General features: G+C 73.9%; 52 protein-coding genes and 1 pseudogene (2 of these 53 cut by a window edge). 33 read left to right on the top strand and 20 right to left on the bottom strand.

The annotated features are described in order from the left end of the window. A protein-coding gene (locus ACZ56V_RS21455; protein ID WP_398913469.1) for a HAMP domain-containing sensor histidine kinase crosses the window boundary here: on the bottom strand, positions 1–487 show its 5' portion. The gene continues 467 nt to the left of window position 1, outside the view; the window shows 487 of its 954 coding nt (coding positions 1–487); it begins with the start codon at positions 485–487; its stop codon lies beyond the left edge, outside the window. A gap of 345 nt (positions 488–832) precedes the next feature. On the opposite strand from ACZ56V_RS21455, the gene ACZ56V_RS21450 reads away from it, so the two are divergent. From ACZ56V_RS21450 to ACZ56V_RS21435, 4 genes are all read left to right on the top strand, one after another. After that, positions 833–1,159: a TraR/DksA C4-type zinc finger protein gene (locus ACZ56V_RS21450; RefSeq protein ID WP_104634183.1), complete on the top strand. Its 327-nt coding sequence runs from the start codon at positions 833–835 to the stop codon at positions 1,157–1,159. 57 nt (positions 1,160–1,216) lie between these two features. Continuing rightward, entirely contained in the window at positions 1,217–1,597 is a 381-nt protein-coding gene (locus ACZ56V_RS21445) for a TraR/DksA family transcriptional regulator (RefSeq protein WP_398913467.1), read from the top strand. After that, positions 1,594–2,418, top strand: a complete 825-nt coding sequence (locus ACZ56V_RS21440) for a rod shape-determining protein (RefSeq protein WP_467380949.1) — start codon at positions 1,594–1,596, stop codon at positions 2,416–2,418. The genes ACZ56V_RS21445 and ACZ56V_RS21440 overlap by 4 nt, the downstream gene beginning before the upstream one ends. Before the next feature lie 451 nt (positions 2,419–2,869). After that, positions 2,870–3,514 (top strand): Rv1733c family protein, encoded by a 645-nt coding sequence (locus ACZ56V_RS21435; RefSeq protein WP_398913462.1) that lies wholly within the window; start codon positions 2,870–2,872, stop codon positions 3,512–3,514. 25 nt (positions 3,515–3,539) lie between these two features. Here ACZ56V_RS21435 and ACZ56V_RS21430 read toward each other — a convergent pair whose 3' ends face one another. Continuing rightward, the gene (locus tag ACZ56V_RS21430; protein ID WP_104634186.1) at positions 3,540–4,328 is read right to left on the bottom strand and encodes a hypothetical protein; all 789 of its coding nucleotides are present in this window, start codon (positions 4,326–4,328) and stop codon (positions 3,540–3,542) included. A gap of 172 nt (positions 4,329–4,500) precedes the next feature. Continuing rightward, entirely contained in the window at positions 4,501–6,204 is a 1,704-nt protein-coding gene (locus ACZ56V_RS21425; protein ID WP_467380951.1) for a PucR family transcriptional regulator, read from the bottom strand. A gap of 305 nt (positions 6,205–6,509) precedes the next feature. On the opposite strand from ACZ56V_RS21425, the gene ACZ56V_RS21420 reads away from it, so the two are divergent. The 5 genes from ACZ56V_RS21420 to ACZ56V_RS21400 all read left to right on the top strand — a co-directional run bounded on the left by ACZ56V_RS21420 (position 6,510) and on the right by ACZ56V_RS21400 (position 13,306). Then, positions 6,510–7,400, top strand: coding sequence for an FAD binding domain-containing protein (locus tag ACZ56V_RS21420; protein ID WP_398913458.1), 891 nt, complete (start codon positions 6,510–6,512; stop codon positions 7,398–7,400). Beyond that, positions 7,400–8,011 (top strand): (2Fe-2S)-binding protein, encoded by a 612-nt coding sequence (locus tag ACZ56V_RS21415; RefSeq protein WP_398913456.1) that lies wholly within the window; start codon positions 7,400–7,402, stop codon positions 8,009–8,011. Before ACZ56V_RS21420 ends, ACZ56V_RS21415 begins: the two co-directional genes overlap by 1 nt. Continuing rightward, positions 8,008–10,392 (top strand): xanthine dehydrogenase family protein molybdopterin-binding subunit, encoded by a 2,385-nt coding sequence (locus tag ACZ56V_RS21410; RefSeq protein ID WP_398913453.1) that lies wholly within the window; start codon positions 8,008–8,010, stop codon positions 10,390–10,392. The genes ACZ56V_RS21415 and ACZ56V_RS21410 overlap by 4 nt, the downstream gene beginning before the upstream one ends. Positions 10,393–10,636: 244 nt before the next feature. Further along, positions 10,637–12,094, top strand: a complete 1,458-nt coding sequence (locus tag ACZ56V_RS21405; RefSeq protein ID WP_467380956.1) for an NCS2 family permease — start codon at positions 10,637–10,639, stop codon at positions 12,092–12,094. A gap of 51 nt (positions 12,095–12,145) precedes the next feature. Beyond that, a complete protein-coding gene (locus tag ACZ56V_RS21400; protein WP_468944338.1) occupies positions 12,146–13,306 on the top strand; it encodes an XdhC family protein in 1,161 nt (386 codons plus the stop codon). Between the two features lie 94 nt (positions 13,307–13,400). Here ACZ56V_RS21400 and ACZ56V_RS21395 read toward each other — a convergent pair whose 3' ends face one another. Next, positions 13,401–13,961: a TetR/AcrR family transcriptional regulator gene (locus tag ACZ56V_RS21395; RefSeq protein ID WP_468944335.1), complete on the bottom strand. Its 561-nt coding sequence runs from the start codon at positions 13,959–13,961 to the stop codon at positions 13,401–13,403. Positions 13,962–14,075: 114 nt separating this feature from the next. On the opposite strand from ACZ56V_RS21395, the gene ACZ56V_RS21390 reads away from it, so the two are divergent. Then, entirely contained in the window at positions 14,076–14,768 is a 693-nt protein-coding gene (locus tag ACZ56V_RS21390) for an SDR family oxidoreductase (RefSeq protein ID WP_398913444.1), read from the top strand. 204 nt (positions 14,769–14,972) lie between these two features. After that, entirely contained in the window at positions 14,973–15,977 is a 1,005-nt protein-coding gene (locus tag ACZ56V_RS21385; protein WP_468944332.1) for an NADP-dependent oxidoreductase, read from the top strand. 754 nt (positions 15,978–16,731) lie between these two features. On the opposite strand, the gene ACZ56V_RS21380 is transcribed toward ACZ56V_RS21385, so the two are convergent. From ACZ56V_RS21380 to ACZ56V_RS21355, 6 genes are read right to left on the bottom strand one after another with little or no spacing between them, the layout of a single operon-like run. Continuing rightward, positions 16,732–17,499, bottom strand: coding sequence for an SDR family NAD(P)-dependent oxidoreductase (locus tag ACZ56V_RS21380; RefSeq protein ID WP_467380962.1), 768 nt, complete (start codon positions 17,497–17,499; stop codon positions 16,732–16,734). Beyond that, entirely contained in the window at positions 17,475–18,455 is a 981-nt protein-coding gene (locus tag ACZ56V_RS21375; RefSeq protein WP_398913436.1) for a Gfo/Idh/MocA family protein, read from the bottom strand. Before ACZ56V_RS21375 ends, ACZ56V_RS21380 begins: the two co-directional genes overlap by 25 nt. Next, positions 18,452–19,372 (bottom strand): sugar phosphate isomerase/epimerase family protein, encoded by a 921-nt coding sequence (locus tag ACZ56V_RS21370; RefSeq protein WP_467380964.1) that lies wholly within the window; start codon positions 19,370–19,372, stop codon positions 18,452–18,454. Before ACZ56V_RS21370 ends, ACZ56V_RS21375 begins: the two co-directional genes overlap by 4 nt. After that, complete coding sequence (locus tag ACZ56V_RS21365) at positions 19,369–19,923, bottom strand: VOC family protein (RefSeq protein ID WP_356371637.1); 555 nt, start codon at positions 19,921–19,923, stop codon at positions 19,369–19,371. Before ACZ56V_RS21365 ends, ACZ56V_RS21370 begins: the two co-directional genes overlap by 4 nt. Further along, positions 19,920–20,915, bottom strand: a complete 996-nt coding sequence (locus ACZ56V_RS21360) for a LacI family DNA-binding transcriptional regulator (RefSeq protein WP_398913432.1) — start codon at positions 20,913–20,915, stop codon at positions 19,920–19,922. The genes ACZ56V_RS21365 and ACZ56V_RS21360 overlap by 4 nt, the downstream gene beginning before the upstream one ends. Continuing rightward, the gene (locus ACZ56V_RS21355; protein ID WP_468944325.1) at positions 20,908–21,897 is read right to left on the bottom strand and encodes a Gfo/Idh/MocA family protein; all 990 of its coding nucleotides are present in this window, start codon (positions 21,895–21,897) and stop codon (positions 20,908–20,910) included. Before ACZ56V_RS21355 ends, ACZ56V_RS21360 begins: the two co-directional genes overlap by 8 nt. A 181-nt stretch (positions 21,898–22,078) precedes the next feature. On the opposite strand from ACZ56V_RS21355, the gene ACZ56V_RS21350 reads away from it, so the two are divergent. The 6 genes from ACZ56V_RS21350 (at position 22,079) to ACZ56V_RS21325 (ending at position 27,483) form a co-directional block, all read left to right on the top strand. Beyond that, a complete protein-coding gene (locus ACZ56V_RS21350) occupies positions 22,079–22,726 on the top strand; it encodes a bifunctional 4-hydroxy-2-oxoglutarate aldolase/2-dehydro-3-deoxy-phosphogluconate aldolase (RefSeq protein WP_468944323.1) in 648 nt (215 codons plus the stop codon). Beyond that, entirely contained in the window at positions 22,723–23,310 is a 588-nt protein-coding gene (locus tag ACZ56V_RS21345; RefSeq protein ID WP_468944320.1) for a P-loop nucleotide/nucleoside kinase family protein, read from the top strand. The genes ACZ56V_RS21350 and ACZ56V_RS21345 overlap by 4 nt, the downstream gene beginning before the upstream one ends. Before the next feature lie 130 nt (positions 23,311–23,440). Then, entirely contained in the window at positions 23,441–24,238 is a 798-nt protein-coding gene (locus ACZ56V_RS21340) for an IclR family transcriptional regulator (protein WP_398913422.1), read from the top strand. Positions 24,239–24,325: 87 nt separating this feature from the next. Further along, positions 24,326–25,750 (top strand): MFS transporter, encoded by a 1,425-nt coding sequence (locus ACZ56V_RS21335; protein WP_468944317.1) that lies wholly within the window; start codon positions 24,326–24,328, stop codon positions 25,748–25,750. 58 nt (positions 25,751–25,808) lie between these two features. Then, positions 25,809–26,621 (top strand): sugar phosphate isomerase/epimerase family protein, encoded by an 813-nt coding sequence (locus ACZ56V_RS21330; protein ID WP_468944314.1) that lies wholly within the window; start codon positions 25,809–25,811, stop codon positions 26,619–26,621. A 70-nt stretch (positions 26,622–26,691) separates the two neighbouring features. Then, positions 26,692–27,483, top strand: coding sequence for an SDR family NAD(P)-dependent oxidoreductase (locus ACZ56V_RS21325; RefSeq protein WP_398913416.1), 792 nt, complete (start codon positions 26,692–26,694; stop codon positions 27,481–27,483). Between the two features lie 150 nt (positions 27,484–27,633). Here the strand turns inward: ACZ56V_RS21325 and ACZ56V_RS21320 are convergent, their stop codons facing one another. The 3 genes from ACZ56V_RS21320 to ACZ56V_RS21310 form a co-directional block, all read right to left on the bottom strand. Beyond that, positions 27,634–28,515 carry an endonuclease/exonuclease/phosphatase family protein gene (locus tag ACZ56V_RS21320; protein WP_468944311.1) on the bottom strand — a complete coding sequence of 294 codons (882 nt, stop codon included), beginning with the start codon at positions 28,513–28,515 and terminating at the stop codon, positions 27,634–27,636. An 85-nt stretch (positions 28,516–28,600) separates the two neighbouring features. Then, the gene (locus ACZ56V_RS21315; RefSeq protein WP_468944308.1) at positions 28,601–29,041 is read right to left on the bottom strand and encodes an SRPBCC family protein; all 441 of its coding nucleotides are present in this window, start codon (positions 29,039–29,041) and stop codon (positions 28,601–28,603) included. A 29-nt stretch (positions 29,042–29,070) separates the two neighbouring features. Continuing rightward, the gene (locus ACZ56V_RS21310) at positions 29,071–29,904 is read right to left on the bottom strand and encodes a polysaccharide deacetylase family protein (protein ID WP_468944306.1); all 834 of its coding nucleotides are present in this window, start codon (positions 29,902–29,904) and stop codon (positions 29,071–29,073) included. A gap of 129 nt (positions 29,905–30,033) precedes the next feature. Here ACZ56V_RS21310 and ACZ56V_RS21305 point away from each other — a divergent pair, with 129 nt between their 5' ends. The 12 genes and pseudogenes from ACZ56V_RS21305 (at position 30,034) to ACZ56V_RS21250 (ending at position 43,249) form a co-directional block, all read left to right on the top strand. Continuing rightward, on the top strand, positions 30,034–31,026 hold the full coding sequence (locus ACZ56V_RS21305) for an NAD-dependent epimerase/dehydratase family protein (protein ID WP_398913409.1): 993 nt from the start codon (positions 30,034–30,036) through the stop codon (positions 31,024–31,026). 120 nt (positions 31,027–31,146) lie between these two features. After that, the gene (locus ACZ56V_RS21300; protein WP_467380978.1) at positions 31,147–32,787 is read left to right on the top strand and encodes a carbamoyltransferase family protein; all 1,641 of its coding nucleotides are present in this window, start codon (positions 31,147–31,149) and stop codon (positions 32,785–32,787) included. Beyond that, complete coding sequence (locus tag ACZ56V_RS21295; RefSeq protein ID WP_398913406.1) at positions 32,784–33,818, top strand: glycosyltransferase; 1,035 nt, start codon at positions 32,784–32,786, stop codon at positions 33,816–33,818. The genes ACZ56V_RS21300 and ACZ56V_RS21295 overlap by 4 nt, the downstream gene beginning before the upstream one ends. Continuing rightward, positions 33,815–34,393 (top strand): annotated as a pseudogene (locus ACZ56V_RS21290) (D-glycero-alpha-D-manno-heptose-1,7-bisphosphate 7-phosphatase); the annotation flags it as partial. The gene ACZ56V_RS21295 and the pseudogene ACZ56V_RS21290, both read left to right, overlap by 4 nt. Before the next feature lie 341 nt (positions 34,394–34,734). After that, positions 34,735–35,724 carry a glycosyltransferase family 9 protein gene (locus ACZ56V_RS21285; protein ID WP_398913404.1) on the top strand — a complete coding sequence of 330 codons (990 nt, stop codon included), beginning with the start codon at positions 34,735–34,737 and terminating at the stop codon, positions 35,722–35,724. Then, positions 35,721–36,671, top strand: coding sequence for a glycosyltransferase (locus ACZ56V_RS21280; protein ID WP_398913403.1), 951 nt, complete (start codon positions 35,721–35,723; stop codon positions 36,669–36,671). The genes ACZ56V_RS21285 and ACZ56V_RS21280 overlap by 4 nt, the downstream gene beginning before the upstream one ends. Continuing rightward, positions 36,668–37,888 carry a glycosyltransferase family 4 protein gene (locus tag ACZ56V_RS21275; protein WP_398913401.1) on the top strand — a complete coding sequence of 407 codons (1,221 nt, stop codon included), beginning with the start codon at positions 36,668–36,670 and terminating at the stop codon, positions 37,886–37,888. The genes ACZ56V_RS21280 and ACZ56V_RS21275 overlap by 4 nt, the downstream gene beginning before the upstream one ends. Beyond that, complete coding sequence (locus ACZ56V_RS21270; protein WP_398913399.1) at positions 37,885–38,517, top strand: SIS domain-containing protein; 633 nt, start codon at positions 37,885–37,887, stop codon at positions 38,515–38,517. The genes ACZ56V_RS21275 and ACZ56V_RS21270 overlap by 4 nt, the downstream gene beginning before the upstream one ends. Before the next feature lie 8 nt (positions 38,518–38,525). Beyond that, positions 38,526–39,896 (top strand): D-glycero-beta-D-manno-heptose 1-phosphate adenylyltransferase, encoded by a 1,371-nt coding sequence (rfaE2, locus tag ACZ56V_RS21265; protein WP_468944299.1) that lies wholly within the window; start codon positions 38,526–38,528, stop codon positions 39,894–39,896. 499 nt (positions 39,897–40,395) lie between these two features. Next, positions 40,396–41,424, top strand: coding sequence for a glycosyltransferase family 9 protein (locus ACZ56V_RS21260; protein ID WP_468944672.1), 1,029 nt, complete (start codon positions 40,396–40,398; stop codon positions 41,422–41,424). Then, complete coding sequence (locus tag ACZ56V_RS21255; protein WP_468944296.1) at positions 41,421–42,356, top strand: glycosyltransferase family 2 protein; 936 nt, start codon at positions 41,421–41,423, stop codon at positions 42,354–42,356. Before ACZ56V_RS21260 ends, ACZ56V_RS21255 begins: the two co-directional genes overlap by 4 nt. Further along, positions 42,353–43,249: a glycosyltransferase family 2 protein gene (locus tag ACZ56V_RS21250; RefSeq protein WP_398913393.1), complete on the top strand. Its 897-nt coding sequence runs from the start codon at positions 42,353–42,355 to the stop codon at positions 43,247–43,249. The genes ACZ56V_RS21255 and ACZ56V_RS21250 overlap by 4 nt, the downstream gene beginning before the upstream one ends. 25 nt (positions 43,250–43,274) lie before the next feature. Here ACZ56V_RS21250 and ACZ56V_RS21245 read toward each other — a convergent pair whose 3' ends face one another. The 5 genes from ACZ56V_RS21245 to ACZ56V_RS21225 form a co-directional block, all read right to left on the bottom strand. Further along, the gene (locus tag ACZ56V_RS21245; RefSeq protein WP_398913391.1) at positions 43,275–43,583 is read right to left on the bottom strand and encodes a DUF3040 domain-containing protein; all 309 of its coding nucleotides are present in this window, start codon (positions 43,581–43,583) and stop codon (positions 43,275–43,277) included. A gap of 88 nt (positions 43,584–43,671) precedes the next feature. Further along, positions 43,672–44,607 (bottom strand): polysaccharide pyruvyl transferase family protein, encoded by a 936-nt coding sequence (locus tag ACZ56V_RS21240; RefSeq protein ID WP_468944292.1) that lies wholly within the window; start codon positions 44,605–44,607, stop codon positions 43,672–43,674. A gap of 86 nt (positions 44,608–44,693) precedes the next feature. Then, positions 44,694–45,308, bottom strand: coding sequence for a hypothetical protein (locus tag ACZ56V_RS21235; protein ID WP_468944289.1), 615 nt, complete (start codon positions 45,306–45,308; stop codon positions 44,694–44,696). Between the two features lie 47 nt (positions 45,309–45,355). Next, positions 45,356–46,159, bottom strand: coding sequence for a hypothetical protein (locus ACZ56V_RS21230; protein ID WP_468944286.1), 804 nt, complete (start codon positions 46,157–46,159; stop codon positions 45,356–45,358). Continuing rightward, positions 46,156–46,548 carry a hypothetical protein gene (locus tag ACZ56V_RS21225; RefSeq protein ID WP_356372544.1) on the bottom strand — a complete coding sequence of 131 codons (393 nt, stop codon included), beginning with the start codon at positions 46,546–46,548 and terminating at the stop codon, positions 46,156–46,158. The genes ACZ56V_RS21230 and ACZ56V_RS21225 overlap by 4 nt, the downstream gene beginning before the upstream one ends. A gap of 377 nt (positions 46,549–46,925) precedes the next feature. On the opposite strand from ACZ56V_RS21225, the gene ACZ56V_RS21220 reads away from it, so the two are divergent. From ACZ56V_RS21220 to ACZ56V_RS21205, 4 genes are all read left to right on the top strand, one after another. Then, complete coding sequence (locus ACZ56V_RS21220; protein WP_468944283.1) at positions 46,926–50,729, top strand: nSTAND1 domain-containing NTPase; 3,804 nt, start codon at positions 46,926–46,928, stop codon at positions 50,727–50,729. Between the two features lie 175 nt (positions 50,730–50,904). Then, positions 50,905–51,054, top strand: coding sequence for a hypothetical protein (locus ACZ56V_RS21215; RefSeq protein WP_398913383.1), 150 nt, complete (start codon positions 50,905–50,907; stop codon positions 51,052–51,054). A gap of 64 nt (positions 51,055–51,118) precedes the next feature. Then, positions 51,119–52,030, top strand: coding sequence for a YihY/virulence factor BrkB family protein (locus ACZ56V_RS21210; RefSeq protein ID WP_468944280.1), 912 nt, complete (start codon positions 51,119–51,121; stop codon positions 52,028–52,030). A gap of 10 nt (positions 52,031–52,040) precedes the next feature. Next, positions 52,041–53,147, top strand: a complete 1,107-nt coding sequence (locus ACZ56V_RS21205; RefSeq protein ID WP_468944278.1) for a winged helix DNA-binding domain-containing protein — start codon at positions 52,041–52,043, stop codon at positions 53,145–53,147. Between the two features lie 357 nt (positions 53,148–53,504). Here ACZ56V_RS21205 and ACZ56V_RS21200 read toward each other — a convergent pair whose 3' ends face one another. Beyond that, the gene (locus ACZ56V_RS21200) at positions 53,505–56,336 is read right to left on the bottom strand and encodes an AAA family ATPase (RefSeq protein WP_468944275.1); all 2,832 of its coding nucleotides are present in this window, start codon (positions 56,334–56,336) and stop codon (positions 53,505–53,507) included. Between the two features lie 148 nt (positions 56,337–56,484). Next, positions 56,485–56,561, bottom strand: partial view of a response regulator transcription factor gene (locus ACZ56V_RS21195; RefSeq protein ID WP_398913376.1) — the 3' end only. Its footprint extends 754 nt past the window's final position; only the last 77 of its 831 coding nucleotides appear in the window; the start codon falls outside the window, past its right edge — the gene reads right to left on this strand; the stop codon is at positions 56,485–56,487.

Below are 56,561 nucleotides of genomic sequence, written 5' to 3'. Positions count from 1 at the left end.
CCTGGTGAAGTTCCTCGCGCAGCGGCTCGTCGGCGTCGTCCGCCGCCCGCCCCAGGACCAGCAGGATCGCGGTCATGCTCTGCCCGACCTCGTCGTGCAGCTCCTGCGCTATACGGCGCCGCTCCGCCTCCTGGGCGAGCAGGACGCGGGCACTGCTCGTGGCCCGCTCGTTCTCCAGGCGGTCCAGCATCGCGTTGAACGTGCGGATCAGCTCCGGGACCTCGCCGCCGCCGGCCACCGGCAGCCGCTGGCCCGGGCGCAGCAGGTCCACGGTGGTCATCAGCCTGGTGAGCCGCTCCAGCGGGGCCAGGCCCCAGCGCAGCAGGGCGCCGTTGGCCACCAGCATGACGCCCATGCCGACCACGAGGACGACGGCCTCGGTCAGCAGGATCGGCACGGAGACGGTCACCGGAGCCCACAGCAGCAGCGCCGTGGCGAAGCCCAGCACCACCGCGTTGAGCCCGAAGATCCGCCAGAACAGGGACACCGGGGGTACGCCTCCTTCGGCGACGTGTCGATTCGGTACGCCTCTACTGTCGGTCATCGCGCACCCTCGGTGGGAGCTGCGGCCCAGGTAGCGACCGAGCAAGCGACCAGCGTGCCCCTCCCGGTCCCGTCCGGTCGATGGGGCCCGACCCCCATTTCCGGCTCGCCGCACACCCATACGGCCGCCCCCGCGCGCGTACGCCGAGTGGATCCCGCGCCCCCGGGCAAATGGGTCCTGCGCCCGATGGGTTTCCCCGGGCGGCCGGGCCAGGGTTGAGACGACCGGGCCCGATCGGCCCGGCGCTCGGCATACCCGCAGAACCTTCCGAGAAAAGGACCACCCACCGTGTCGCTCGACGCCTCCCGCATCGAACCCCGCCCCGAGCGGCTGCCCGCTCACGAGGCGCGCCAGCGCCTCGAACACGCCCGCAACACCCGCATCACCCAGCTCCGGGCCCTCGACGAGAGCGGCCAGGCGGACGACCAGCTGATGTCCGCGCAGAAGGCCGCGATCGAGCGGGTGCTCAAGGAGATCGACGAGGCCTTCGCCCGGGTCGAGGACGGCACCTACGGCGCCTGCCTGGGCTGCGGCAAGCCCGTCCCGGGGGAGCGCCTGGAAATCCTCCCCTACACGCGGTACTGCGTCGCCTGCCAGCGCCGCGCCGCCGCCTGACCGGCGTTTCCCGGTCCCCGTCCACAACCGTCCCTCCCGCCCTGCCCAAGGGGTGAAGTGGTGAACAACCAGATCATCGGCGACCGCGACACGCGTCCGTCGCCCCTGTCGCCCGAGGACCTCGCCGCGCTCCGGGACAGCCTCCGCGAGCAGCGGCTGTTCCGCGAGGACCAGCTGCGCCAGATCGCCGCGGTCCCGGCCCGCACCGACGAGCCGGGCCGGCTGCGGTCCGCCGCGCAGGCCGAGGTCCGGGTCAAGCTGGCGGCCTCCGCGCGCATGGTCCTCGCCGACGTGGAAGCGGCGCTCGACCGCATCGCCGAGGGCCGCTACGGCCGGTGTCACCTGTGCCGGCGCGCCATCGACCGCGACCGGCTGATGATCGTGCCGCAGGCCCGCTACTGCGCCCGCTGCCAGCAGGTGCGGGAGGCCGGACGATGACCCTCCTCCGGCGGCCCCGGACCGCCCTGTCCCGGCACCGGCCCTGGCCGCTGTGCCGGCGGTGCGGCGGCGTCGCCCTCGACCTGGGCAGCGCCCGTACCCGAGCCTGGGTCGCCGGGCGCGGGATGATCCTCGACGTGCCGACGGTGACCTTCCCCGGCACGGGCGCGGTGTACCCCATCCAGCGCGGCTCCATCGTCGACACCCAGGGCACGGCCCGGATGCTCGACCGGCTGCTGGGCCACCGGCTGCCCCGCTTCGCCCGTCCGGTGGTGGTGGTGACCGCGCCGGTGCTGGGCGGGCCCGCCTACCGGACCCAGGCCCGTACGGCCGTGGAGGTGCTGCGCCCGCGCAGCGTGCTGACCGTTCCCAGCGCGCGGGCGGTGGCCCTCGCGGCGGGCGCCGACCTGTCCCGGCCGCTGCTCGTCATGGACATCGGCGCCCATCTCACCGAGGTGGTGCTGCTGGTGGACGGCGCCGTCTTCGACGCCCGCCGCACCGCGCTGGGCACCGGGGACATCGACGACGCGACCCCGCCCGTGCGGATCGGCGAGGCGCTGGCCGACATGACGACCTCGATGCTGCGGCAGGACGGCACGTCCCTGACGGTCGACGCGCTCGCCCGGGGGCCGCTGCTGGCGGGCGGGGGCGCGCTGCGCCCCGAGATCACCTGCCGGCTCGCCGACCGGCTGCACGTGCCGCTGCGCGCGGTACCGGCACCGCACACGGCGGCCGTACGGGGCGCCGCGAAGCTCCTGGAGGCCGCCCACACCCACCCGTCGACCACGGGCACCGACCCACCGGACGACCACCCGCACTGATCCGGTGCACCGGTACCCGCCCCGCCCCGCCCGGACGGACACCGCTCGTCCCGACGTCCGCACCGGCCGGTACCGGCGCGGGGGTGTCCGGTCGGTCGGGAGCGGTCCTGCCGGCCGGTACGGCGGGGCCCGGGTCCGGTGCTCCGGCGTCGGCCCCGGTGGGCGCACGGTGCCCGTGCCCGGGTCGGGCACCGGTGCGGGGGCGCCCGTCCGGCGGGCCCGGCGCCGCCCGGCCCGGCCCCGGACCCACCCCGGGGCCCGGCCCCGTCCCGCCCCCGCTCGTACGGTCGGCGCCCGTCCCGGTGCCGGCTGTGCCCCGCGTGCGCCCCGCGCCCCCGTCCCCACCCCCCACCCACACGCCGTCCCGTTCCGTTCCGTCCGAACCGCCGTCGACGCCGTTCCGCGCCACGGCGGCCGATCCGGCTGCCCCGAGCCAGGAAGGAGGCACACCGTGGCCGGCGAGATTCCCCAGGCCCAGCCACCACCCGCTGATCCCGTTGCCGAACCCGCACGACACCCCTACCTCCTGCTGTGGCGGTGGCGGCGCAACCCGTTGCGGCGGCCGAGTGACCGGCTGGCGGCGTGGATCTCGCTCGGGCTGGTGCTCGCCGTGCTGGTGGCGGCCCCGGCGGCGATGTTCGGGGTCGGCGACAGCGCCTACCGGCACTACCGGAGCACCGCCGAGCACGAGGCACGGACCCGGGACCACCGTCCCGCGGTCCTGATCCACGACGCCCCGCGCCATCCCGAGCCGGGGTCGGACGAGGCGAAGAAGGCCCGCTACCCGGTCCCGGTCGGCTACACCGGCCCGGACGGGGTGAGCAGAACCGGGACGACGGAGGTCGAACCGGGGCTGCCGGCGGACAGTACCGTCCTGGTGTGGGTCGACGCGGAGGGCCGGATCACCGAGCCGCCGCTGACCGTGGAGCAGATCCGCAGCCGCACGATGGGCTGGGCGATCCTCGCCTTCCTGGGCGTCGTCCTCACCGGCCTCGCGGCGCACGCCGCCACCGGCCTCGTGCTGCACCGGCGCAACCTCGCCCAGTGGGACGCGGCCTGGGCCGGCACCGCCCCGCGCTGGAGCAGGCACCCGTGACGACGCCCGTGAACGCGCGGGGCCCTCAGGCCGTCGCCGCGCCCGCCGCCGGGGGCGTCAACTGCCGGGCCAGCCACGTCGGTACGCCGCCCAGCAGCCGGAACAGCCGCCGCGCCTCCTCCCGCAGCCGGGAGGCCTCCGGCTCCGACTCGGCGTCCGCGAGCGAGGCCAGCGCCGGAGCCGTACCGACGAGGTACCCCAGCTCCTCGCGGATGCGCAGCGACTCGGCGAAACCGTGCCGCGCCTCGGCCAGCTCCCCCTCCCGCAGGGCGAGTCCGGCCAGATGCCGCCAGGTGAAGGACTGGAGCAGCGGGTCGGCGTGCGCGGTGGCGCCCGCGTGGGCCCGCCGGTACGCCGCGCGGGCGGCCTGCGGAGAGCGGGTCAGGTTCTCCGCGACCAGCCCGCGCCGGAAGTCCAGCAGCGCCCGCCCCCCGGCGCCCGGCGCGATCAGCGCCGCCGCCCGGCCCAGCGCGGCCCGCGCCTCGTCGGCCCGGTCGCGCACCCCGTGCACCGTGGCGGCGTACGCGAGCTGGCCCCGTTCGCAGGCGGCGGCCCCGCGTTCGTCGTCGGTGTGCGCCAGGGCCTCCGCGGTACGCAGCGCGTCCTCGGCCTCGGCCCAGCCCTGCTCCGTGTACAGGCACCGCTCCACCAGCAGCGCGGTCCGCCGCAAGGCGGTGTCCGCGGTGACCGGCTCCAGCAGGGCGGCCGCGTCGGCCCAGCAGCCGCGCGAGCGCAACCGCCACACCGCGGTCTGGAGCGGATCGTCACCCTCGGTCGTTCCCCAGCCAGAACCAGCCATGGCGGAATGCGCCACGTCGCCCTCCCCTTAGCACGCCGTCGAGCTCTCGAGTGGTGGCCGCATCTCAGCACGGATCCGGCGGCCCGGCCAAGGGGATGGGTGAAAGATTTCACAAAGTCGTGGACTTGGTGCCGTCGAGGTTTGGGAACGCCCCGGGCCCGCCCGGGGCTTCCACGTGCCCCGGGCCTCAGCTCATCCGCAGGGCCAGGAAGAAGTCCAGCTTGTCCTCCAGGCGCGACAGATCACGCCCCGTCAACTGCTCGATCCGCCCGACGCGGTAGCGCAGCGTGTTGACGTGCAGGTGCAGCCGGTTCGCACAGCGCGTCCAGGAGCCGTCGCTGTCGAGGAACGCCTCCAGCGTCGGGATCAGCTCGGCGCGGTGGCGGCGGTCGTAGTCCCGCAGCGGATCGAGCAGCCGGGCGGTGAAGGCGCGCCGCACGTCGTCGGGGACGAAGGGGAGCAGCAGCACGTGCGAGGCCAGCTCCTGGTGGCCGGCGGCACAGACCCGGCCGGGGCGCGCCGCGGCGACCCGGCGCGCGTGCCGGGCCTCCTCCAGCGCCCCGCGCAGCCCCTCCGCCGAGTGCACGGCCGCGCTGACGCCGAGCGTGACCCGCCCGTCGCCGTCCAGACCCGCCGACAACGGCTCCCGTACGGACTCCAGCAGCGCTTCCGCGAGGACCCCGGCCTCGCTGCCGTCGTGCTCGGTGGAGACCGCCGGCAGCGGTACGAGGGCGACCGCCTCCCCGCCGGTGTGCGCCACGGCGATGCGGTCCGACTGCTCGGGCCCGGTGGCGTGCGGGTCGACGAGGATCTCCTCCAGCAGGGTCTGCGCGACCCGGCCGGTCTCCTCGTCGCCGTCCTCCCACTCCACCCGGGCCACCACGACCTGCCAGTGCGGTGCCGCGCCGAGGCCCGGCAGCAGCACCGGCGCCGCCACCCGGAGCCGCGCCGCGATCTCGGCCGGCGCGGCGCCCGTCTGCACCAGCTCCAGGACCTCCTGGGCCAGCCGCCGCCGTACCGTGCGCGCCGCGTCCCGTCGGTCCCGTTCGACCGCGATCAGCTGGGTGACGCCGTACAGCAGGTCGAGCCGCTCCTCGGCCCAGTCCCCGGCGTCCGCCTCCACCACGAGGAGCCAGTCGGAGAGCACCGTCTCGCGCACCTCCCGCCCCGCGCCCTGCGGGGCACGCGCTCCCTGGGGCGTCACGGGGGGCTGCCCCCGGCCGCGCACCGGGAAGAGGCTGTACGTCGTGGAGCCCACGGGCACCCGGTGCGGCGCGCGCCGGCCCGTACGGGTGGCCGCGAGGTGCTCGGCCGCCAGCTTGGCGCAGACCTCGGCGGAGAGCGCGGGCTCCGCGTCCTTCGGCCCGGCGACCTGCCGGCCGGTGGGGGAGAGCACCCAGGCCCGCAGGTCGAGGTCGGAGCCGAGCAGGTCGAGGACCACGTCGGGGCCGCCGCCCGCCGGTCCCGAGGTCATCATCCGGCGGTGCCGGTCCACCACGGCCGCGAGGTCCCCCGCCCGCTCGCCGGAGACCTGGCGCACCACGTGCTCGGTGATCGTCGCGAAGGCCACCGACTCGTGCACCGCGAACAGCGGCAGCCGGTGCCGCGCGCACGCCACCACCAGGTCCTCCGGCACGCTCCCCAGCTCCGCCTCACCGGCGGCCAGCGCGGCCACCTGGGCCTGCACGAGGAGGCGGACGAACGGCTCGGAGTCGGCGGCGTCCCGGCGCCAGGCCAGGCCGGTGAGCACCAGCTCGCCGCCCGAGAGATAGCGGCTGGGGTCCCGCAGGTCGGTGGTCATCACGCCGCGGACCGTGCGGTCCAGCTCGTCCTCGCCGCCGAGCAGCTTGAGGCCCAGCGCGTCGGTGTCCAGCAGTGCGCGCAGCCGCATTCTCGTCGCCGCCGTTCTTTGTCTCGAAGTGTTCCAGGTCACGCGGCTGTGTCGCCCGATTCCAGAGGAGAACAGGGAGGCTTCTGAGCACCTCCGTTCATACGAATCTACAAGATGCCCGCCCTGGCCAGCCAACTCCTTCATGGTTTCTGCGACTGACCCTGGTGGAGCACACGACGGTGTACTGAGGCCATTCCACGTGAACAGCACATGAACGAGCCGGGCCCCGGCCCACGGGATTGGCTCGATCTGTGCGACCACCGCACGCGGAGACCACCGCACGCACACGAGGAAGAGAGCCGGCCATGGACTTCCTTCGCCCCGCCAGCTGGGAGGAGGCGCTCGCCGCGAAGGCCGAGCACCCCACCGCTGTGCCCATCGCGGGCGGTACCGACGTGATGGTCGAGATCAACTTCGATCACCGCAGGCCCGAGTACCTCATGGACCTGAACCGCATCGCCGACCTGACCGAGTGGGAGGTCGGAGCGGACTCCGTACGGCTCGGTGCCTCCGTGCCCTACACCCGGATCATGGAGAACCTGCGTACCGAGCTGCCGGGTCTCGCCCTCGCCTCGCACACGGTCGCCTCCCCGCAGATCCGTCACCGCGGCGGCGTGGGCGGGAACCTCGGCACGGCGTCCCCGGCCGGGGACGCCCACCCGGCGCTGCTCGCCGCCGGCGCCGAGGTCGAGGCCGAGTCGGTGCGCGGCACGCGCCGCATCCCGATCGACGCCTTCTACACCGGCGTGAAGCGCAACGCGCTGGAGCCCGACGAACTGATCCGCGCCGTGCACGTCCGGAAGGCCGACGGACCGCAGCAGTTCTCCAAGGTCGGCACCCGCAACGCCATGGTCATCGCCGTGTGCGCCTTCGGCCTCGCCCTGCACCCCGCCACCCGTACCGTCCGCACCGGCATCGGCTCGGCCGCGCCCACCCCGGTCCGGGCGACGGCCGCCGAGGAGTTCCTGAACGCGGCGCTCGAGGACGGCGGCTTCTGGGAGAACGGGAAGATCGTCACCCCGTCGGCCGTCAAGCGGTTCGCGGACCTGTGCTCCGCCGCCTGCGACCCGATCGACGACGTCCGGGGCACCGCGAGCTACCGCCGCCACGCGGTCGGCGTCATGGCCCGCCGGACGCTCACCTGGACCTGGGAGTCGTACCGCGGCGCCCGCCGCACCACGGAAGGAGCCGCGTGATGCGTGTCAACCTCACCGTCAACGGACGTCCGCAGGAGGCCGACGACGTGTGGGAGGGCGAGTCCCTGCTGTACGTGCTGCGCGAGCGGCTGGGCCTGCCGGGCTCCAAGAACGCCTGCGAGCAGGGCGAGTGCGGCTCCTGCACGGTCCGCCTGGACGGCGTGCCGGTGTGCTCCTGCCTGGTCGCGGCCGGCCAGGCCGAGGGCCGCGAGGTCGTCACGGTCGAGGGCCTGGCGGAGTTCGCCCGGCGCCGCGCCGAGAGCGGCACACCCGGCAGTCCCGGCACACCCGGCACCCGCACCGGTGAGAGCGCCTCGCTGGACGCGGCCAGGCGGTGGCAGGCCGGGGGCACGGACTCCCAGACCGGCGAGAGCATCGAACTGGCCCCGGTCCAGCAGGCGTTCATCGACGCGGGCGCCGTCCAGTGCGGTTTCTGCACGCCCGGACTGCTGGTCGCCGCCGACGAGATGCTGGAGCGGCACCCGAACCCGACCGACGAGGACATCCGCGAGGCGCTGTCGGGCAACCTGTGCCGCTGCACCGGCTACGAGAAGATCATGGACGCGGTCCGCCTGGCCGCGGCCCGCCGGTCCGAGGGGGACCGGGCATGACCGCCAACGGCGCACCCACCGGCATCACCCAGGGCTCCCGGACCAGGGGCGGGATCGGCGAGTCGACGCTCCGCCCGGACGGCGTCCTCAAGGTGACCGGCGAGTTCGCGTACGCGTCCGACATGTGGCACGAGGACATGCTCTGGGGCCAGATCCTGCGCTCCACCGTCGCGCACGCCGAGATCGTCTCCGTCGACACCAGCGAGGCACTGGCCACGGCGGGCGTGTACGCCGTCATGACGTACGACGACCTGCCCACCGGCGTGCGTCACTACGGACTGGAGATCCAGGACACCCCGGTCCTCGCCCACGGCAAGGTCCGCCACCACGGCGAGCCGGTCGCGATCGTCGCCGCCGACCACCCGGAGACCGCGCGCCGCGCCGCCGCCAAGATCAAGGTGGAATACCGCGAGCTGCCCCTCGTCACCGACGAGGCCTCCGCGACCGCCCCCGACGCGGTCCTCGTCCACGAGAACCGGAACGACCCCCACAGCCGCCACGTCCCCCACCCCAACATCGTGCACCGCCAGCCGATCGTGCGCGGCGACGCCACCGCCGCCGCCGAGCGCGCCGACGTGATCGTCGAGGGCGACTACTCCTTCGGCATGCAGGACCAGGCCTTCCTCGGCCCCGAGTCGGGGCTCGCGGTGCCCGGCGAGGACGGCGGCGTCGACCTCTACATCGCCACCCAGTGGCTCCACTCCGACCTGCGCCAGATCGCCCCCGTGCTCGGCCTGCCCGAGGACAAGGTGCGCATGACGCTGTCCGGCGTCGGCGGCGCCTTCGGCGGACGCGAGGACCTGTCGATGCAGATCCACGCCTGCCTCCTCGCACTGCGCACCGGCAAACCCGTCAAGATCGTCTACAACCGCTTCGAGTCCTTCTTCGGCCACGTCCACCGCCACCCGGCCAGGCTCCACTACGAGCACGGCGCCACCCGCGACGGCCGGCTCACCCACGTGAAGTGCCGCATCGTCCTGGACGGCGGCGCCTACGCCTCCGCGTCCCCGGCGGTCGTCGGCAACGCCGCCTCGCTGTCGGTCGGACCGTACGTGTGCGACGACGTGGACATCGAGGCCCTCGCCCTCTACTCCAACAACCCGCCCTGCGGCGCCATGCGCGGCTTCGGCGCCGTCCAGGCGTGCTTCGCCTACGAGGCGCAGATGGACAAGGTGGCGAAGGAACTCGGCCTGGACCCGGTGGAGTTCCGCCGGATCAACGCCATGGAGCAGGGCACGCTCATGCCCACAGGCCAGCCCGTCGACTCCCCGGCGCCGGTCGCCGAACTCCTGCGCCGCGTCAAGGCGATGCCCATGCCGCCGGAACGCCAGTGGGAGTCCAGCGAGGGTGCCGACGTACGGCAGCTGCCCGGCGGCCTGTCCAACACCACACACGGCGAGGGCGTCGTACGGGGCGTCGGCTACGCGGTCGGGATCAAGAACGTCGGTTTCTCCGAGGGCTTCGACGACTACTCCACCGCCCGGGTCCGCATGGAGGTCGCCGGCGGCCGGCCCGTCGTCACCGTGCACACGGCGATGGCGGAGGTCGGCCAGGGCGGTGTCACCGTCCACGCGCAGATCGCCCGCACCGAGCTGGGCGTCACCCGGGTCACCATCCAGCCCGCCGACACCCGGGTGGGCTCGGCCGGTTCCACCTCGGCCTCCCGGCAGACCTACGTCACGGGCGGCGCCGTCAAGCACGCCTGCGAGCTGGTGCGCGAGAAGGTCCTGGACATCGGCCGCCGCAGGCTCGGCTCCCACCACCCCGCCTGGGCCGGCGCCGAACTCCTCCTGGAGGGCGGCAAGGTCGTCACCGACGGCGGCGAGGTCCTCGCCGACCTCGTTGAGGTCCTGGAGGACGAGGTGGTCGAGGTCGAGGAGGAGTGGCGGCACCGGCCGACCGAACCCTTCGACCGGCGCACCGGCCAGGGCAACGGCCACGTCCAGTACTCCTTCGCCGCGCACCGCGCCGTCGTCGAGGTCGACACCGAACTGGGCCTGGTCAAGGTGATCGAGCTGGCCTGCGCCCAGGACGTCGGCAAGGCGCTGAACCCGCTCTCCGTGATCGGCCAGATCCAGGGCGGCACCGTCCAGGGCCTGGGCATCGCGGTGATGGAGGAGATCGTCGTCGATCCCGTGACCGCCAAGGTCCGCAACCCGTCCTTCACGGACTACCTGCTCCCCACGATTCTCGACACGCCGGCCCTACCGGTCGACGTGCTCGAACTCGCCGACGACCACGCGCCCTACGGACTGCGCGGCGTCGGCGAGGCACCCACCCTGTCGTCCACCCCGGCGGTCCTCGCGGCAGTCCGGGACGCGACCGGGCTGGCGCTCGACCGCACGCCGGTACGACCGGAACACCTCACCGGCACGGCGTGACGCCGCCGTGGCGGGCCATCGTGCCTCCCCCCGGAGCCTTGAGGGCCTTGGGGGGGACCCCCAGCGGCACGGATGGGCGCCACGGCACCCCGACGCCGGGCAACGGCCGCACCCACGGCCACGGGATTCCGGCGTCGGTCCACCCCAAGGTGCAGTACCGGGCCGTCCCCCGAGCTGACACCTCCCAAATCCCGGGCCTTCGCCGAAGGCACGGGTGCACCTATGAACCTTGGGAGACGGCCCCATGACCCAGCAGTCAGTGGAGCCCGAGATCACCGCCGAAGACGCGGGCGCGGGTTCCCGCGTCCCCGGCGGACGGTCTTGGCTCGACCGGTACTTTCACATATCTCACCGGGGATCCACGGTCGCGCGTGAGGTGCGCGGCGGCATCACCACCTTCATGGCGATGGCGTACATCGTCCTGCTCAACCCCGTGATCCTCTCCGGCAAGGACGCCGCCGGGGACACCCTGGGCCAGAAGGCCCTGATCACCGCGACGGCGCTCGCCGCGGCGGTCACCACGCTCCTGATGGGATTCGTCGGCAAGGTGCCGCTCGCCCTGGCCGCCGGGCTCTCGGTGTCCGGTGTGATCGCCGGGCAGGTCGTCCCGCAGATGACCTGGCCGCAGGCCATGGGCATGTGTGTGATGTACGGCGTGGTGATCATGCTGCTCGTGGTCACCGGGCTCCGCGAAATGATCATGAACGCGATCCCGCTCGCCCTCAAGCACGGCATCACCATGGGCATCGGTCTGTTCATCGCCATCATCGGCCTGGTCAAGGGCGGCTTCGTCCACCCGGGCAAGGCGACCCCGCTCTCCCTCGGCCCCGCCGGTGAACTCGCCGGCTGGCCGGTCCTGCTCTTCGCGGGCACCCTGCTGCTGATCTTCATGCTCCAGGCCCGCAACATGCCCGGGGCCATCCTGATCGGCATCGTCACCGGCACGATCGTCGCGGCGATCCTCAACGCCACCGGGGTCATCGACCCCAAGCAGTGGGCCAACGGCGCACCCGAACTGCACGGCGGCGCGGTCTCCATGCCGGACTTCTCTCTCTTCGGCAACCTGGAGTTCGGCGGCTGGGGCGAGGTCGGCGCGATGACGGTCGGCATGATCGTCTTCACGCTGGTGCTCGCCGGGTTCTTCGACGCGATGGCCACCATCATCGGCGTCGGCACCGAGGCCAAGCTCGCCGACGACAAGGGCCGCATGCCGGGCCTGTCCAAGGCGCTGTTCATCGACGGCGCCGGCGGTGCCATCGGCGGTGTGGCGGGCGGCTCCGGCCAGACCGTCTTCGTCGAGTCCGCGACCGGCGTCGGCGAAGGGGCCCGTACCGGGCTGGCCTCGGTCGTCACCGGCGCGTTCTTCGCCGCCTGCCTCTTCTTCACGCCGATCACCGCGATCGTGCCGCAGGAGGTCGCCTCCGCCGCGCTGGTCGTCATCGGCGCCATGATGATGATGAACGCCCGGCACGTGGACTGGGCCGACCGGGCCACCGCGATCCCGGTCTTCCTGACCGTCGTCCTGATGCCGTTCACGTACTCCATCACGGCCGGTGTCGCCGCCGGTGTCATCTCCTACGTCGCCATCAAGGTCGCCCAGGGCAAGGCGCGGGAGATCGGCGCCTTCATGTGGGCCCTGACGGTGATCTTCGTCGTCTACTTCGCCCTCAATCCGATCGAGAGCTGGATGGGCGTGCACTAGCCGCCACGACGGGAACCCTTCACGTACCCGTTGGCCAAGGAGGACCGGAAGATGCTGGACATCGCCGAAGAGCTGCACCGGTGGGTCGAGCAGGGCCGCGACTTCGCCGTGGCCACCGTGGTGGCCGTCGGCGGCAGCGCGCCCCGGCCGCCCGGCGCCGCCCTCGCGGTGGACGCCGACGGCACGGTGGTCGGCTCGGTCTCCGGCGGCTGCGTGGAGGGTGCCGTGTACGAGCTGTGCCGGCAGGCGCTCCAGGACGGCGAGACCGGCGTGGAGCGCTTCGGGTACAGCGACGAGGACGCCTTCGCCGTGGGCCTGACCTGCGGCGGGGTCATCGACATCCTCGTCACCCCGGTACGGACGGGCGATCCCGTCCGTCCGTCCCTGGCCGCGGCCCTCACCGCCGCCGCGCACGGGGAGACGGCGGCCGTGGCCCGGATCGTGAGCGGCCCGGCGGAGCTGACGGGCCGCGCGCTCGTCGTCCGCGCGGACGGCTCCCGCACCGGCGGCTTCGGCGGCCACCCAGAGCTGGACCGCACGGCGGCCGCCGAGGCGGGCGCCTTCCTGAACGCCGGGCGCACCGGCACGCTGGAGATCGGCGAGCAGGGCTCGCGCTGCGGAGCACCGCTGACGCTGCTGATCGAGTCTTCCGTCCCGGCCCCCCGCATGATCGTCTTCGGAGCGATCGACTTCGCCTCCGCGCTGGTCCGGGTCGGCAAGTTCCTCGGCTACCACGTGACGGTGTGCGACGCCCGCCCCGTCTTCGTCACCCCGGCCCGCTTCCCGGACGCGGACGAGATCGTCGCCGAGTGGCCGCACGAGTACCTGCGGCGCACCGAGGTCGACGCGCGCACGGTGCTGTGCTTCCTGACCCACGACGCCAAGTTCGACATCCCGCTGCTCCGGCTGGCGCTGCGCCTCCCCGTGGCGTACGTCGGCGCGATGGGCTCCCGCCGCACCCACCTCGACCGCGAGACCCGCCTGCGCGAGGCCGGGGTGAGCGACCTGGAGCTGGCCCGCCTCAGGTCCCCGATCGGCCTCGACCTCGGCGCCCGCACCCCGGAGGAGACGGCCCTGTCCATCGCCGCCGAGATCGTCGCGACCCGCCACAGCGGCACGGGCACCTCCCTGACCGGCGCCCACACCCCCATCCACCATGACGACCCGACGCCCCCCATGACACCGACGGGGAGCATCGGTTCGGTGGCGTAGCGACGGCGTCGAGCCGACCGGCTGGTCGCGGGGTACCGCAAGACCCCAGGCTGCGGGAACTGATCTCCTGCTGCACACATTGACGACGATTGGGTCAGCCTGCCTCCGTCAAGGCCGCGTGCGCAGTGGAGAGGATCTCTTCGGACAGCGGGGAGCCCTTGGTGGCCCGGGACAGGACCAGCGCGCCGAACAGGGTGCACAGGCGGAGGATGCCGTCCTGGTCGTCGGTGGCGAGGAAGTCGGCGAAGTCGGCCACCCCCTCGGTGTAGACGCGACGGGCCTCGCGCTCCCCGCCTTCACGCGCGATGTCGGTGGCGAGGGCTGCGACCGGACAGCCGTCCGCCGGGTCGTCGCGGTGCTCGACGGAGAGGTAGGTGTCGACCAGCGCCCGCTGGGCGGCGGCGTGCTCCCAGTCATGACGCTCCAGCCCGGCGTTGTAGCGCTGGGCGAGTTCGGTGAAGGCGTGGGCGGTGGCCTCGTCGACGAGCGCCTCCTTGGAGGTGAACTGCTTGTAGAAGGCGCCGTGGGTCAGGCCGGCCGCCTTCATCAGATCGGCGACGCTGACCTGGGTGCCCTGCTCCCGGAACAGCCGGGAGGCGGTGTCCACCACCCGCCTGCGATTCTCCTCCGCCTGTGCCTGCGACACGCGGCCCATGGCCACCTCCCGTTTGGATGTCGATTGGCATCTATCGTAGACCCGTGTTTAGATTGTAGTCATAATCTAATTCGCGGTGGGTGCCGACGGTGCCTGCCAGGACCAGGAGTGAGCATGGAACTGAAGAACGCGGTCGCGGTCGTCACCGGCGCCAACCGGGGGCTCGGGCGGCACCTGGCAGCCCAGCTCGTCGAGCGCGGCGCGAAGGTCTATGCGGCGGCACGACGCCCCGAGACGGTCGATGTGCCGGGCGTCGTCCCGCTGCGGCTGGACGTCACGGACGAGGCGTCGATACGGGAGGCCGCCCGCGTGGCGTCCGACGCGACACTGCTGATCAACAACGCGGGCATCTCCACCGGCGCGACGCTGGTCGGAGGCGGCCTGGACGAGGTACGTCGAGAGATGGAGACCAACTTCTTCGGCCCGCTCGTCGCGACCCGCGCCTTCGCCCCCGTCATCGAGGGCAACGGTGGCGGCGCCGTACTCAACGTCCTGTCCGCCCTGTCCTGGTTCCACCCGGCAGGACTTGGCTCCTACGCGGCCTCCAAGGCGGCCGCCTGGGCGTTGAGCGACGCGGTCCGCGAGGAGCTGGCGCCGCGCGGCATCACCGTCTCGGCGCTGCACGTCGGTTACATGGACACCGACATGGCCGCCGCCGTGCCCGCCGACCAGAAGGTCGCCGCCACCGACGTCGCGGCCCAGGCCCTGGACGGGATCGAGACCGGCCTGCCCGAGATCCTCGCCGACGAGACCAGCAGGTACGTCAAGCAGAGCCTGTCCGCGGCACCCCGGCCGGCCGCGGGCTGACGCCCGCCCCTCCATCCCGACGCGACCGCCTTCCCCCTCGTGCAAAGACGTCTCATGCGTTACACGACCTTCGGGCACCGGACCGCGCGTCTCCGAGTGCCCGCCGGATCTTCGGGATCAGCGCGGTGACAGTTCGTACGGGGAGATTCCCGGACAGAACGCAGACCCTCGTCCTCACGGACGGAACACGGAACGGAGACGACGATGAGGGCTTTCCTGGTCGAGAAGTACGGCGGCGAAGCCGGGATGCGTGCCGCGGAAGTGCCCGCCCCCCGAGTAGGTGCCGACGACGTCCTGGTCAAGATCCACGCGGCGGGCGTCAACCCCCTGGACCTCAGGATCCGCAACGGTGACTTCAAAGCGTTCCTGCCCTACCGTCTCCCGCTCGTCCTGGGCAACGACCTCGCCGGGACAGTCGTCCGGGTCGGCCCGTCCGTCACCCGCTTCGCGGTCGGCGACGAGGTCTTCGCCCGGCCCGACAAGGACCGCATCGGTACCTTCGCCGAACTCATCGCAGTCCATCAGGACGACCTGGCGCTCAAACCGGCGACGCTCACCATGGCCGAGGCCGCCTCCCTTCCCCTGGTCGCGCTGACCGCATGGCAGGCACTGGTCGAGCGGGCCCACGTACGGCCGGGCCAGAGAGTTCTCGTCCACGCGGGCGCCGGCGGCCTCGGCTCCGTCGCCGTCCAGCTCGCCAAAGCGCTGGGCGCGCACGTGGCAACCACCGTCAGCACCGCCAAGGCCGACCTGGCCAAGGACCTCGGCGCGGACGTCGTCGTCGACTACCGCACCCAGGACTTCGAAGAGGTCCTCGACGGCTACGACATCGTCCTCGACAGCCTCGGCGGCCGGAACCTCGCCAAATCCCTGCGCGTCCTCAAGCCCGGCGGCACGGCCATCAGCGTCGCGGGCCCGCCCGACCCCGCCTTCGCCCGTGAACTCGGCCTGAATCCCTTCCTCCGCCTGGCCATGACCGCCCTCAGCTTCAAGACCCGGCGCGACGCGAAGCGCCACGGCGTGACGTACTCGTTCCTGTTCATGAAGGCCGGCGGCGACCAACTGCGCGAACTGACCCCCCTCATCGACGCCGGAAAGGTCCGCCCCGTCGTCGACCGCGTCTTCCCGTTCGACGAAACCCTCCAGGCCATGGAGTACGTCGAGAAGGGCCGCGCGAAAGCTGGGAAAGTCGTCGTCTCCATGACGTGAGCACGGGCACGGCCCCGCCGGAGGCCGAGGCAGCCCGTCACAACGAGAAGCCCCCCAAGAGCACCTCGTCCCTTACCACCGACCAGGACCCGGCCATGAGCGCATCGTCCAGCTCCCCCGCACCCACCCCCTCCTCGTACAAGGACGCGCCGACCCGCTCCGTGTCCGTGCAGGGCGTGAACTTCGTCTACCGGCAGCTCGGCCCGGACGACGGTGTGCCGCTGATCCCGCTCAACCACCTGTCCGCGGTCCTGGACAACTGGGATCCACGGGTCGTCGACGGACTGGCCGCCCGACGCCACGTGATCACCTACGACAACCGCGGCGTCGGCGCGTCCGGCGGCTCCACACCGACACCATCGAGGCGATGGCCCGCGACACCGTGCGGTTCATCCGAGCCCTCGGGTTCGACCGGGTCGACCTGCTCGGCTTGTCGGACAACGGGCGGCGCGCGCATTCCTGGCGCGGCTGAAGGAGCGCACGGACGACCGCGACAAGGCGATCTCGGTGCCGTCGTACCGCGCCCAGCTGAAGGCCATCAGACGCTGGGGCCGCACGGCACCGCAGGACCTGTCGCGCATCCAGCAGCCGGTCCTGGTGGCCAACGGAGTAAGCGACCGGATGGTCCCGAGCGTCGACACGATCGACCTGGCGGCCCGACTGCCCAGGCCCAAGGCGCCTGCCTCGCACCCGGCGCATTCCCGTGCCGCCGTCCGCAACCGCGGGGCGGGGCGCCTCCCGAACCGTTTCGGATCTAGGACCCCATACCGAGATGCGCTCCACCGGCGACGTCGAGGGAGACGCCGGTGATGTACCGGTTGGCCCGGTCCGTGAGGAAGCCGATCGCGTTGGCGACCTCGGACGGTTCGGCGAAGCGCCGCATGGGGAGCTGCGCGGCGCGAGCGTCGCGTGCTGCCTGCGCGGAGCCGGACTGGTCGGCGAGCAGTGTCCACATCGGCGTGTTCACCGGTCCGGGGTTGACGGCGTTGACCGAGATCCCGTCCGGTCCGAGGATCTTCGCCATCGACCACATGATGTGCAGCACGGCGACCTTGCTGGCGTTGTACGGCAGGTAGTCGATCCGTGCTTCCTTGGCCGCGACCGACGACAGCAGCAGAATGGTGCCCTTCGTGCCGCTGCCCCGCATGAGGTTCGCGACCTCGCGCGTGATGGTGAACGTGCCCGTGGCGTTGATGCGCATGGTGCGCTCGAACTCCTCGGTCGTGGTCTCCAGCGGAGCGGGGGTGCCGCCCAGCACTCCCGCGGCGTGGACGAGGACGTCGATGCGGCCGTGCTCGGCGACGACCCGGCGCAGCACTTCGGCGGTCTGCTGCTCGTCGGTGACGTCGAGCTCGGAGAAGCCGGCGATGTCCTGTCCGTCGAGCGGTGCGAGGTCCGCCCCGACCACGATGTCGCCGCGCGCCCGCAGCGCGTCGACGACGGCCGCGCCGATGCCGCCGCTGGAGCCGGTGACCAGGGCTACCTGGGGCTGCGGCGCTACTGCACTGCTTTGCTGGACCATGTGCGTCCCTCCTGCTCCTCGGTGGGCAGGCCTGCCGCCGCGAGGATCTTGTCGAGTAGCTGCTGGGTCTTGACCGCTTCCCATCCGGAGGTCAGCGGCTGCTGCCGGTCCTTGACGCGGTCGAGGAAGTGGCGGACCGCGTCGGCGAAGCCGAAGGTCTCGGTCGCGGTCGCCCAGCCGAACGCCTCCGGGCTCATCGACCGGACGGTGCGAACGCCGTCCGCCGTCACCGCGACGGTGTCGGGGGCGATGACCTCGGCCGAGCGCAACTGCCCGTAGGCGTCGAGCTTCTCCCCCCACGCGCCGGCGGCTCGGGCCGCGACCAGCAGGCCCGTGTTCCCGGTCGAGAACCGGATGAGGGCTGCCGTGCCGTCCTCCTCCCAGGGGTCGGTTCCGGCGGCCGCGCCGGAGACCTCGACGACGTCTCCGCCGCAGAACCAGCGCAGGAGGTCCACCATGTGGATCGCGTTCTCGAACGTGGCCCGGTACTCGGAGCCGGCGCGGTTCTTCTGCGCGACGCAGAACGACGCTCCGGCCGTACCGAACGCTTCCCGCGCAGCGACGTATACGGGCGCGAACCGCCGGTTCAGGCCGACCATCAGGACGCGGCCGTGCTCGTCGGCGAGTTCCGCGAGGCGGACCGAGTCGGAGGTCGAGGTGGCCAGGGGCTTCTCACAGAACACGTCGACGCCGGCGCGCAGGGCGCTCTCCACGGCCGCGACGTGCTCGGAGCGGGGGGTGAGCACGAAGACGGCGTCGAGCTCTTCGGCATCGAGCATCGCGTCGACCGTGCGGTACACGTGCGCGAACCCCCACCGACGCTGCAGCCGGCTCGGGTCCTCGCGCCGTGACACCAGGGCGCGCAGTTCGACGTCGTCGCGCTGAACAAGGGTGGGCAGCTGCGCGATGCTGGCGATGTTGCCGGCGCCCACCACGCCGACTCGGAGCGCGGTCACGAGCGGACCTCGGCCTTCTGGCCGGCCGCCTCGACGTCGAGCTGCCGCAGCAGCGTTCGCAGGTGCTCGGCGCCGCGACGGAATCCGATCTCCGGGGTTTCCAGATCCTGCGGATGCCACCGGTACTCGTATTCGAGCGAGAGCACGTCGTCGTAGCCGACCTCGCGCAGGCGCCGGAGGATGGACGACCAGGGGAGGACGCCTTCGCCGACGACGCGCGAGGTGACGGCGCGTTCCTCGGCGCGCACGCGCGCCGTCTCGGACGCGACGAACGGGGCGTTCGGGTCCTTGAAGACAAGGTCCTTGACGTGCACGTGGCCGATGAGATCGCCCTGGACGGCGAAGGCGTCCTCGAAGTCCTCGTCGTGGGTGAAGGTGAGGTTCGCCTGGTCGTACAGGACGCGGACGGCGGGCGAGTTGACCGCGCGGATGAGTTCGGCGGTGTCACGCGCGGTCTGCGTCATGGTGCCGAAGTGGTTCTCGGCGCAGAGCACGACGCCCGCGTCCGCCGCCGGGGCGGAGAGTTCCTGGAACGAGCGGACGAGCTGTGCCCAGTGCGCGGCGTGGTCCTTCCGGTCCGGCTGCCATGCGCCGGAGTAGACGCGGATGCGGTTCGCGCCGACCGCGTGGGCGATGTCGATGGCCGACCGCAGTTCGTCGACGGCTGCTCCGCGTATGCGCTCGTCGGTCGCGTTGATGGCGGTCGTGTACGGGGTGAGCCCGATGACCGGGATGCCTTCGCCGTCGGCGACACGTGCCGCTTCCGCGGCGGCCGCGGCACCGCCGATGGGCAGACCGCTCGTGTAGTCGTCCTGGTAGATCACCTCGGCGGCGTCCAGGCCGGCTCGGGCGAAGAGTTCAAGCGCTTCGGGAACGGTGTGGTGGGGGGTGCCGAGGGTATGGCCGGCAATCTTCACGAGGGTGTCTCCGAGGTCGAGTGGGTGTGCCAGTCGTGGGGACCGACGAGACGTGGGGGATCGACGACCCGTGAGCGGTCGACGAACTCGAGGATGAGCCCCCAAGAGGTGCGGGCGTACACCCACCGGTTCCCGGCGACGGCGGGGCTGTCGCCGGCGACCTCCTTGCGTGCACCGAGGATCTCGATGCCCCGGAGGTCGGCGACCGCCTCGACGACGTCGTCGACGTCGTCGACGACGAAGCAGAGGTGGTGGCCGCCCGCATCGCTGGCGCGCGGGAACACGGGGGAGCGGTCCTCGCTCCACCACTGGAACAGCTCCACGTTCAGGTTCGGCGGCAGCCGGAGCATGCGCAGCTCCAGGTGCGCGTCCGCGGGCACGCCGAAGTGCTCCGGCATGACCGCGGCATCGGGTCCGCGGGTGGAGCGATAGAGCTCCTCGGCGCCGAGAAGGACGGTGAACAGGCGGGTGGCGTCGTCGAGGTCGGGGACCGTGAAGGCCACGTGGTCCACGTATTGCAGACCGGGAAGGCGGCCGGGGTTCGGGTTCATGAGCGGTGTTCCTGGGTGGAGGAGCGGAGGAGAAGCGATGGCTCGAGCACGACGTGGTCGGGCGGTCCGCCGGCGATGAGGGCCTCGCCGAGTTCGATGGCGATCCGTCCGAGGTCGGTGATTGGCTGTCGGACACTGGTCAACCGGGGATTGAACTGGGCGCCGAGGTCGAGGCCGTCGAAGCCGATCACCGACAGGTCGGCGGGCACCGTCAGTCCGCGCGCGCCGAGCTCGGAGATCACGGCGAACGCGATGAGGTCGTTGGAGGCGATCACCGCCGTCGGGCGGTTCGGTTCCCGCATCCAGTGGTCCACGATCCCCGGCCCCGGATCGGCGCCGGGCGCCGCCTCCAGGACGACGGGCGGGATGCCGTGCCGCTCGGCGGCGTGGTGGTAGGCGTCCCAGCGGTCCTGGGCGGTGTACGTGCCGACGATCCCGGGGGCGTAGGCGATGTTCCCGTGGCCGAGACCGAGGAGGTGGTCGAAGGCGAGGTCGATGCCGCGGGCGCTGTCGACGGTGACGGTGGGCACGGCGGGGTCGTCTTCGACCCGGTCGATGACGACGACCCGGTTCTGGAACGCGTACCGGCGCAGCGCCTCGAGGTTGACCCGGGTCGAGGGGGCGACGATGCCGAAGGGGGAGTACATGGAGTGCATCGCACTCACGTAGTCGGCGGTCTGTCCGGTGTCGCCGTTGGTGATGCAGAGCATCAGCTGGTAGCCGCGTGCCTCGGCGGCGGCGGCGGTCGTGCGCGCCAGCTCGGCGAAGAACGGGTTGGACATGTCCGGAACGATCAGCGGGACGAGGTTGCTCGAGCCGCGGCGGAGAGCCTGCGCGAGGGGGTTCATCGAGTACCCGAGCTCGGCCGCGACGCGCAGCACGTGTTCCCTGGTCGCCGCGCGCACCGCATCCGGCTTCGAGAACGCGCGCGACACGGTCGAGCGGTGCACGCCGGCGGCCTTGGCGACGTCGTCGATGCTCACCTCAGCCACGACGCGCCGTCCCCTCCGGGTGCGACGACCAGACGAGCTCCATGGTGGTCATCAGCTCGGCGAGTGTCGGCAGGCCCGCGAACCCGGTCGTGAGCGTGTCGGCGACGCCGGTGACGAACACGTCGTACAGCGGGTCGCTGTCGACCTCGATGACGGCGCTCTTGGTGATGCCGGATCGGTCGGTGAACGTCGCGGCGCCGGTGGTGTCGACGGTGGCGAATCCGTTGGTCCCGGCCGCGGTGAAGCCGCAGTACCTCTTCAGCGGTGAGTTGGGGAACGCGTAGCCGACTTCGACGATCGCCTCGCGGCCCGTGGCGGTGGTCAGGATCATCGTGGCGTGGTCGTCGACCGCCTCGCCGTGCAGCGTGGTGGAGAGCTTCTGGACGACGTCTACGGGGTGGCCGAGGTGGCGAATCGCCAGGTCGACGAAGTGCGGGCCGAGGTTCATCAGGCTTCCGCCGCCGGAGAGGGCGGGTTCGAGCATCCACGGGTTGCCGTTGTGCCGGTACCGCGAGGGCGGACCGGCGACGAACGCCATCCGCTCGTAGACGATGTCGCCGGCCTGTCGCAGCCAGGTGTCGATCGGGGCGCCGCGCTGGACGAGCGGCACGGTCGCCGGCACGGCGGCCAGGCGTGCCTCCTCCTCGATCGTCCGAAGGTCGTCGAGGCTCGCACCGGCGGGCTTCTCGATCACGAACGGGATGCCGCGGTCGATGAGCTTCCGGCCGACCGCGAGCATCTCGCGGTGCGGGCAGAACACGAACGCCACCTCGATGCCGTCCTGGCCCAGAGCCTCGTCGACGCTCGCCGCGACCGGTGCGCCCAAGGGCTCGGCGAACGCCCGGGAGACCGCGGGGTCGGGGTCCTGCACCGCCGTCACGCGGAATCGCCGGGCAAGCCCGGCACGGTACAGCGGCGCGTGCCAGTGGGACGCACCCAGCACCACGGCCGAGGGCCGAGGGGCCGAAGAGGAATGATCCACCGCCGACGACTCTCCTTCGCATTGATCGTTCGCGTTGATCGAGGATCCGGGCGCCTCAGCCCGGGATGAGAACGATTGCTGAGATCGATTGCAGCCAAGGTTGCAACACGTCACCGCGATTCGTCAACGCCTTCTGGACGGGGCTCGCGAAGCGCGCGAAAGTGGTGTAACCATCGGGGCCATGTTCCAAAAACTCGACGTCATAGAGACCATCCGCGACTCCGGCAACATCCTCATCGTCCGCCTCGACACCGCCGAGGAGGCGTTCGAGGTCGCCTCGGCAGCCGTCGCCGGCGGCATCCGCGCCCTCGAGATCACCTTGTCGATCCCCGGCGCCCTCACCGTGATCGAGCGCCTGACCGAGCGCTTCGCCGGTGAAGACGTGGTCTTCGGCGCGGGCACCGTCCTCGACGGACACGCCGCCTGGTCGAGCATTCAGGCCGGCGCGCAGTTCCTCGTCAGCCCGAACCTCAACCCCGAGATGATCCGCGTCGCCAACCGCTACCAGATCGCCACCATCAGCGGCGCCTACACACCGACCGAGATCCTCGAAACGGCCGAGGCCGGCGCGGACATCGTCAAGCTCTTCCCCACCGAAGCCGGCGGCATCCCGTACGCCAAGGCGGTCCTGGCGCCGCTCGCGCACATCCCGATCCTTCCGGCGGGTGGTGTCACCACCGCCAACGTCGGCGACTGGTTCGCCGCAGGCGTCGCGGCGGTCGGAGTGGGCAGCGCCATCACCAAGGCCGGCCGTCCCGACGGCGACATGGGCAAGGTCACCGCGGCGGCGAAGGAGTTCGTGGCCGCGATCGAGCGAGTGAAGCAGTGACATCCGACGTCCGAGCCCTGCCCGTCGCCTACATCACGCTCGGCGGAGCCGGGTCGGGCAAGTCGACCCTGTCGAGACACCTCAGCTCCCTCACGGGCGCGGCGTACCTCGACAAGGACTCGCTCGCCGGGCCTCTCGTGCGAGTGGCTCTCGAGGCGTTGGGACAGGATCCCTCCGACCGGGAATCCAACGAGCTGTACCTGCGGAGGGTCATGCCGGCCGAGTACGAGACGCTCTTCGCGACCGCCGGCCGGAATCTGGAACTCGGCCACTCCGTCGTCCTCGACGCGCCGTTCGTGGCGTACCTCGCAGACCCGGACTTCCTGCGTCGCTCGACCGAGAGCGCAGGCTGGCCCGCCGCTCGCATCCGGGTGATCCACGTGCGCACCTCGCCCGAGGTCGTGCGGCGACGGTTGATCGAGCGCGGCAGCGAGCGCGACCGGGTCAAACTCGCCGGATGGGACGTCTACTGGGAGCGATTCGGCGCGCCCGAGTGCCGCTGGAACACCGGTGAGCACGACGTCGTCGTGAACGACGACGAGTCGGCGTTCACGCGTCTGCGCGAGCTGGTGCAGCAGATCTGACCGCCGAGTTCTCGGGGTCTGACGACCAGGATCACCCGTTGCTCTTGACAGCTGCGGCGGACGCGTGTGACGTTTCGTAACACCGTTACAGACGGCGCGGGCGTATCCACGATGGCGAGGAGACGAAGACATGGCACTGGCCGATCACGTCACACATGCAATGCGTGTGCTCGAACTGCTGGCGCCGCATCCCGAAGGCCGACGCATCACGGAGATCGCTGAACGCCTGGGCGTCAACAAGGCCATCGCTCATCGCCTCCTCGCCGCCCTGGCCGACGCGGGCTATGTGAATCAGGACCCCCGCACCTCCAGCTACTTCGCCACTCACAGCCTCGGCGCCCTGGGGCTGCGCCAGCTGTCCTCGTCAGCGGTGGAAACGTGGGCTCAGCGAAGCCTGGACTCGCTCGCGGCGGAGTGTGAAGAGCTCGTTCGCCTGGCGGTGGCCACCAACGACTCATTGAAGTGGATCGCCAAAGCCCAGGGGGCGAACTCGTCCCTCCGCATCGACCCCGTCATGGGCCAGGACGCGGTCCCCCACGCCACCGCATCCGGAAAGGCATGGCTCGCCACTCTCTCTCCGGACCGAGTCGAGACCGTGCTGGCGCACGCGAGCCGTCTCGACGCCACCCCCAGGTCCCCCCTCGACCGGTCCGCTCTCCAGGCCGAACTCGACGAGGTCCGTCGCCGCGGGTACGCCACGACGATTGAGGAGATGGACCTCGGCATCAGTGCCGTGGCGGCCGCCATCCACGGAGCCGGACCGGGCCGCGAGGCCACCGGGACGATCAGCATCGCGGGCCCCTCGGTACGGATGACCCGAGCGCGCATGGCCGAGCTGTCGCCGTCCCTGATCGCGGCCGCGGCTGACATCTCCCGGAGCTGGCCGAGCTACACCTACCTCGTCGCGGACGAGGAACTCTCCGCCTAGACAGGCGGACACCCCTTCAACAGGTTCAGCGACCCTCGGCCGGGGCGTTGGGATGCTCACTCGCGACCAAATTCAAAGGAGAATTCAATGTCGGCTCCACGTCGCGCGCCCAGCGCATCCACCCCCGGCAGCGCAGACCCTGTCCCGCGTAAGCGACGGATACGCAACCTGCTCGCCGGGACCGTCGGGCACTTCGTCGAGTGGTACGACTGGTACGTATACGGTCTTCTGGCCGCTGTCTTCTCCGCGCAGATCTTCCCCTCGGGCTCCCAGTTCGCGTCCCTCATCGCCGCCTTCCTCACTTACGCCATCGGGTTCGTGGTGCGGCCCCTGAGCGGCATCATGATCTCTCCGCTCGCCGACCGGTACGGGCGCCGACGCGTCCTGTCTCTCGCGGTCTCGGGGATGACACTCGGCGCTCTGATCATCGGGTTCACACCCCCGTACGCGACCATCGGCTACTTCGCGCCGATCCTGTTCGTCGTCGCCCGTATCCTCCAGGGCATCTCCGCCGGCGCCGAGGGACAGAGCGCCATCGCGTTCATGGTGGAACACTCGCCGGCCGACCGGCGCGGACTGTTCGGCTCCTTCACCAACATGGCCAGTGGGCTGGCAACCCTCGCCGCAACGGGCGCCGCAGCCGCCGTCACCTCCGTTTTCACCGACGACGCCCTGGAGTCCTACGGATGGAGGATCCCCTTCATCATCGGTGGTGTGATCGGCGTCGCCGGACTGATCCTCCGCTCCCGCTCGGACGAGTCTCCGGAGTTCGAGGCCGCCAGCACGCTCGCCGAGCAGAAGTCCGCACCCGCGAAGCTCCTCGAGCTGCTCCGCGAGCACCCGATGGCGATCCTGCAGACTGCTGCCCTTTCCGCTCCCGCCGTGGCCTACTACACCTGGGCGACGTTCCTGCCCACCTACGCCAACCTCACCTCGGACCGAGACCTGTCCTCCACCCTTGCCGGCAGCGTGATCGGCCTGGCCCTGCTGGTTGTCGTCGTCCCCACCAGCGGCTACCTCTCCGACCGTCTCGGTCGCAGGAAGATCTTCCCCATCATCGGCGCCATCGGAATGATCGTCCTGTTCTATCCTCTCCTTCTCCTGCTGCAGACGCCCGGCTTCGGTGTCTACGTCGTCGTCGCCGCCTCCGGATGGGTTGTCCTCGGAATCTGGCAAGGCGTCTACCCCACCATCCAGGCCGAGCTGTTCCCCGCCTCGGTCCGCGTCTCCGGAATCGGATTCGCCCATCAGATCGTCATCGCCCTCTTCGGCGGCACCGCACCCCTCATCGCGTCCGCGTTCGTCGGCGCCGGACGGCCCATGTACGTGGCGATCTACATGATCGTCGTCGTCGCCCTGTGCCTCGTCGTCTACTTCACGCTCCCGGAGACCGGCAGCCGTGTCCCGCGGGAGATCGTCTCCGCGACCGACACCCTCGCCGTCGTCACGAGCGAGGACTCGTCCACTGCTGCTGGTTCAGCCCCCGCCCCGTACAAGGAGTCCCGGTCGTAGCCGCTCGTGCTCCCGAGCGCGGGACGCGGGACACCTCAAAGAGTGAACGGAAACGCACATGATCATCAACACTTTTTCATATCTTTGGTCGACAACGGCGATCGATGCGATATCGGAGTTGGCCCGGAACGGGTACAACACCTTCGAGGTTCCCATCAGCTCTCCCCACTGCTGGCCGGAAGAGATCTCCAGCTCCGAGCGTTCGGCAATCCTGGCGAAACTCAACGAGAACAGCGCCAGGATCCGATCCCTGAACGCCGGCGGATACGACATCAATCTGGCCAGTCCTGCTGCCGGCATGCGCCGGAAGAGCATCGAGCACATCGCCTCGGTGATCGATCTTGCGGTGGCTTGGGACGTCCCTGAAGTCGTGATCTCACCCGGCACACGGCGCCCAATGATCTCCCCTCCACTCGAGAAGGTCTACGAGTGGATGTACGAAAGCCTGGACGATCTGATCCCGCTGGCCAAGCAGGCGGGAAAGCGACTTCTCTTCGAGAACACCCCTTACTGCTTTGCTCCGACGATTGGGGAACTGGCGGACATCGTCGGCACGGTCGACGATGACGCACTGAAAATCGTGTACGACGTCGCGAACGCTGCTTACATCGGGGAGGATCCCGTATCGGGTCTGCGCTCGCACCACCGATCGGTTGCACTCATGCATATCTCCGACACGGGTACGGAGACATGGGGCCACGACCCCATCGGCACTGGGGTGATCGATTGGAACGGCCTGGGTGCAGCAGTCCGGGAAACAATCGGGGTGGACAACGCAGTGCTCGAAATCATCCGGGAAAAGAACACCCTTAAGGAATTCGCGAAGGCGATGCGTGACCTCACTGAAAAGGGTTGGAACCTCGGACAGTGATTTCAGCGCCTCGGGGTTCAGGGTGACTCCGAGGGGCATCGAAGACGGAAATATGCAAGGAGAGTGTGCAATGAGGGCATTGGTCAGTGGCGGAAGCAGCGGCATCGGAGCGGCCACAAGCCTGAGGCTCGCAGAGGCGGCGCTGGCCCGTGGCGAGCAGCCGATGATCGCGGTATCCGGCCTCACGGCGAACGCGCGACAGGACGAGGTCGTCCGATCGATCCAGTCGATGGGCGGCAAAGCCATCGCATTGACCGGAGACCTGGGTGATCCCGACGTGCCCGGCCGGCTGGTAAGCGCTGCGGTCGACGAGTTCGGCGGCCTGGACGCGCTGGTGGCGAACGCCGGAATCGCCAGCCCTGGCGCGCTCAAGGATCTCTCCCTCGAAGACTGGGACGACATGTTCTCCGTCAACCTCCGCGGGGCGTGGCTGCTTGCCAAAGCAAGTTACCCGCACCTGAAGGACAGTCGCGGGTCCGCCTGTTTCACCTCTTCGATGTCCGGCCAGCTCCCGCATGCCGGATCGGGTGCCTACAGTCCGACCAAGGCCGCGCTCACGCTGTTGGCTCAGACACTCGCACTGGAGTGGGCTCCTGACGGAATCCGCGTGAACGTGGTGTCCCCGGGCATGACGCGCACGCAGATGACCGAACAAATGTACCTCGACCCCGAAGTCAAGAAGGCAAGGGAAGAAATTATCCCGTTGGCGAAAATAGGCGAACCGATGGATATCGCGAACGTGATCGAGTTTCTTGTCGGCCCGCTGGCAGGATATGTCACCGGCCAGGATGTCTGCGTCGACGGTGGTTTCTCCAAGTCCATTCTCAGTCACATCCCCGGCCGGCCCAGCTCCAAGCCCTGATGGGAACTGTTCAAGCGCCGAGGCAGTCACACGGCGGTGATTGTCCCGTATGGGTCTGGGTGATCCGGTGAGGGACCGGTTGTGGAGCCGGGCGACGAGCACGCCGGTACCGGCGATCCGGCCCCTGCCGGGGGCTCCGAGGGGTCGGCCTCATCCCCGGCCGGGCACTCTCCTGGGCAGGGAGACGTCCGCAACCACCGGGCGGTGGTCGGAGGCCGTGGGCTCGATCGGGACCGTGGCGTTCCGTACCCGTACGTCCTTGCCGACGGTCACGTAGTCGATCCGCTTCACCGGGGCCTCGGCCGGATACGTGCCGGGCGTGCCCGCCCCCGCGTCGCGCAGTTCCTTCCACAGCGGGGCCAGCTCGGGTGCCGAGGGCTCGGCGTTGAAGTCGCCCAGCAGGAACTGGTGCGCGCCCGGCAGCTCCGCCCGCTCCCGGGCCATGATCCGCCGGGTGTCGGCGACCTGGGCACGGCGCACCGCCGGGTCCGCCCGGTAGTCGAGGTGGGTCACGAAGACCTGCACCGGCACCCCGCGGACCTTGAGCGTCACCTCGCCGAATCCGGGCGCGGGGGCCGGCACCGGATTCTCGTCCTGCGTGGACAGGCGCGTGATCTCGTGGTTCGCCGCGGAACGGACCGGGAAGCGGGACAGCACCGCCACGCCGTACTCGCGCCGGGGTTCTCCCGCCGTCACGGGATCGAGGCTGTAGATCGGCGCGAAGGACACCCGCATGCCGAGCCGCCGGGCCAGCTCCCCGGCCACGTCGAGCCCCTGACTGCGGGCTCCCCAGTGCACGTCGACCTCCTGGAGGCCGATCACGTCCGCGTCGAGGGCGCGCAGCGCGGCGGCCTGCCGGTCGAGGTCGAAGACGCCGTCGGAGCCCGCCCCGGCGTGGATGTTGTAGGTGGCGATGCGCAGCGGGACCGAGTGGCCGCGGTCGGCGGCGGAGGCGGTCGGTGCCGCCACGGCCAGTGCCAACAAAGCACCCGCGAGGGACAGTTGGGTGAAGGTGCGCGTTCTGAGAGACATGCCGGCACGGTACGCGGGAAACGGCGTCCGCGAGGCGCGCGGCGCGATCTCGTCCGCGGCCCGTCCCCCGCCCGCAACCCCCGGTTCACGGCCGGCGGAGCAGGTGGTCGACCGTGTGGCCGAAGACGTGGCGCCCCGCACGGCCCAGGAGGCCGTCGAGGAGGGGCGGCAGGAGCCGGACGTCCAGTTCCTCGCGCCACCCGACGCGTGCCCGGCCGCCGGGTCCCGCGGCGACCTCGATCTCCGCCCAGCCCCGGACCACCCGGCCGCGCTTGACCAGCCGGCACCGGCCGGGGGAGTCCTCCCGCGGGGGCTGCCAGACCGTCACCTCCATCGGGTCGGCGAAGGCGAGCGGTCCGGCCCCCGTGCGGGCCACCACCAGCGTGCCCCGGCGGGTGGGGCCGGGCGGTCCGGCGGTGACCCGGGTCAGCGGCACGGTGTCGCCGTGCCGCTCCCACCGGGTGAGCCGGCGCCAGGCCTCGGCCGGGGCGAGCGGAACGGTGCGTTCGAGCGAGAAGACGGCCACCGGACGATCGTAGGCAACGCACCCCGGTACTAGCGGTACACCTTGCCCGGCTCGGCCTTCCCCGGGGCCATCAGCTGGGGGACCGTCACGAAGACGTAGCCCCGCTTCTTGAGCGCGTCGATGATCCCGGGCACGGCGGGCACGGTGCCGTCGTAGATGTCGTGCAGCAGGATGATGCCGTCCCGGGACGACTGGTCCAGGACCCGCTCGGTGATCAGGTCGGAGTCGTTGGTCTTGTAGTCCTTGGCGGTCACGGTCCACAGCACCTCCGCGAGTCCCAGCTCGCGGCTGATGTCGTGCACCGTGTCGTCCGTGCGGCCCTGCGGCGGGCGCATCAGGGTGGGGCGCTTGCCGGTGAGGCGCTCTATCTCCTTGTTCGGGCGCTCCAGCTCGTCCCGTATCTCGTCCGGTTCGGCGTCCGTGAGGATCTTGTGGGTCCAGGTGTGGCTGGCCACCTCGTGGCCCTCGTCGGCCATGCGCCTGACAAGCTCGGGATACGTGTCGATGTGCCGCTTGCCGAGCAGGAAGAAGGTCGCCGGGACCCGCTTCTCCTTGAGTATGTCGAGCAGCCGGGCGGAGTTCTCGCTCGGTCCGGCGTCGAAGGTCAGCGCGATGCACTTGGCGTGCGCGCAGTCCACGGTGCCGATTCCGCCCGCGCGGGCCTGGGCACCGGACGCGTCGGCCTTGCCATCGGCACGGGAGTCGGCCTGGGCGTCGGCGGTGTTGCGGACGGAGCTGGGGGACTGCGTCTCCAGCTTCGTGCAGCCGCTCAGCGCGAGGGTGAGCGAGGCCGCGGCCGCGAAGGTCGCGAGCACACGCAACCTGGTCCCCGTTTTTGTCATCTTCCTGGTCAGCGAAGGCATGCGAGGACTATACGCTGCGTGTATATACGTGGTGCATAGTGCCCTCTCGAATAACTGTTCGAGATAGGTGAGGGGCGGCCGGGCTACTCAAACCGACACATACGTGACGGTGAGAGTGAGGAGAAGCCCGTGAGCGAGAGCCCCGGGGCCGCCGGCCCCCGAAGCGGACGCACCTGGCACCGGGCCCTGGTGACCGGCGGAGCCGGATTCGTGGGATCTCACCTGTGCGGCCGCCTGCTCGACGCCGGTACCGACGTCGTCTGCCTCGACAACCTGGCCACCGGCTCCCGCGCCAACGTGGCCGACCTGGAACGACGGCGCGGCTTCCGGTTCGTCCGGGGCGACGCCACCGACCCGGCGGCCCTGCGCGGCCTGCCCGGCCGGTTCGACCTGGTCCTGCACTTCGCCTGCCCGGCCTCGCCCGTCGACTACCTCCGGCTGCCCCTGGAGACCCTCGACGTCGGCAGCACCGGCACCCGCAACGCCCTGGAGCGGGCCCACGCCGACGGCGCCCGCTTCCTGCTCGCCTCCACCTCCGAGGTCTACGGCGACCCGCTGGAACACCCGCAGCGCGAGACCTACTGGGGCAACGTCAACCCGATCGGCCCGCGCAGCGTCTACGACGAGTCCAAGCGCTTCGCCGAGGCCCTGGTCACCGCCCACCGGCAGGTGCACGGCACCGACACCGCCATCGTCCGGATCTTCAACACGTACGGCCCCCGCATGCGCACCGGCGACGGCCGGGCCGTCCCCACCTTCATCGCACAGGCGCTGGACGGCATGCCGCTCACCGTCGCGGGCGACGGCGGCCAGACCCGCTCCCTGTGCTACGTCGACGACACCGTGACGGGCGTCCTGGCCCTCGCCGCGTCCGGGGAGACCGGGCCGATGAACATCGGCGGCGACGACGAGATCACCATGCTGGAACTGGCCCGCCGGATCGTCGACCTCACCGGCTCCGGCTCCCGCATCCGCTTCGTCGAACGCCCCGTCGACGACCCCGGCCGGCGCAAGCCGGACACCACCCTGGCCCGGGAACGGCTGGGCTGGCGGCCGAGCGTGAGCTGGAACGAGGGCTTGGAGCGGACCATCGGCTGGTTCGCGCACGCCGTCGCCGCCTGACGCACACCCAGGAAGGTCACTTACGGTGACAAATCGGTTTATCTCCGGAAGTGACCTGTCTCCAAGTGTTTGAGGCAACTGGCCCGCGGCACCCGCCACGCCGAGAGAGGAGCCCGCCCCATGCGCATCCTTGGTGTCAACGCCCTGTTCCACGACCCGGCCGCCGCGCTCGTCGTCGACGGCCGGACCGTTGCGGCCGCCGAGGAAGAGCGGTTCAGCCGACGCAAGCACGGCAAGCGCCCGGTGCCGTTCTCCGCGTGGGAGGTCCCCGAACTGTCCGCGCGGTGGTGCCTGGAGCACGCCGGGATCCGGCCGGGCGACCTGGACGCCGTCGCCTATTCCTTCGACCCCGGACTCGCCCGGCCCGCCCGCGACCTGGGCCTGGACGACCCCTGGGACCCGCTGCGGCTCGAGTACGCCCGCCGGGCCCCCGAGTTCCTCACCGACGCGCTGCCCGGGCTCGACCCGGACCGGGTCGTCTTCGTCCCGCACCACGTGGCGCACGCCGCCTCCGCGGGACCGGCCTCGCCGCACCCCGACAACGACGTCCTCGTCCTCGACGGCCGCGGCGAGTCCGCCTCCCACCTGGCCGGCCGCTACCGCGACGGCAAGCTCGACGTCCTCGCCACCCAGGCGCTGCCGCACTCGCTCGGCCTCGTCTACGAGGAACTCACCGAACACCTCGGCTTCCTGCGCAGCAGCGACGAGTACAAGGTGATGGCCCTCGCCTCCTACGGCACCCCCCGCCACCTCGCCCGGCTCCGCGAGCACGTCCACGCCACCGGCGACGGCGGCTTCCGCGCCCACGGAGTCGACTGGGCGGCCCTCGCCCCGCCGCGCGCCGAGGGCGAGGACTGGACGAAGGACCACGCGGACCTCGCCGCGAGCACCCAGGCCGTACTGGAGGAACTGCTCCTCGAACTCGTCCACTGGCTGCACGGCGAGGCCGGGGGCGAGGCCCTCACCATGGCGGGCGGCGTCGCCCTGAACTGCGTCGCCAACTCCAAGATCGCCGCCCGCGGCCCGTACCGGCACGTGTGGGTGCAGCCCGCCGCCGGTGACGCGGGCACGGCCCTCGGCGGCGCCCTGCACGTGGCCGCAGCCCAGGAGGGAGCCGCGCCCGAGCCGATGCCCGGCGCCGACCTCGGCCGCGGCTGGCGCGACGACGAGATCCGCGCCTGGCTGGAGACCGCCGCGATCCCCTACGAGGAGCCGGACGACATCGCCGAGACCGTCGCCGAGGAACTGGCCCGGGACGGCGTCGTCGCCTGGTTCCAGGGCCGCAGCGAGTTCGGGCCGCGCGCCCTCGGGCACCGCTCCCTGATGGCCCACCCCGGCCGCGCGGAGAACCTGGAACGCCTCAACCACGTCAAGGGCCGCGAGGAGTTCCGCCCCGTGGCGCCCATGGTGCTCGCCGACCGGGCCGCCGACATCTTCACCGGCCCGATCCCGAGCCCGTACATGCTCTTCGTGCACGACGTCGACCCGGCCTGGCGCGCGCGCATCCCGGCCGTCGTCCACGTCGACGGCACCGCCCGCATCCAGACCGTCGAGGAACGCCGCGAGCCGCTCGTCGCGCGGATGCTGGCCGCCTTCGAACGGCGCACCGGGCTGCCGGTCGTCGTCAACACCAGCCTCAACACCGCCGGGCGGCCCATGGTCGACGACCCGCGCGACGCGCTGGAGTGCTTCGGCTCGGCGCCCGTCGACCTGCTGGCCATCGGCCCCTTCGCGGTGCGCCGGGGACGGGCGTTCGCATGAGCACCGCCCCCGGAACCGGTGGCCCGCGCACCGGCTACGCCGTCGTCGTCCCCACCCTGGTGCGCGACACGCTGGCCGACTGCCTGGCCGCGCTGGTCGCCGCGCACGGTCCCGACCCGGACGAGATCGTCCTGGTCGACGACCGGCCGGAACCCGACGCCGACCCGGGCGCGCTGGAACACGCCCTGACCGTCCTCGGCGACCTGCGCGAACGCACGGTGGTGCTGCGCAGCGGCGGCCGCGGCCCGGCCGCCGCCCGCAACACCGGTGTCCGCGCGGTCACTTCCCCCTGGACCGCCTTCCTCGACGACGACGTCCAGGTCGGCCCGCACTGGTGCGACCAGCTGATCCAGGACCTCGCCGAAGCGGCCCCCGACACCGGCGCCGTGCAGGGCGTGATCGCCGTGCCGCTGCCGGGGGAGCGCCGCCCCACCGACTGGGAGCGCGGCACCGCCGGTCTCGCCCAGGCCCGGTGGATCACCGCCGACATGGCCTACCGCACCGACGTGCTCAAACAGGTCGGCGGCTTCGACGAGCGCTTCACCCGGGCCTTCCGCGAGGACGCCGACCTCGCGCTGCGCGTCCTCGACGCGGGCTGGCGCATCCGGCGCGGCCGCCGCACCACCCGCCACCCGGTACGGCCCGCCGCGCGCTGGGTCTCCCTGAAGCAGCAGCGCGGCAACGCCGACGACGCCCTGATGCGGCGGCTGCACGGCCCCGACTGGTGGGCCAAGGCGGTCGCGCCCCGGGGCCGGATCCGGCGCCACGCGGCGATCACCGCCGCCGGTACCGCCGCCCTCGCCCTCGCGGCGGCCGGACGTCCCCGGGCCGCCGCCCTCGCCGGGGCCGGCTGGGCCGCGGGCACCGCCGAGTTCGCCTGGGCCCGCATCGCGCCCGGCCCGCGCACCCGGCACGAGGTCACGACCATGCTGGTCACCAGCGCGCTCATCCCGCCCGCCGCGACCTGGCACCGGCTCAGCGGACTGTGGCGGCACCGCGCCGCCCCCGCCTGGCGGGAGGTGGCCGCATGAGCCCCGCCGGCCACACCGTGAAGGCCGTCCTCTTCGACCGCGACGGCACCCTCGTCCACGACGTCCCCTACAACGGCGACCCGGACCGGGTCCGCCCCGTCGACGGCGCCCGCGAGGCGGTGGCGCTGCTGCGCGCCCACGGCATCCGCGTCGGCGTCGTCACCAACCAGTCCGGCGTGGCCCGCGGCCTGATCAGCGACGGCGACGTCCGGCGCGTCAACCGCCGCATCGACGACCTGATCGGCCCCTTCGACGTCTGGGCCGTCTGCCCGCACGGCCCCGACGACGGCTGCCACTGCCGCAAGCCGCAGCCCGGCATGGTCCTGTGGGCCGCCGGACGCGTGTGCACCGGCCCCGCCGACTGCGTCGTCGTCGGCGACATCGGCGCGGACATGGAGGCCGCCGAACGCGCCGGCGCCCACGGCATCCTCGTCCCCAACGACCGCACCCGCCCGGAGGAGACGGCCGCCGCGGCCCACGTCGCCCCGGACCTCCTCACCGCCGTACGGGCGGTCCTCGACGGCCCGCCCACGGGCCGGGTCCTGGCGAACGAGCGGCCCATCGAGGCGGCGTACCGCCCGGCCCCGGAGGTCGGTCCGCGGACTGTCACCGCCGCCACCTCCACCGCAGCCGACGACCGGTCCGGTCCTGCCGAGACCCCGTCCGCCACGGCTCCCGGACGAGGCGTCTTCGCCCCCCGCGACGCCGCCCACCGGCCGGTCCCCGGAGGCCGGTCGTACGACGCCGCCACCGGGCCGGGCGGAAGCGGGTCCGACTCGAAGCCGAGCAGCCGGAGCCGCGACGGCGCCACCGCCGAAGGGGGCGCGAGCGGGCCCGTCGCGGACGCGAGCGGTGGTGGACCGGACGTCGCCCCCGGAGGGACGGCGGCCCCGGACCGCGACCGCGGGAGGCCGTCATGAAGGCGCTCGTCACCCGGCTCGACAGCTTCGGCGACGTGCTGCTCGCCGGACCCGCCGTGCGGGCCGTCGCCGCGCGCGCCGACCACGTCACCCTGCTGTGCGGGTCACGCGGCGCGCCCGCCGCCCGGCTGCTGCCCGGCGTCGACGAGGTGCTGGTGTGGGAGGCGCCGTGGGGCGGGTTCGAGCCGCCCGAGGTGAGACGGGACGACATCGACGCGCTCGTGGAGCGGATCGACGCCGACACCGCGCTGGTCCTCACCTCCTTCCACCAGTCCCCGCTGCCCACCGCCCTGGTGCTGCGCCTCGCCGGCGTCGGCTACATCGCCGCCGACAGCGTGGACTACCCCGGATCGCTCCTCGACCTGCGCCACCGGCGCGCCCCGCACGCCCACGAGGCCGAGGCGGCACTGGACCTCGCCGAGGCGGCCGGGTTCCCGTGCCCCGACGACGGACGGCTCCGGGTCCACCCGCCGCCCCCCGCCGCCGCCCTGACAGGGCCCGGCCCGTACGTCGTCCTGCACCCCGGCGCCAGCGTCCCCGCCCGTGCCTGGAGCCCCGAGCGCGCCGCCGAGGCCGTACGCGAACTCGCCGCCGCCGGACACCGTGTGCTGGTCACCGGCGGCCCCGGCGAGCGCGACCTCACCGCACACGTCGCAGGCAGGCACGGCACCGACCTCGGCGGCCGCACCGACGCCGCCGAACTGGCCGGCGTCCTCGCGGGCGCGTCCGTCGTCGTCACCGGCAACACCGCGCCCGCCCACCTCGCCGCCGCCGTCGGCACCCCCGTCGTCTCCCTGTTCGCCCCCGTCGTACCCGCCGAGCGCTGGCGCCCGTACGGCGTCCCCTACGTCCTGCTGGGCGACCAGGACGCGCCCTGCGCCGGCAGCAGGGCCCGCGACTGCCCCGTCCCCGGCCACCCCTGCCTGAACACCGTTACGGCCACCGACGTGGCCGCCGCCGTCGAGAAACTGCTGGGGGAGACATGAGGATCCTCATCTGGCACGTGCACGGGTCGTGGACCACGGCCTTCGTGCAGGGCCCGCACACCTACCTCGTCCCCGTCACCCCCGACCGCGGCCCCGACGGCCTCGGCCGCGCCCGCACCTGGGACTGGCCCGACTCCGTCGTGGAGGTACCGCCGGAGCGGCTGCGGGACGAGGACATCGACCTCGTGATCCTCCAGCGCCCGCACGAACTCGACCTGGTCGACCGGTGGCTGGGCCGCCGCCCGCCGCTGGTCTACCTGGAGCACAACGCCCCCGACGGCGACGTGCCCCGCACCCGCCACCCGGCCGCGGACATCCCGGGCGTCACCCTCGTCCACGTCACCCACTTCAACCGGCTGATGTGGGACGCGGGTCCGACGCCGACCGCCGTCGTCGAGCACGGCATCGTCGACCCCGGCCACCGCTGGACCGGCGAGCTGGAACGCGCCGCCGTCGTCGTCAACGAGCCGATCCGGCGCGGGCGTACGACCGGAACCGACCTGCTCCCCGAGTTCACCCGCGCGGCGCCGCTCGACGTGTTCGGCATGCGCACCGAGGGACTCGCCGAGCACCTCGGCGTCGACCCCGGCCGCTGCCGCACCCGGGACGTCCCCCAGAGCGAGCTGCACACCGAGCTGGCCCGCCGCCGCGTCTACGTCCACCCCGTCCGCTGGACCTCCCTCGGCCTGTCCCTGCTGGAGGCCATGCACCTGGGCATGCCCGTGGTCGCCCTCGCCACCACCGAGGCCACCGAAGCCGTGCCGCCCGGCGCGGGAGTGGTCTCGAACCGCATCGACGTACTGACCGACGCCGTACGCGACTTCCTCGCCGACCCCCTGCACGCGCGGGCGGTCGGCGAGGCGGCCCGTGCGGCGGCCCTGGCCCACTACGGGCTGCCCCGCTTCCTGGACGACTGGGAGCGGCTGCTCAAGGAGGTGACCCGATGAGGATCGCCATGGTGTCCGAGCACGCGAGCCCCCTCGCCGCGCTCGGCGGCGTGGACGCCGGTGGACAGAACGTCTACGTGGCCCGTCTCGCCGAGGAGTTGGCGGGGCGCGGCCACGACGTCACGGTCTACACCCGCCGGGACGCCACCGACCTGCCCGACCGGGTGCCCCTGCCCGGCGGCGCGGTCGTGGAACACGTACCGGCCGGGCCACCCGTGTCCGTCCCCAAGGACGAACTGTTCCCGCACATGCCCGCCTTCGGCGCCCACCTGGCCCGCGCCTGGGCCCGGGAGCGGCCCGACGTGGTGCACGCCCACTTCTGGATGTCCGGCATGGCCTCGCAGATCGGCGCGGGCCCGCACGGCATCCCCCTCGTCCAGACCTTCCACGCCCTCGGCACCGTCAAGCGGCGCCACCAGGGCATGCGGGACACCAGCCCCTACGAGCGGATCGGCATCGAACGGCAGCTCGGCCGGACCTGCGAACGGGTGCTGGCCACCTGCACCGACGAGGTCGTGGAACTCGGCAACATGGGCGTGCCGCCCCGGCAGGTCTCCGTCGTGCCCTGCGGCGTGGACGCCGAGCACTTCCACCCCGCCGCCGACACCGGCCGCACCCCCGAGCGACGCCTGCGGCACCGGCTCCTCGCCTGCGGACGACTCGTCCCGCGCAAGGGCTACGACCTGGCCGTCCGCGCCCTCGCCCACATCCCCGACACCGAACTCCTCATCGCGGGCGGCCCGCCGGCCGGAGCCGTGGAGGCCGAACCCGAGGCACAGCGCCTGACCGGCATCGCCCGCCGCGCCGGCGTCGCCGACCGGGTCCGGCTGCTCGGCGCGGTCGACCCGGACGACATGCCCGCCCTGCTCCGCAGCTCCGACCTGGTGCTGTGCACCCCGGTGTACGAGCCGTTCGGCATCGTGCCGCTGGAGGCCATGGCGTGCGGCGTACCCGTCCTCGCCACCGACGTCGGCGGCCACCGCGACTCCGTCGCCGACGGCGTCACCGGCCGCCTGGTCACCCCGCAGGACCCCGCTGCCGTCGCCGAGGCCGCCCGCGAACTCCTCGCCGACGAGCGGCTGCGCCGCCAGTACGGCCGCAACGGCCGCGAACGCGTCCTGCGGCACTACACCTGGGCGCGCGTCGCCGACGGCGCGGAACAGGTGTACCGCCTGACCCGTTCCGAGCACGCGGTGTCGACGGAGGTGGCGTCATGACCGTGCACCCGCCCGTCGTCGGGCACTGCGACGAACTCCAGGTCGCACTCGGGGCGTTCCGCGCCTCCGCGCACATCACCGAGCGCTGGGGCGAGCGGCTCGCGGCCGTACTCGGCGGCGGCGGCCGGCTGCTCGCCGCGGGCAACGGCGGCAGCGCCGCGCAGGCCCAGCACCTCACCGCCGAACTCGTCGGCCGCTACCGCGACGACCGCCCGCCGTTCTCCGCGATCGCCCTGCACGCCGACACCTCCTCCACCACCGCCATCGCCAACGACTACGGCGTCGACGAGGTGTTCGCCCGGCAGGTCCGCGCCCACGGCCGCGAGGGCGACGTCCTGATGCTGCTGTCCACCTCCGGCGCCAGCGCCAACCTGCTCTCCGCGGCCGACGCGGCCCGCGCGGCCGGGGTACGGGTCTGGGCGCTCACCGGGTGCGCCCCCAACCCGCTCATGGCGGGCAGCGACGAGTCCCTGTGCGTCGAGGCGCCCTCGACGGCCACCGTCCAGGAGATCCACCTGGTCGCCGTCCACATGATCTGCGCGGCCTTCGACGCGGCCCTGGAGCGCGGCGCACGGGGCGTACGGAGCACGGGTCGCGCGGGGCGCGCGGCGCAGCGGAAGCGGAGGTGACGGGACACATGGCCGACAGGACACCGCTGGTCGTGGTCGGCGACGCGCTGCTCGACCGCGACCTCACCGGCTCCGCCGACCGGCTCGCACCGGACGCGCCGGTCCCGGTCGTCTCGGAGTGCGCCGAACGCGTCCGCCCGGGCGGCGCCGCCCTCGCCGCGTACCTCGCCGCCCGCGACGGCCGCGAGGTCACCCTGATCGCGGGCATGGGTGACGACCCGGCCGGGCTCGCCCTGCGCGAGCTGCTCGCACCCTGGCTGACCCTGGTCCCGCTGCCCCTGACCGGCACGGTGCCGGAGAAGACCCGCGTCCTCGCCCAGGACCGTCCCGTCGTCCGCCTCGACCGGGGCGGCGGCCGGGTCCGCGAGGCAACGGACGAGGCCCGCGACGCGCTGCGGTCCGCCCGCGCCGTCCTGGTCTCCGACTACGGCCGGGGCGCGGCGGACGCCCTGCGCGACGTGCTCGCCGCGCGCCCGCCGCTGGTCTGGGACCCGCACCCGCGCGGGGGACCGCCGGTGCCCGGCACCCGCCTGGTGACGCCCGCCGAGAAGGAGGCCCACGGCTTCGCGCCGGACCGGGACCGCCCGGGCGGCGGACTGCGCGCCGCCGCGCTCGACGCCGCCGCACTGGTACGGGACTGGCGGGCCGCCGCGGTGTCGGTGACCCTCGGTTCGTGCGGCGCCCTCCTGTCCTACGGCGAACACCCCCTCCTCATGCCCGCGCCCGCAGCCCACCACGGCGACTCCTGCGGCGCGGGGGACCGGTTCGCGGCCACCGCGGCCGGACTGCTCGCCGACGGGGCGCTGGTGGGTGAGGCCGTCGAGGGTGCGGTGAGCGCCGCCACCGCCTTCGTCGCCGCGGGCGGCGCGGCCGCCGTGCCCCCGGCCGACTCGGGCCCGGCGCCCGCCTCGCCGCCCGACACCGACGACCCCGGCGCCCTGACCGCCCGGATCCGCGCCGAGCACGGCACGGTCGTCGCCGCCGGCGGCTGCTTCGACCTCCTGCACGCCGGACACGTCGGCCTCCTCCAGGCCGCCCGGCGGCTCGGCGACTGCCTGGTCGTCTGCGTCAACTCCGACGCCTCCGTCCGGCGCCGCAAGGGCGGGGGCCGCCCCGTCAACCCCCTCGCCGACCGCGTCCGGGTGCTGCGCGCCCTCGCCTGCGTCGACGCCGTCGCCGTCTTCGACGAGGACACCCCCGAACGCCTCCTCGGCGACCTGCGCCCCGACGTCTGGGTCAAGGGCGGCGACTACGCGGGCGCCGACCTCCCCGAGGCCGCGCTCCTCCAGGAGTGGGGCGGCCAGGCGGTCCTCCTGCCCTACCTCGACGGCCGCTCCTCCACCGCCCTGCTGGCCCGCGCGGCAGAGGGGGCCCGATGACGGCCGCGACCCGTGAACGGCCCCGCGCCCGCTCCCGCGCAGGCGCCCCGCCGCTGAACACGCCGCCCGCGCCGATCGCGCCGCCCGGGCGCGATTGCCCGTCACCGGGGGCGGCATCGGCCCGCCAGGTCACCGGGCCCCGGGGCACGTTCCACGGCCCGTCGCCGCTCGGCCGGGCGGCCCGTGCCGAGGGGGCCCGATGAGGCGGGGAGTCCGGGGACGCGCCCGCGCTCCTCTCGGCCGGGACTCCGCGCCGGGGAACCCGCGGCCCCGGGCGACCGGGCCCCGCGGACACCGGACGGAGGGTGGAGGGGGGCCGGTCCGTCGCGGACCGGTGGGCGGCGAGGCGGTGGCCGTGGCCGGTCCTGAAGGCAGCTTCCCGCACCCGGGCGGCCGGGCAGAGCGCGCGCCCGCCGCGACGACCCGGCTCGGGCCGGGCGCCGAGGACGGCGGCCTCCCGTCTCCGGGTTCGGCCGGTGGGCCGGTGACCGGGGACCCCGTGCATCCGCCGACCGCCGAGACGGTGTCCCCGGCGCGGGACGAGGGCGAGGACGGGCGGCCCCGGGTGCTCGTGCTGCGGGCCCTCGGGCTCGGGGATCTGCTGGCCGGGGTGCCCGCCCTGCGCGCGCTGCGGCGGGCGTACCCCGGGCACGAGCTGGTGCTGGCCACCCCCGCCGAACTGGCCCCCGTGGCCGCCGCGACCGGCGCCGTGGACCGGGTGCTGCCCGCCGCCGCACCCGGCCGTGCCGTCCCGCGCGCCCTCGACTGGACCGGACCGCCCCCCGACGTCGCCATCGACCTGCACGGCAACGGGCCGCCCAGTCACCGCCTGCTGACCCGGCTGCGCCCGCGCAGGCTGCTGGCGTTCGCGCACCCCGGAACCCCCGAGGTGGACGGCCCGCCCTGGTACGCCGAGGAGCACGAGCGCGAGCGGTGGTGCCGGCTGCTGCGGGCCTACGGCATCGACGCCGACCCCACCGACCTGCGGCTGCCCCGCCCCGACGCGCCGTCCCCCGCCCCCGGCGCGGTCGTCCTGCACCCCGGCGCCGGTGCCCCCTCCCGCTGCTGGCCCGTGGAACGGTACGCGGCCGTCGCCGAGGCGCTGCGCGCACGGGGACGCCGGGTGGTGGTCACCGGGGGAGCGGACGAGGCGGACCTGGTGGCCCGGCTGGCCAAGCGCGCCGGCCTGCCCGACACGGACGTGTTCGGCGGCGGCCTGCCCTACGACCGGCTCTCCGCCCTGGTCGCCGGCGCCCGCGCCGTCGTCAGCGGCGACACCGGCATCGCCCACCTCGCCGTCGCCCACGCCACGCCCTCAGTGACCCTCTTCGGCCCGGTCCCGCCCCGCCGGTGGGGCCCGCCGCCCCACCCCCGCCACCGCGCCCTGTGGCACCCGGGCCCGGACGGCGACCCGCACGGCCGCCGCACCGACCCCGCCCTGCTGCGGATCACCCCCGACGCCGTACTGCGCGCGCTCGACGCACTCGCCGAGCCGGACACCCCGGACGCCCCGGAAGAGGGACCATGAACCACCCCGCGCACCACGGCCCGACGGCCACCCGCGAACGGGCCCGCCCCGACCCCACGGAATCCGCCCCCGTCGGCATCGTCATCGCCACCCGGGACCGCCGCGCGAGCCTCGCCGTCACCCTGCGCCACCTGCTCGCCCTGCCCGAGCGGCCCGAGGTCCTCGTCGTCGACAACGCCTCCACCGACGACACCCGCGCCATGCTGGCCCGCGACTTCCCCCAGGTCCGCGTCCTCGCCCTGCCGGTCAACCGCGGCGCCCTCGCCCGCACCCACGGGGTCCGCGCCCTGGACACCCCGTACGTGGCGTTCAGCGACGACGACTCCTGGTGGGCGCCCGGCTCCCTGCGCGCCGCCGCCCGGCACTTCGACGAACACCCCCGGCTCGGCCTGCTCTCCGCCCGCACCCTCGTCGGCCCCGCCGACGCCGCGGACCCCCTCAACGGCCTGCTCGCCGACTCCCCGCTCGGCACCGCCACCGACCTGCCCGGCACCCAGGTGCTCGGCTTCCTCGGCTGCGCCGCCGTCGCCCGCCGCACCGCGTACCTCGACGCGGGCGGCTACCACCCGCTGCTGTTCTTCGGCGCCGAGGAGACCCTCCTCGCCTACGACCTCGCGGCCCGCGGCTGGGGCGTCACGCACTGCCCCGACGTGGTCGCCCACCACCACCCGGACCCCCGCCCCCGCACCGGCCGCCCGGCCGTCGTACGCCGCAACGAACTCCTCACCGCCTGGCTGCGCCGCCCCCTCCCGCACGCCCTGGCCCGCACCCGTGCCCTCGCCGCCGACGCCCGCCGCGACCCGCACGCCCGGCACGCCCTGCACGAGACGCTCACCCGCCTGCCCGCCGCCCTGCGCTCCCGCAGGCCCCTGCCCCCGCACGTGGAGCGGGCCGCCCGCCTCCTCGACGAAGGCGACGGAGCGGCCTCATGACGGACACCCGGACCACCGTCGTCGTCATCACCCACAACCGGTGCCCCGAACTCCTGCGCACCCTGGACCGGCTCGCCGAACTCCCCGAAGAACCCCGGGTGATCGTCACCGACAACGGCTCCACCGACGGCACGGCCACCGCCGTCGCCCGCCACCACCCCGGCGTACGGCTCCTGCGCCCCGGCCGCAACCTCGGCGCCGTCGGCCGCAACCTGGCCGTCCGTCAGGTCACCACCCCCTACGTCGCGTTCTGCGACGACGACTCCTGGTGGGCGCCCGGCTCCCTGGCCGGTGCCGCGGACCTGCTCGACCGCTACCCGGCGGTCGGCTCGGTCACCGCCCGCATCCTGGTCGAACCGGACGGCACCGAGGACCCGATCGTCGAGGAACTGCGCGACTCGCCCGTGCCCCGCCCCGACTGGCTCCCCGGACCGGCGCTCGGCTCCTTCCTGGCCGCCGCGACCGTCCTGCGCACCGACGCCTTCCGGACCGCGGGCGGCTTCCACCCCCGGCTGTGGCTGGGCGGCGAGGAGGAGCTGCTGGCCGCCGACCTGGCCGCCAACGGCTGGTGGCTGACGTACGCCGACGACCTGACGATCCATCACCACCCGTCCGGAGTGCGGGACTCCACCGTGCGCAGGGCGCACGGCATCCGCAACACCCTGTGGTTCACCTGGCTGCGCCGCCCGGCCGGCCCCGCCCTGCGCCGCACCCTCCACCTGGCCCGCACCGTCCCCCGCGACGGCGCGTCCCTGCGCGCCTTCGCGGAGGCGACGGCCGCCCTGCCGTGGGTGCTGCGCGAACGCCGGGTGCTGCCGCCGGAGGTCGAGGCCCGCCTGCGCGCACTGGAACCCGCCCAGCGCGGCTCGACGGCCCGCAGCTACACCGGCTGACCCGCCGGGGACGCGGTCGAGGGCGCTAACCCTCCGTCCACCGGCACAGCAGCCGGAACACCGCGAACAGCGTCACCGGCCACACGGCGGCGAACGCCCAGATCACGCCGGGCGCGGAGGTGACGATGCCGACGACCATCAGCGTCACCGACACGGCGAGCAGCAGGAGGACGGTCGGGGTGCGCGGGCGGCAGGCCGCCAGGCGGGTGGGATCGGGGAGGCGGCGGAGCTTCAGCGTGCGCAGGCGCCGGTCGAGGCGGCGGTCGCGGCTGAGGGCCCGTTCGACCTCGTCGAGTACGCGTTGCTCGTGGTCGGGGAGCCGGCCGATGGACATGGTGTCTCCTCCCCTGGGGGCGGACCGACCCCCGCCGAGTGCCCGTGCCGCGCGGCGGCTAACCGCGCGGCGGCTAACCGCGCGGCGGCTAACCGCGCGGCGGCTCCGGCGCCGCCGTGCCGCCGCCCGCCGACGCGGTCCGCAACGCGGCCACCAGGCCGTCCGCCGGGTCCCGGACCGGGTCGGCCGCCCGGAACCCCGCGCCGACCCGCGCCGCCTCCGCCCGCCCCTCGGCCAGGCACCACTGCCACCAGAGTTCCAGCACCCCTTCCGCGGACGCCCCGGCCAGCCGTTCGGCGGCGACCAGCGCCGGCCAGCCGCAGGCGTGGGCCTGTGCCGTCACCTTCGCGCCGCCCTCGACCGGGTCGACCGCCAGGACCGGGACACCGGCCCGCAGCGCGAGCACCAGCCCGTGCAGCCGGTCGGTGACGACCAGGTCGAGGCGGGCCAGTACGGACGCCAGCTGGGCCGGGGTGCCGCACAGCCGCCAGTCGTGGGCGTCGAGCCGGGTCTCCAGCTCCAGCCGGGCACAGTCCCGGCCGGCCAGCCAGCGGGTCAGCACGGCGGCGACCTCCTCGTGCCGCCGTCGGCCCCCGTACTCCCGCTGCCCGTGGGTGAGCACCACCCCGACGACGGGCACCGCCGGGAGCGCCGGAGCGCGGGCCGCCAGGTCCAGGCCGGGACCGGTCCCGGCGGCGTCGCGGGCCAGCACCCGGTGGAAGCCGGTGACGGCCGGGGAGTCCGGATCGACCACGGAGACCCCGACCGCGATCCGCACGCAGTGCGCGAACCGCCGGTGCAACTCCTCGACCTGCGGCCCGTGCACCGGCCCGCACACGAACACCAGCCGGGAGTACGCCGCCGGGTCCAGGTCGTCGAAGTGCGTGCCGTCGGCACGGAAACCGGGGCTCCACACGACGTCGTACGCCAGCCCCGCGTCCCGCAGCACCCGCTCCACCCGCGCCAGCGCCAGCACGTCCCCGGCCGTCGCCTCCCCGTGCAGGAAGCTGAACCAGCCGGTCACCAGGATTCCGTCCCGTCCGCGCACAGTGCCCCTGGGTGCCCCGCCGGCGGCCCGTCAACCCCCGCGATCGCGACCGGGCGGTCGGGTCAGCGGCCGACCACCGGTCCGAAGGCGTCGCGCACGTCGCCGTTCGACGGTGTGACGGCCATCCGCGACGGCAGCGCGTCGAAGTATCCGAGGACACCGGGGCAGCTCTCGCCGCCCAGCTGCACCGTGCGGTCGACGACGAGCTTCCCGGTCCTGAGCGCGTAGCCCTTCACCCGGACCGCCAGCTTGTTGAACCTGACACTGCCGATGTGGCCGTTGTGGTCCCGGTACCGGCACGTCTCGACCACGTCCCCGGCCTCCGCCTCGCCGGTGCACACCACCAGGGAGGCGTGGGCCGTGTCGGTCCGCCACGCCTCGGGCAGCTTGGCGGTGTACTCGGTGTCGCCGACGAACACGGCGCGGGTGCGGCCCTTGCGGTAGGCGGGGGCCTGGGAGTACTTCGCCGGTTTCCGGCAGTAGCCGGAGCCCATGCCGTCCGCCGCCGCGACCAGCTCGGTGATCCGGTCCAGCTCGATCGCCAGCCCCGCCTTCCCGACCCCCGCGCGGGCGGCGTCCGCGTGGGCGTCGTCCGGGTACTCGTCGAGCAGCCGCTGGTAGCGCTCGCGGGCGCCCGGCCAGTCCTCCGTGGACATGAAGCCGTCGGCGCAGTCCATCAGCGCCTGCGGGGCCGTCCGGGCCGCGGTGGCGGAGGCCGGGCCGGTCAGGGCCCCGGGCCCGGGGGCGTGCTCCGCAGCCAGTCCGCGATGGTCACGGTCAGACAGCCGTCGTCGGTGGGCAGCCGGCCGAGGAAGCGGTCCAGCGTCGTCCTGACGGTCTGCTCGTTGCCGGACTCGCCGAGCACCGCGCCGAGCCGCCGGAAACCGGTCTCCAGCGAGTCCAGGTCACCCGTCAGCCCGCCGCTGAGATAGCTCCCGGCCGTGTCCAGCCGCTCGCACGCCTCGACCACCGCGTCGCCCCGGGCGGCCGACGGCGCGGCGAGCAGCCGGTGCCGGAACGCCACCCCGTCCTGAGCGGCCACCGCGGCCCCGCAGTCCCCGTCCGCGCGGGCGTCCGCGACGTCGTCCTCGACCCCGTGCGCGTCGAACCGCACCCATCCGGCGGCCGCCAGTACCGGCACGGTCAGCGCGAGCGCGAGCAGCCGCTGGTCGCGCCGGGGCGTGGCCGCCGGGTGCCGCCGCCCGAGCCTCCAGCCGTGCCCGACGACCGCCGCCCACCACAGCACCACGAGCAGCTCGCACCACGTCTCGGCGACCGCGTACGTCAGCCACAGCAGGGACACCGTGACCACCGCGGCGGCCCAGAACAGCGCCCGGCGCCCCGCGATCAGGTAACCCGCCCCGAGCAGCGAGGCGTTGCCGACGGCCACGGCGAGCGGATCGGGCACACGCGGCTCCCGGGGAGCCACCCGCCCGTAGTCGGGGCCGGGGTCCCGGACCTCGCCGGGGCCGGGCTCCGGAGGCGGACCGGCGGACCGGACCGGTTCGTCCCGCGGCGGCTCGGTCATCCCGCGTACTCCTCGTACTCCTCGCCGCTGTCCCCGCTGCGGACCCGCACGTACGCCTCGGCGGCCGGCAGGTACAGCAGGACCACGCCCGGGACGGCGAGCAGCGCGGCGAGCAGCAGCGTGGTGCCGCCGTACAGCGGATCGTCGAGGGCGAACGGCGCGGCGACGACCAGGATCACCGCGGTCAGACAGCTCACCGCGGTCCGGGCGCCGCGCCGGCCGCGGCCCGCCCGGACGGCGAACCAGAAGCAGACCGCCAGCAGCAGGAGCACCAGGGCCGCCGCCTCCCCCGGGCCGGCCGCCGTCGTCGCCGCGACCAGCGTCCCCAGCATCACCAGCACCACCGCCAGCGTCACGCTCCACGGCCGACGGGTCGCCTCGGTGGTCATCGGATCACTTCCTTCCTGTGCCTTCTCCGGGCTGTGCCTGCTCCGGACACGGGTGTTCTCGTCAGGGGGGAACGGGTGCGGGTGGCGCGGCCGTGGCAAACCCGGCGCCGTGCCACCCCGCACACCCCCCGGCCACCGATTCCACCGCGGGCCACCGTTGTTCAGCAGCCCGCACCCGGCACTGAACAATGCGGCGGGCCCCGCGGAGCGGACCGGAACCGTGCGGACCCGGTGTGAAGGCACCGTGAACTCCCCGTGCGCCACCCCCCGATGAGCAGCCCGGCGCTTGCCGCCCGCTGCCGCGCCTCCCTACCGTGGGCGCCCGGGCGGGGACCGAGAGCGACGGCGGGGGCGGGGCACACGTGGGCGGAAACGGAGTGGGACGCCGGGAACGACGGCTGGACCCCGCGGCCGGACCGGTACAGCGGTTCGCCGCCGAACTCCGCGCCCTGCGCGAATCGGTGGGGCGGCCGACGTACCGGACGATGGCCGACCAGGTCCCGTTCTCGGTGACCGCCCTGTCGCAGGCGGCCGCCGGACGGCAACTGCCCACCCTCGCGGTGACCCTCGCCTACGTCGACGTGTGCGGCGGCGACCCGGAGGAATGGGAGCGGCGCTGGCGGGCGGCGAGCGCGGAGGCCGCCGCACTCGCCACCGCCGACGAGGAGACCCGCCCGCCCTACCGCGGTCTGGCCCGCTACGAACCGGACGACGCCGCCCTGTTCTTCGGCCGCGACCGACTGGTGGACCGCCTGGACGGACTGACCCGCCGGCACCGCTTCACCGCCGTCTTCGGCCCCTCGGGCAGCGGCAAGTCCTCCCTGCTGCGGGCCGGTCTGATCCCCCGCCTGCGCACGCCCGCAACCGGCGCCGACGCACCCGCCGCCCCCGCGGCCGTCCGCATCCTCACCCCCGGCGCGGCCCCGACGACCACCCACGCGGACCGGCTCGACCCCGTGCCGGACACGGACGCCGACACCTGGCTGATCGTCGACCAGTTCGAGGAGCTGTACACCCTCTGCGCCGACCCGGCCGAGCGGAACGCCTTCGTCGACCGGCTCCTGACCGCCACCGGCCCCGGCAGCCGGCTGCGCGTCGTGGTCGCCGTACGCGCCGACTTCCTCGGGCGCTGCGCCGAACACCCCGGCCTCACCGCAGCGTTGCAGGACGCGACCCTGCTGGCCGGTCCGATGAGCCGCGAGGAGCTGCGGGAGGCCGTCGTCCGGCCCGCCGCCGCGGCCTCACTGGTCGTCGAACGCGCCCTGACCACCCGGCTGCTCGACGAGGTCGAGGACGCGCCGGGCGGACTGCCGCTGATGTCGCACGCGCTGCTGGAGACCTGGCGGCACCGCACCGGCCGGACCCTGACCGTCGCCGGCTACGAGGCGGCCGGAGGACTGCGCGGCGCCGTCGTCCGCACCGCCGAGGAGGTGTACGGCGAACTCACCCCACCCCAGGCCGACCTCGCGCGCCGGATCCTGCTGCGGCTGGTCGCCCCGGGCGACGGCACCCCCGACACCCGGCGCCCCGCCGAGCACGCGGAACTCGACCTCGGCGACCGGGACGGCACCCGCGCCGTGCTGGACCGGCTGGTCGCCGCCCGGCTGCTCACCTTCGACGACGGCACCGTCGAACTCGCCCACGAGGCACTCATCACCGCCTGGCCCCGGCTGCGCGGCTGGATCGACGCCGAACGCGACCGGCTCCGCGTCCACCGGGCGCTCTCCGAGGCCGCCCGCACCTGGCTGACCCTCGGCCGGGAGAACGCCGCGCTCTACGCGGGCTCCCGGCTGGCCGCCGCCCGCGAGGCCTTCGCGCGGGACGAGCGCGGCGGGGAACCGGCACCGGGGGAACTGACCCCCGTGGAGCGCGAGTTCCTGGCCGCGTCGCTCCACCGGCGGCGGCGCGCGGTGTGGCTCAGGCGCGGACTGTCGGCCGTCCTCGCGCTGCTGGTCCTGGTCGCCTCGGGCACCGCCGTCGTCGCGCTCCGGGCGCGGGCCACCGCCCAGGCCGAGCGGGACGAGGCCGTCTTCGGCCGGATCACCGCGGAGGCCGACCGGCTGCGTGAGACCAACGCCGCCCTCTCCGCCCGGCTGGACGTCGCCGCGCTCGGCATGCGCACCACCCCCGAACTGCGCACCGCGCTCACCACGGACGCGGGCCGGGTGCTGTCCACCCGGCTGCCCGGACACGACGACATCGGCAGCGCCGTGGCCTTCGCCCCAGACGGCCGCACCCTCGCCAGCGGCGGTCACGACGGCACCGTACGGCTGTGGGACACGGCCGGGTCCGGCGAGCGGCTCGGCCGGCCGCTGCGGATCGCCGGCGGCCCGGTGGGCGCGGTGGCGTACGCGCCGGACGGCACGGTGCTGGTGGCGGCCGGGCACGACGGCGGCATCCGGCTGTGGGACACCCGGGACCGCGCCCGGCCCCGGCCCCTGGGCGAGCCCCTGGTCGGCCACGGGGGCGAGTCCGTCACCTCCGTCGCCTTCGCCCCCGACGGCCGCACCCTCGCCACCGCCGGCGACGACGGCACCCTGCGCCTGTGGGACCTGGGCGACCCGGCCCGGCCGGCGCCCGTCGGCGCACCGGCCCGCGCCGACGCGCGCAGCGTCCGGGACGTCGCCTTCGCCCCGGACGGCCGCACCCTGGCCACCGCCGGGCACACCGGGACCGTACGGCTGTGGCGCCCGGACGGCGCCGACGGACCGGTCCCGCTCGGCGAGCCCCGGCACGCCCACGACGCGGCGGTCTGGTCGGTGGCGTTCTCCCCGGACGGCGACACCCTCGCCACCGCCGGCTACGACGACACGGTGCGCCTGTGGGAGGTGTCGCGCACGGGCGGGTCCGGCACGGCCACCGGCGGTCTGCGCCCGCTGGGCGAACCGCTGACCGCGCACACCGCCGCCGTGTGGTCGGTGGAGTTCAGCCCGGACGGACACACGCTGGCCAGCGCCGCGCAGGACGACACCGTCATCCTGTGGAACGTCGCCAACCCCGCCTACCCGCACCGGATCGGCGAACCGCTGACCGGGCACACCGAGGGCCTGTGGGACCTGGCCTACGGCCCGGACGGCCGCACCCTCGCCACCACCGGCGCCGACCACAGCGTCCGCGTGTGGCACCTGCCGGACAGCGTCCTGACCGACTTCACCAACCCGGTCACCTCCGTGGCCTACGACCCCACGGGCAGGCTGTTCGCCGCCGCCAGCACCGACGACGCCCTGGTCCGGCTCTGGGACGTCGGCCGGCCGGGGCCCCCGCGCCCGCTGCCGCGCCCCCTCACCGGCCACGAGGCACCCGTCCTGACCGCGGCCTTCGCGCCGGACGGCCGCGCCGTCGCGTCCGGCGCCGAGGACGGCACCCTGCGGCTGTGGGACGTCTCCGACCCGGCCCGGCCCGTCCCCGCGGCCACCGTCCCGGACGCCCACCTGGGCGGTGTCCTCACCGCGGCCTTCTCCCCGGACGGCCGCACCCTCGCCACCGGCGGCGTCGACGAGCGGGTCCGCCTGTGGGACGTGCGCGACCCCGACGACGTACGCCCCGTCGGCACACCCCTGACCGGCCACACCGACTGGGTCGGCTCCGTGGCCTTCTCCCCGGACGGGCACACGCTCGCCACCGGCAGCCAGGACAAGACCGCCCGGCTGTGGGACGTGCGCGACCGGGACCGGCCCCGGCCCGTCGGCGAGCCCCTGACCGCCCACGGCGACTGGGTCAACGCGGTCGCCTTCGCGCCGAAGGGCCCCGTCCTCGCCACCGGCGGCCGGGACCGCACGGTACGGCTCTGGGACGTCACCGACCCCGGCCGGGCCCGCCCCCTGGGCGGCGAACTGACCGGCCACCGCGGCGGCGTCACCTCGGTGTCCTTCGCCCCGGACGGCCGCACCCTCGCCAGCGGCGGCGAGGACCACACAGTCCGCCTGTGGAACGTGACCGACCCCGCCCGCGCCGAGGCCTTCGGCGACGCGCTCACGGGGCACCTGGACACCGTCACGTCGGTCGCCTTCGCGCCCGGCGGCGACACCCTGGCCTCGGCGGGCAACGACCTGACGGCCAGGATCTGGACGCTGGACACGGACCAGGCGCTCCGCCGGGTCTGCGACCGCACCGACGGCGACCTCACCCCCGCCCGGTGGTCCGAACTCCTGCCCCGCCTGCCCTACCGCCCCACCTGCTGACGCACGGCGGTCGTTCACACCGCGTCGGTCACGGTCGCCGTCCGCAGCTCCATCGCCGACGTCGTGGTCGTCGAGACCGCGGGCACGGCGGCGCGCGGGATCCCCGAGCGCCCGGTGGAGACGCGTGTGGAGTGACGGGCGGGATCCGGAGCAGGTTTCCAGGCGGAGGTGCGTGATGAGCAGAGCGGTGATCGGCATGCCGGCGGGCATGGCGCCGGCCTTCGCCGGGCGGTTCGGAGGCTTCGGCGCGGTGCTGGGGCACCTGGTGGACCACGGCACGGACCGGCGCGCGTTCCCGGCCCCCGGCGACCGGAGGACCCGGTGACGGGCACCGGGGCCGCGGGACGGGCCGCCCGCCCGGCCCCGGCCACGCGCGAGCGGCGTGCGCGATGACGGCGTACCTGGAGGCCCGCCTGACCCGGCTCCGGGACCGCTCCGTGCCGTGGACGGGCGCGCTGCGCCGGGTGCCGCGCGCCCTGTGGGACGACAACGTCTCCGACTGGGCCGCCGCCCTCACCTACTACGCCGTCCTCGCCCTGGTGCCCGCCCTCGTCGTCACCGCGTCCCTCATGGGCCTGGTCGCCCCGGACCTGACCGACCGGCTCATCGCCGACGTGACCTCCTGGGCGCCCGCCCAGTCCGGGGCCGAACTGCACCGCACCCTGCACGAGGCGGCCGGGGAGCGCTCCGCCGCCCTGACCGTGGCCGTCGCGGGCGGTGTGGCCGCGCTGTGGTCCGCCTCCAGCTATCTGGCGGTCTTCCGGCGCGCCCTGCACGCGATGCACGGCGTGCCCGACCGGCGCCCCCTGTGGCACCGGCTGCACCGCATCGTCCTGACCGCGCTGAGCCTGCTCGGGCTGCTCGTCGCCAGCGCCCTGGTGCTGCTCCTGACGGGGCCGCTGGCCCAGGCCCTCGGGCGATGGTTCGGCATCGCACCGACGGCGACCACCGCCTGGTCCCTGCTGCGCTGGCCGCTGCTGCTGTGCCTGGTCGCGCTGCTGGTCCTGGTCCTGTTCCGCACCGGCCCCGCCGCGGCCCGCCGCCGCAGGCAGGCGGTCCCCGGCGGCGCCCTGGCGGCACTGCTGTGGCTGGCCTCCTCGGCGGCCTTCTCCCTCTACGCCTCCGGCATCGGCACCTACGGCCGGCTGTACGGCTCCCTGGCCGGTGTCGTCGTCTTCCTGGTGTGGCTGTGGGTCTCGCACCTCGCCCTGCTGGCCGGCGCCCGCTTCGCCGTGGAGCTGGGCCGCGGCGGCCGAGCGGAGCGGGGATCGAGGACAGAATCCGTCCTCGATCCCCGCTAGCGTGCACCGCATGACGACCAAGGCTGGAACGACCGCCCCCGTCCTCGGCATCCGGGCCCTCAACCGCGCCACCCTGGCCCGCCAGTTGCTGCTGCGCCGCGCGGCGATGTCCGCCGAGGCCGCCGTCGCGCACCTCGTCGGACTCCAGGCCCAGAACGTGAAGCCCCCGTACTACGCGCTCGCCGCCCGCCTCGACGGCTTCACGCCCGAGGACCTGTCCACGCCGATGGCCGACCGCCGCGTCGCCCGGCTCGTCACCCTGCGCTCGACCATCCACACCCACACCGCCGACGACTGCCTCACCCTGCGGCCCCTGGTGCAGGCCGCCCGGGAACGGGAGCTGAGGACGTTCCGCGAGGGCCTGACCGGCGTCGACCTGGACCGGCTCGCCCATCTCGCCCGGGAACTGGTCGAGGCCGAGCCACGCACCCCGGGGCAGCTGCGCGAGGCCCTCGGCCCCGAGTGGCCCGACGCCGACCCGCAGGCCCTGTCCGTCGCCGCCCGCTGCCGGCTCCCGCTCGTCCAGGTGACGCCGCGCGGACTGTGGGACCGCAGCGGCCAGGTCACGCTCACCACCGCCGAGCACTGGCTCGGCCGCCCCGCGCGGCCGGCGCCCGCTCCCGACGACACCGTGCTGCGCTACCTCGCCGCGTTCGGGCCCGCCTCGGTGCAGGACATGCAGACCTGGGCCGGTCTGACCCGGCTCCGGGACGCCTTCGAACGGCTCCGTCCCCGCCTCGTCACCTTCCGGGACCCGGGCGGCACCGAACTCTTCGACCTCCCCGACGCGCCGCGCCCCGACCCGGACACCCCGGCCCCGCCGCGCTTCCTGCCCGAGTTCGACAACCTGCTCCTCTCCCACGCCGACCGCGCCCGCGTCGTCCCGCCCGAGCACAAGGGCCGCACCTGGAAGAAGAACCAGGCCTACCGCGTCCTGCTGGTCGACGGCTTCGTGGCCGGACTGTGGAAGCCGGCCGGCGACGCCCTGGTCGTCGAGGTCTTCGAGCGCCCCTCGAAGACGCGGCGGGACGAGATCGTGGCCGAGGGCGAGCGGATGCTCGCGACGCTGCACCCCCGAGCCGCGTACGACATCCGCTTCGGCACCGTACGCGACTGACACGCGAGCCCCCGGGGGCGGCGGACATGGAGAGGGAGCGTTGCGGGCCGCTCGTGGAGGCCCGCAACGCCCCCTGGTCTTGCGCCTGAGGGGTACTCAGGGGGTCAAACGGCGGCCGGTCTGGAACGAGTGAGCCCGGACATGAGTCTCCTCAGGTGGTTGCCGGTGGGGGGTCGCACGGGCGTGGGGGTGCACGGGGGTCTCGGGACAGATCCCCGTATGCCCGGGCGAGCGGCACGTGCTCACGCTAGAACCGGCGGTCCGGACCGCCCAATGAGGGAACCCCCTAAGGGCGTCGGGCAGGGAAAACCCTCGGTTTACCGCCGGTAAACCCGACGGCCGCCGGGACGGCCCGTCTCAGTCGGGGCGCCGGCCCGCCGCCAGCCGGACGATGTCGACCCGGGACCGGATCCCCAGCTTGCGGTAGACCCGGGTCAGGGTCGCCTCGACGGTCTTGACGCTGACGAACAGCCGGGCGGCGATCTCCCGGTTGGTCGCGCCCTCCATCACGAGCGAGGCCACCTGGCGCTCCATCGCGGCGAGCCCCGCCAGCGTGTCCGGCTCGGCGGCCGGCACCGGGGGTGTCCCGGCGGCCCGCGCCGCGACGGCTGCCTCCACCCGCCGCAGCCAGGGCAGCGCCCGGCACCGCCGGAACAGCCGCGCCGCCTCGTCGTACGACGCCGACTCCGGGGCCCGGCCCGGCCGTTCGGCGTGCAGCTCGGCCAGCGCGAAGACCGCCCGGGCCTCCTCGAGGCCGAACCCCAGCCCGGCAAGACGCTCCCGCGCCGACGCCAACCGCGCCACGGCCGCCCGGTGTTCGCCCCGCGCCGCCCGCACCAGCGCCTCGGACCGGTCCAGGACGGCGAGCACGCTCTGACGCCCGAGCCGCAGCGCGTGCGCCCGGGTGACCTCGATGACGTCCATGGCCTCGGCCGGCTCCCCGGTGCGCACCAGCGCCTCCGCGAGGTCGCCCTGCCACCGGCCGCGCGCCGGGTCGGTGATGCCCGCGCCGGCCTCCAGCTCCCGCACCCGGCGCAGCACCCGTACGGCCGCCGCCGCGTCGCCCGCCGCCAGGTGGGCGTGGCCGAGCGCGGCCAGCGCCCGCGACAGGTACACGGCGTCGCCGTCCCCCTCCGCCCGCCGCACCGCCTCCCGCGCCAGCTCCAGGGCCCGGTCGGGATCGCCGCCCGCGGCCTCGGCGAGCGCGGCCTGCATCGCGCCCGCGCCCTCCCCGATGCCCGCGTCGCGCGCCAGGGTCAGGCTCTCCCGGGACAGTTCCAGGGCCCGGCCGCAGTGGCCGGAGTGCAGTTCGGTCTCCGCGAGGAACCGCAGGTAGTGGACCTCGCTCTCGGCCATGCCGCGTCGGCGCACCTCGCGCAGCAGCGCGGTGACGGTGGTCCGCGCCTCGGCCAGCCGGTCGCTCATCACCAGCCACCGGAACCGGGAGGAGCCCGCCCCGTTGTGGTGGCACGCCACCCGCGGGTCCTGCGGCTCCTGGAGCGCCCGCTGGATGGTCGCCGGGGCGTCCGGGTGGCCCATCAGCGTCTCCGACTGCGCCTGGAAGGCGAGCGCGAGCAGCTCGGTGCGCCGGTCCCCGGCCCGCGCCGCCAGCCGGGCCGCGTGCGCGGCCTCCTGACGCCCCTGGGCGAAGTCGCCCTGCACCACCAGGGAGCGCCAGGCCAGCTGGTAGTGGACCAGGGCGAGCAGCCGCGGGTCGTCGCCCGCGTCGGCCAGAGCCTGCGGGAAGACGGCGTCGACCTCGCCGATGGCCTGCCCGGCCGCCTCGATCACCGCCATCCAGGCCCGTACCCGCTCCCCGGGCGCGGTGGCCCGGGTCAGCACCTCGCGGGCGACGTCCCGGGCGAGGTCCTGCTCGCCCGCGGTGATCGCGTCCTCGGCGGCCGTCAGCCGGCGCTCGTCCGGGCCCGGTGTGCCGTCCGCCGGGGTGTGGTGGGCGGCGAGCAGCCCCAGCGAGGCCGCCACCGACGGCGCCCCGCGGTCCCGGGCCAGCGCCGCGGCCTGGGCCAGCCGGGCCGCCACCCGGGGGTCGGTGCCGGTGGTGGCCAGCGCCAGGTGCCGGGCGCGCTCGATCGGGTCGGAGGCGGCCGTGGACAGCGCGGCGTGCGCGGCCCGCCGCTCCGGCGCCGGTGCCTCGGCGTACAGCGCGGCCGAGATCAGCGGATGCGCGAACCGTACGGTCGGTCCCTCCGGGTCGGGCGCCAGCAGCCCGAGCGCCGCCGCCTGTGCGGTCTCCGCCTCGGCGTTCTCCCGGCCGGCCGCGTGCAGCAGCGCCGGGGTGGGGCGGGCGCCGGCGCTGGCCACCAGGAGGGTGCGGCGCGCCTCGTCCGACAGCATCTCCAGGCGGGACAGGACCAGGGCGCGCAGCGAGGTCGGCACCGGCAGCGGCTCGCCCGGGCGCGGTGCCGCGGGGCTCTCGGCCAGGGCCCGGCCCAGTTCCAGGGCGAACAGCGGATTGCCGCCGCTGGTGCGGTGGATGTCGCGGACCGTGGAACGGTGCAGGCCCGAGTAGCCGCGTCCGCCAAGCAGCGTCGACACCTGGGCGCGGGTCAGCGGCCCCAGGCGCACCGCGCGGGTGTCCGGCGGAACGGCGCGCAGATGCCGGTCGTACTCCGCGTCCTGGGTCTCGGGTCCCTCGGTGCGCACCGCGCACAGCAGCCGCACCGGGGTGTCGCCCAGGCGGCGGGCGGCGAAGCCGAGGAGTTCCGTGCTGGCCGGATCCAGCCACTGGAGGTCGTCGGCGACGACGAGGACGGGCCCCGCGGCGGCGAGGGCACGCAGCGCGGACAGCACGGCCAGGCGCAGCGCGAGGCCGTCGCGCTGGAGGGTGGACTCGCCGCGGCCGGTCAGCGCGGACTCCAGCGCGGTGCGCTGGGCGGCGGGCAGCGCGGGGGAGACCTCGTCGAGGACCAGGCCCAGGAGGTCGGCGAGGGCGAGGAAGGGGAGATGCGATTCGGACTCGGTGGCCGAGCAGCGCAACACGGTGTGCGCGGTACCGGCGTATTCCGCGGCCAGGGTGCGCAGGACCGTCGACTTTCCAATTCCGGCGGGCCCGTGCAGCAACACACTGCCGCCCCGGGTGAGCTGCTCACGCGCCGCGCCGAACGACTCCTCCCGCCCGATGACCAGGTCGGAGCGGCTGCCGGCAGCGTCCGCGAAGTCCCGTGGCACGGTGACCGCTCCCCTCCGTGTGTCGTGTCCGGGCCAATATTAGGCATCGGCGCATTGCCTCACGGAGGGACGGCGAGGTGACCCCAATAACAAACACCGGGCCACCGAAAACAAACACCGCCGAGACAAGTCCGGACCAGTCCGCCGGCTAGGGCAGCCACCCCGTACGGCGGGCCGACGCGACGGCTTCCGTGCGGGTGCGGGCGCCGAGCTTGCGCATGGCCG

The organism is Streptomyces sp. NPDC034099, from assembly GCF_055575415.1.
Note: the sequence above shows the minus strand (reverse complement) of the source record. Positions and strands in the feature narration are given on the sequence as shown.

Excerpts from the sequence above, each read along its gene's own strand:
- ACZ56V_RS21330 (WP_468944314.1), top strand. The coding sequence starts at position 25,809 with ATGATCATCAACACTTTTTCATATCTTTGGTCGACAACGGCGATCGAT.
- ACZ56V_RS21335 (WP_468944317.1), top strand. The coding sequence starts at position 24,326 with ATGTCGGCTCCACGTCGCGCGCCCAGCGCATCCACCCCCGGCAGCGCA.
- ACZ56V_RS21210 (WP_468944280.1), top strand. The coding sequence starts at position 51,119 with ATGACGGCGTACCTGGAGGCCCGCCTGACCCGGCTCCGGGACCGCTCC.
- ACZ56V_RS21230 (WP_468944286.1), bottom strand. The coding sequence starts at position 46,159 with ATGACCGAGCCGCCGCGGGACGAACCGGTCCGGTCCGCCGGTCCGCCT.
- ACZ56V_RS21215 (WP_398913383.1), top strand. The coding sequence starts at position 50,905 with ATGAGCAGAGCGGTGATCGGCATGCCGGCGGGCATGGCGCCGGCCTTC.
- ACZ56V_RS21405 (WP_467380956.1), top strand. The coding sequence starts at position 10,637 with ATGACCCAGCAGTCAGTGGAGCCCGAGATCACCGCCGAAGACGCGGGC.
- ACZ56V_RS21255 (WP_468944296.1), top strand. The coding sequence starts at position 41,421 with ATGAACCACCCCGCGCACCACGGCCCGACGGCCACCCGCGAACGGGCC.
- ACZ56V_RS21280 (WP_398913403.1), top strand. The coding sequence starts at position 35,721 with ATGAGGATCCTCATCTGGCACGTGCACGGGTCGTGGACCACGGCCTTC.
- ACZ56V_RS21385 (WP_468944332.1), top strand. The coding sequence starts at position 14,973 with ATGAGGGCTTTCCTGGTCGAGAAGTACGGCGGCGAAGCCGGGATGCGT.
- ACZ56V_RS21300 (WP_467380978.1), top strand. The coding sequence starts at position 31,147 with ATGCGCATCCTTGGTGTCAACGCCCTGTTCCACGACCCGGCCGCCGCG.
- ACZ56V_RS21205 (WP_468944278.1), top strand. The coding sequence starts at position 52,041 with ATGACGACCAAGGCTGGAACGACCGCCCCCGTCCTCGGCATCCGGGCC.
- ACZ56V_RS21235 (WP_468944289.1), bottom strand. The coding sequence starts at position 45,308 with ATGGACTGCGCCGACGGCTTCATGTCCACGGAGGACTGGCCGGGCGCC.
- ACZ56V_RS21245 (WP_398913391.1), bottom strand. The coding sequence starts at position 43,583 with ATGTCCATCGGCCGGCTCCCCGACCACGAGCAACGCGTACTCGACGAG.
- ACZ56V_RS21225 (WP_356372544.1), bottom strand. The coding sequence starts at position 46,548 with ATGACCACCGAGGCGACCCGTCGGCCGTGGAGCGTGACGCTGGCGGTG.
- ACZ56V_RS21395 (WP_468944335.1), bottom strand. The coding sequence starts at position 13,961 with ATGGGCCGCGTGTCGCAGGCACAGGCGGAGGAGAATCGCAGGCGGGTG.
- ACZ56V_RS21270 (WP_398913399.1), top strand. The coding sequence starts at position 37,885 with ATGACCGTGCACCCGCCCGTCGTCGGGCACTGCGACGAACTCCAGGTC.
- ACZ56V_RS21250 (WP_398913393.1), top strand. The coding sequence starts at position 42,353 with ATGACGGACACCCGGACCACCGTCGTCGTCATCACCCACAACCGGTGC.
- ACZ56V_RS21285 (WP_398913404.1), top strand. The coding sequence starts at position 34,735 with ATGAAGGCGCTCGTCACCCGGCTCGACAGCTTCGGCGACGTGCTGCTC.
- rfaE2 (WP_468944299.1), top strand. The coding sequence starts at position 38,526 with ATGGCCGACAGGACACCGCTGGTCGTGGTCGGCGACGCGCTGCTCGAC.
- ACZ56V_RS21340 (WP_398913422.1), top strand. The coding sequence starts at position 23,441 with ATGGCACTGGCCGATCACGTCACACATGCAATGCGTGTGCTCGAACTG.
- ACZ56V_RS21350 (WP_468944323.1), top strand. The coding sequence starts at position 22,079 with ATGTTCCAAAAACTCGACGTCATAGAGACCATCCGCGACTCCGGCAAC.
- ACZ56V_RS21320 (WP_468944311.1), bottom strand. The coding sequence starts at position 28,515 with ATGTCTCTCAGAACGCGCACCTTCACCCAACTGTCCCTCGCGGGTGCT.
- ACZ56V_RS21410 (WP_398913453.1), top strand. The coding sequence starts at position 8,008 with ATGACCGCCAACGGCGCACCCACCGGCATCACCCAGGGCTCCCGGACC.
- ACZ56V_RS21380 (WP_467380962.1), bottom strand. The coding sequence starts at position 17,499 with ATGGTCCAGCAAAGCAGTGCAGTAGCGCCGCAGCCCCAGGTAGCCCTG.
- ACZ56V_RS21310 (WP_468944306.1), bottom strand. The coding sequence starts at position 29,904 with ATGCCTTCGCTGACCAGGAAGATGACAAAAACGGGGACCAGGTTGCGT.
- ACZ56V_RS21400 (WP_468944338.1), top strand. The coding sequence starts at position 12,146 with ATGCTGGACATCGCCGAAGAGCTGCACCGGTGGGTCGAGCAGGGCCGC.
- ACZ56V_RS21325 (WP_398913416.1), top strand. The coding sequence starts at position 26,692 with ATGAGGGCATTGGTCAGTGGCGGAAGCAGCGGCATCGGAGCGGCCACA.
- ACZ56V_RS21390 (WP_398913444.1), top strand. The coding sequence starts at position 14,076 with ATGGAACTGAAGAACGCGGTCGCGGTCGTCACCGGCGCCAACCGGGGG.
- ACZ56V_RS21420 (WP_398913458.1), top strand. The coding sequence starts at position 6,510 with ATGGACTTCCTTCGCCCCGCCAGCTGGGAGGAGGCGCTCGCCGCGAAG.
- ACZ56V_RS21415 (WP_398913456.1), top strand. The coding sequence starts at position 7,400 with ATGCGTGTCAACCTCACCGTCAACGGACGTCCGCAGGAGGCCGACGAC.
- ACZ56V_RS21365 (WP_356371637.1), bottom strand. The coding sequence starts at position 19,923 with ATGAACCCGAACCCCGGCCGCCTTCCCGGTCTGCAATACGTGGACCAC.
- ACZ56V_RS21425 (WP_467380951.1), bottom strand. The coding sequence starts at position 6,204 with ATGCGGCTGCGCGCACTGCTGGACACCGACGCGCTGGGCCTCAAGCTG.
- ACZ56V_RS21295 (WP_398913406.1), top strand. The coding sequence starts at position 32,784 with ATGAGCACCGCCCCCGGAACCGGTGGCCCGCGCACCGGCTACGCCGTC.
- ACZ56V_RS21275 (WP_398913401.1), top strand. The coding sequence starts at position 36,668 with ATGAGGATCGCCATGGTGTCCGAGCACGCGAGCCCCCTCGCCGCGCTC.
- ACZ56V_RS21440 (WP_467380949.1), top strand. The coding sequence starts at position 1,594 with ATGACCCTCCTCCGGCGGCCCCGGACCGCCCTGTCCCGGCACCGGCCC.